A 43611-nucleotide genomic window follows, 5' to 3' on the forward strand; every position below is an offset into this window, starting at 1 on the left:
AACTGTCCCTCTTCCGTGGGTTCAATCTTAAAGCTCAATCTGACCGAAGCCGTCCCAGTCGCCAATAGCAGTGGCAATTTCCTCGCCAGCAATGCCAATACCATTCAGTCTGAAACCGCAGGCGACGCCACTTGGCCTAAATGGGTTGTCACCGACCCAACGAGGCTCAATTGTCGCGCCACTGCCCCTAGTGGCACTGTCGTTACGACCTTCCCCAACGGCAGCACCGTTGATGTCGGTTATCGGGGCCTCAACAGCTTCATCACCGCTGGGGGCGCTTCCTGGCTGCGGGTGCCCAGCAAAAACTGCTTCATCCGCGCCAACAGCCAATACATAAAGCCCAAACTGATGCCCTTCTAACGAGCATCTAGCCGCTTATTTTAATCTCTAATTTTTGCTTGGCTATAGAGGGTGTAGGGGCAAACAAGGGTGATTGATCGCCCTTGTTTGCCCCTATTTTTTCGCTTATTCTACAGTCTGAGAAACTGGCCGACAGCCTGACAATGTTTGATGCAAATTGACGACATTTCCGATTACGGCGATCGCCGGGGCTGCAAATCCAGTCGTCTCAACTTGCTCTACAATTGTACCCAAAGTTCCGATCAATTCTTCTTGTTCGGGTCGCGTTCCCCAGCGCACTAAGGCTATGGGCGTTTCTGCACTCAATTCGGCTGCTGTTAACTGGCCGATAATGTAAGGCAAATTGTGGATTCCCATGTATACTACAATGGTTTCGGAGCCGCGGGCGATCGCCTGCCAATTTACTGCCGGCCGATATTTTCCCGCTGATTCGTGGCCGGTGACAAAGGTGACTGACGAACTGTACGATCGGTGTGTCAGAGGAATTCCCGCATAAGCAGGGGCCGCAATTCCAGAAGTTACACCGGGGACAACTTCTACGGACACTCCAGCTTTTACCAACTCTTCCATTTCTTCGCCGCCACGCCCGAAAATAAATGGATCACCGCCTTTGAGACGAACTACGATCGCATTATCTTGAGCTTTGTCGATCATTAACTGAGTCGTTTCGTCCTGCATTAACGAGTGACGGCCTTTGCGTTTTCCGGCATCAATTCGTTCTGCTTGCGGATTGATTACTGCCAAAATTTGATGGCTGACTAAAGCGTCGTAAATCACTACATCCGCACACTCTAACAGAGCTTTTCCCTTTAACGTCATCAAACCCGGATCTCCGGGCCCTGCACCTACCAAATACACTTTACCTAAAGACATTTTGCTTGCTTCCTTGACCTCTTCTGTGTCTTTGCGATTCATTTTTGAATTAAATCCCGAATTAAGTCTGCTAATTCTACACTTGCGCCTAGAGGATTTGCGAGATGAAGTTCCGCCGCAGGGAATTGCTGCTTTAACTCTGCGACATTTTTGGCGATCGCATCTGTAATTCCTCCATTAAATAAGAAGTATGGCACAATTCCGATTTGCTGCTGTCCACCGCGAACCAAACTATCAATTTTTTCTGCCAAACTCGGCTTCACAGACCAATAAGCTGTCAACGCACCGAGTTTGCTGGCGATTTCTTCAACAGTCGAGTTGCCTCCGGGGCGACGGCTGCCGTGAGATAGTAAAATCCATTTTGGGGATAGCAGATTGGGGAGAAAAGCTATCTCTTGCATTTGAGTTTTCAGCAAGTTTGTTAAGCCTGCTTCCTGAACACCTAAATGCGGGCGCACTTCAATTTTTAGCTTGTCACCAAAAGTTTTCTGGGCAATTTCCACCTCAGCGGGTATGTCTTCGGCGACGTGAACTCCCGGTAATAAAAATACGGGCAGAATTTGCAATTCTGTCAGTCCGAGGGAAAGAGTACGATCGCCAAAACGGCAAATTTGTTCGTGGAGTGGCGCGGGGCCGAGTTCTAGGGTAGCGGTTGCGACTGTCACCGATGAGTCGGGCCATTTTTGGGACAGCAGTTGACCGAGGTTTTCCAGAGCTATTTGGGGTCTGGGGTCACGGCTGCCGTGAGAAACTAATAAGTAAGTCGATCGCAATTTCAATAGGGATTTGATGTTAGTGTTCGAGCGTGATTTCAAATAATTATAACACCAGAGGGTGCGTGAGTTAAAAATTGCTCGACATTTCGCCGGCATCTCTCAACTCACGCACCCTACACAACTAAACAACTCTCAAATTAACCTTTGGGAGCAGGATCGGCGACGTACTTGAAAGTAGGTTCAGAGTTCAAAGCATTGGGTTCGTCCTTGCCATCAGTAGACAAGTTAAAGAACAAATCTACTGTTGAATCTGGCGCGATATTTCCGAACAGCGGATCGGTAAGTTTGCCCATTGATTGCAGAGCATTCATGAACATTTGAGTGTGGGAAATTTCCCGAGTCAGCAAGAAGTGCAGCGTCTTTTTGGTTCCGGCATCCGGCGCTAGTTTAATCAATGCTTCGTAGGTTTGGCGAGCTCCTGCTTCCGCAGCGATATCAGCGCGCAAATCGCGCACCACATCCCCGCCTTCGTTGATATAAGCAGCACTCCAAGCTTGACCTTGGCTGTCCAACAAGTGCGGGCCTACGCCACGTATCGCAAACAAAGTGCTTTTGTAAGCATCTGTTTGATCAACGTTTTTGGTGTGCATTTCGATGAGTTGGCCCACCATTTCTAAGTGGCTGAATTCTTCGAGCGCAATATCTTGGAGCATATCCTTAATCTCTGCATTTTCACAGTGAAAGGACTGCACCCAGTATTGCAGAGCTGCTGTCAGTTCTCCGGTGGCTCCGCCAAACTGTTCTAGCAGCAATTGAGCAAAACGGGGGTTGGCTTCGTCTACTGTCACCGCAGCCATTAATTGTTTTTTGTGAAAAAACATCGATCGATACCTCTCTTTAGTTCGGTTGTTACAGTCGTCAAATTGCCGACTTGTATCTGTGTTTACCTTCAGCATCCATTGTGCGACAAGCGAGAACCTCGAACCTCGCTCGCTGGATACATCTAGCGGGAGCCATTTCTCTGCTTTCAGGTAGATTTAAAATATAAAATTTTACTTAGTTATTTGGTACACAAGATTACGATTTAGCAGGCTCATTATTGTTGCACTCGGTTAATTTTGCTGACAGGGCATCGAGGTGTCGCACCCACTGAATGCCGCCTACCCAACTGCGAGACGGGAGGTGTCCGATTGGTGCTTTTTGAGTAAATTTAATTTGTCCTGAAGCGATAGCAGAGTTGTATGTCGGCCAGTTTACCCGATCGCAAAATCTGATATAATCTCCCTTAACGCTTTCGTAAATCTGCTTTTGGACGCTGAAGCCAAACCGACCTTGACTATAATGTAGCCACAGGCGATCGACTGTTTGCAAGTCTTCGCACGGTAGCTGATTGATTTGGCTGATTTCTAGGAGAGTTCCCGGTGTCAGAGAAAGAGACTGACACATCAGATCCCAGGTTTCGCGATCGGCTTCTTTCCACTTTTTGGTTGACAAAAAATCCCGCAGTCTGGTATAATCAACTCCCCGTGCCGAAATCATGGTCGGATCGAGATTTGAAGTCACAGATAAGGACAAAGTTTCTGCGGAATTGGCGGCGGATTTTGTCGGTAAAATCGGAGCATCAGGAGTTTGTGGCGCGTCGAAATTAGCTGAGTTGGGGCTATCAATGAGAGTAGGGGCGATCCTCTGCGAGGGCTTTGCTAACGGCATTTTGAGCGAAAGAAAAACTTGAGGGCGAATATCTAAAGCTGCATTGATATCTTGCAAAACTTCCTCAGCAAAACCGTACCGCTGATTGAGATGAGTTTGCAGCAATTTATCTAAAATTTCACCTAACTCGTTGCTAATACTTGTGCCTTTGGGGAGAAAGTCGCGCCACCACCAGCGTTCAGTATTACAGTCGTACATATCCAAGGGCGGAACTTCCGTCATTAGGCGAATGCAAGTCACGCCTAAACTGTAAAGGTCGCTAGCAGGAAATACTTTGCCACGCATTTGTTCGGGGGCTATATAATCTTGACTGCCGATGAGCGTTGCTGGACGCAGTATGGCTGAATCAGTCAGTAGTTTGGCAATGCCGAAATCAATTAATACAAGTTTATTGTCCGATTGACGGCGGATAATATTTTCTGGTTTAATGTCGCGGTGAACGACGTGGCTATCGTGGATAAATTGCAGCACTGGTAATAGGTCTTGCAGCAGTTGCAAAATTTTATTTTCATCGTATACACTCTCGTCTAATTCTTGTTTTAGAGTCGGCCCTTCTATAAATTCTTGAACTAAATAAATTTGTTTTTCTTGTTTGAAGCAGGCTAATAATTTGGGAATTTGCGGGTGTTTGAGGTCGTCTAAACGGACTGCTTCTTGGTGGAATAGTTCAACGGCTTTTTTGAGAATTTCGGGGTCTCTGTCATGAAAATAAAATTGCTTGACTGCACAGCGGGGGTGCGAGGGGATGTCTTCATCAATTGCTAGGAAAGTTTTGCCAAATCCGCCTCTACCTAGGAGTTGCATCGGGCGATATCGCTGTCTCAGCAACAGGTTAAAGCCGCAATTTAAGCAAAGTTCTGCGGTGTTGGAGTTTTCGGGTTTTTGACATTCTGGATTTAGGCAGTAACTCATATTGATTTTGGATTTTTTTAAACGAACCGCGTTGGCGCTTTAGGCGAAGCCGCGCGTAAGCGCTAGGGCGCTAAGGAAGAAAGAAGGGAAGGATGAGGGAATTGATGTAGTCTGGGCTATGAGACTATTTTAATCCGCTGGGCTGAATCGGGACGCTGGGAAACCTGCTGATCCCAAGCTGCGTGATTACTCAGGAAGCGGGATTATTGCAGCTTTCTCAAAGGAAAAATTGTGCTAAACTCTTGCTGTGCCTGGAATTGGAGCCGCAATTGATCTGTCGGGTTCAGGGACGCTCAGAAATATTTCAAAATATTTTTGCCTTACCCCTAGACTTGTGCTGATATCTGATGCTATAGTTAAAAACGTTATGGCGAGTGTAGCCAAGTGGTTAAGGCAGTGGTTTGTGGTACCACCATTCGTGGGTTCAATTCCCATCATTCGCCCTTTTGATTTTATTGTGCAGATGCAGACGCGCGTTGTGTGCGTAGATGCCTCAAAGCTTTTGTATCTCTGGTTTGTATCGAAGTCTAGATCCCCCCTAGCCCCCCTTAAGAAGGGGGGGACAAGAGCGATCTCAAAGTCCCCCTTCTTAAGGGGGATTTAGGGGGATCGAGGCTTCGGAAAAAGCGAGTTGACATGAGTAAGCTGTATGGTGTTTGTGCGCGCACCTTAATCTTTGGGATTTAGCGGTTCTGTCGGCGCAAGTTCTGATGTGCTAATCTTAAATCCAATCTAAAATCCAGAATCTAAAATCCAAAATCAAAATATGCCATCTTTAGTAGCAGAAGATTGGGGATATAAATTTAGTGGCGATCGCACAATTAGTAAGTTTATTGGCCAAGTTGAAGGAGACGCGGCTTTAGCGAAATATTGCGATTGGGAATGCAGAGATCGGGCGGAACTTCTGATGTCGGAGATAGCCGGCAAATCCCCCAGTCTTTTTTATGTGCGCCGCCAAAAGGTAAATGAGAGATTTTCGGAAGAGGAAATCTGGGAATTGCTGATTGCTACGGATCGAGATGATTTTAAATTACCGGAATTGCTGCAAAAAGCCGATCGCACTTTACGCCTGCTAGCAACTGTACGCACAGAAGATGGAATCGGCGGGTTGAAACTGCTGGATGCTGGTTTGGTGGCGATTCCTAGAGGGAGAAAAGATGGCTATGCTTTGCCGGTGCAGTTGCGACTTTTGCCCAAAAGTCGATCGCCAATTCCCGCAAAGTCGATCGCCCGCGTCCAACAAATGCCATTTTGGGACGACAGACACATACCGACTACCGAACAATTAAAAGTTTGGCACACTTTCTTAAATGTGGAAAAACGCATCGCCGAAGCGCGTCAATTTTGCGTACCTTTCCGCGCGCACAACTACGGTTCCGGCTTCAAAATCGTTACTTTTGAAATCGATCGCAATTCTGCAACTCTTGACGGCTACGATGAAAATCCCTTACAAATCGGCGACTTTCGCGAAAGGCTGAAAAAAGCCAGAAATGAAGATATTATCTTGTTTGATTCGCCGCCCGGAAGCAGAAGTTCGCGCGATGGCGAGACTTTAGGTAGCATTGCCGAAATTGAGTTTGATCATGGTAAATTACGGATTAAGTTAGATGTTGATTTGGGCGATCGCCTGGCGGGCGGCAGATATCAACTTCCCAAACAAGGATTTTTGTACTTTGAGGCGGCGGGCGATATTAGTCAGATCGATCGCAAAAAGAAAGCTTTAAAAATGCTGACGGATGGGCGCGCTCAAAATCCTTATTTGAGCGAGTTTTTATTCGACTCTTCCCAGGCGAGATCTCCCGATAAACTGGTTAAGTTGGATCGGGAAGACTTATTAAATCGGAATGCTAATGATGATCAACTCGCCGCCGTTGAAATGGTGCTTTCGGCGCGGGATTTAATTCTAATTCAAGGGCCGCCCGGAACCGGAAAAACGACGGTGATTGCGGAAATTTGCTATCAAATTGCGCGTCAGGGCGGGAAAACGCTGATTGCTTCCCAGGCCAATTTAGCGGTTGATAATGCTTTGAGTCGATTAGTGCACAATCCGGCGATTCGGGCTTTGCGGAAGGGAAAAGCTCATAAGGTGCAGGAAGAGGGCCAGCCGTTTTTGGAGGAAAATGCGATCGGCACTTGGCTACAAAATACGGCGACTGATTGCGAACAAAAGCTATCGCAGCGCCAGATTAATGTCACATCTTTGCGGCAGTTGGTGGCAGACTTCGACAGATTTAATGCCTATTCTGCCGCCGAGAGAGATTTTTTTAAGGGATTAAAACATCTCCACGATAGTCAGGCAGATATTGAGGAAAGGTTGAGCGCGCAAACAGCAGCATATCAACTAAGTTTAACTGCCAAAAGCGAGATTGCATCTTTAGTTGATGGGCTGGCCAATCTGCTATCTGCGCCGGAGATTAACTGGGAATCTTCGGAAGTTGCCGAGTTTATGCCGAAACTAAAACCTTATTCGGAAGGCAATGTTTTAGTAGAAAACTTTATGGCAAATGTGCGGATTTGCGTCAATCATGCTATTCAAATAGGATTCGATCGCCCTATTTGCGGCGCGTTTGGGATTGCGGTTTGGTTGCGGGAAACTGTAGCACCGCAATTATCCGAATTTGAGACGGCGTGCGATCGGGCTGAGGATGTTTGTCACGCGATGTCAGGGGTTGCGGAGTCGTTGCGGGTGTCGCGCCAGTTGTCGGATGCGGTGAATCAGCTACAGTTGGGCGACAAGCAAAATCAGACACATCGCCACAATCTCGAACAGAAAATCAGTAATTTGGAACTGCGAAAAACCGAAATTGCGGCGGTTGTCGTCGCCGTTGCGGGATGGATTGAGACAGCAGATACGGGATTGTATGAAGTGGTGAAAGCTTGCTGGGAAACGGGCGCGATGCTTACGGATGATATGGTAGAATTGCCCGCAGGATTGCTGAAAATTGCTCGCCAGCTCAAAATGCCGATCGTCCCGCCGAAGTGTAAAGTCAGTTTGCCCGATTTGGATCGGTTGCGACAGGCGCTATCCCACGAAGCCACCGCAGGTTTTAAGGACATTCAAGGGCAGCAGTTCCGGTTTAGCGAGTTTTTGCACCTAAATTTGAGTCAAACGCCGATCGTGCTCTCTGCGGGCGATCGCGCGCAATGGCAACAACTAGCCAAAGACTTCGCCAGCTATTCCCAAGTCAGCGCCAGCCAGCGCAAATTTATCATCGAAAAAGCCAGCACTTTTTTAGCTAACATCCAACAATTTTACAGTGAATCCTTACAGCCAAATCAAATCCAGGCAACATTCGATCGCCTAGTCAAAGAATTGCTGCACAGCATCCTCGGAAACGCCCGTCAGTGCATAGTTCCCCTAAAAACCGAAACCGAACAACAACTGATCAAACAGCAACAGTTATTAGATAAAATCGGTCAAACCGTCAGTCAGCAGCAAATATCCGCCGCCCAAGTTCAAGTAGAAACAGCGCAGCAAGAAGCTAACTTAAAAATTAGCGAAGTTACGAATCAATTGCAAGCAATTGTCGAACTACCAAACGCACCGGAAAAGTTGCGGATCTTAGCCTCTCAATATCTCGCCCAAAAGTCAAATATTTGGGAACAACCGCAGCAGTTTGTTAAGCAGATTGATGTTTGGAAAACCAGTCTGATTCAGCTTGAAAAATCCATTGCTGACTTAGATCCGTTCGCAATTTTGGAAGTCATCAAAACTACTCTTGACGAGCAATTATCACCGCTGCAAATTGCCTCCACAGCTTTGCATGAGCAACTCGCGCAACTTCAAGCAGAATTGAGCGAGATTACCGCTCAACTCCAACAACAGCAACCAACAGCAGAGTTAATTGTAGAGAGAACTTGGTGGGAATCAGCATGGCAAACTATCCCGGATAAATACCAGCCTGAAGTCCCCAGTACCGGATTATTCAGCGTAGATTTTTTAAGTAAAATCAAGCGTTTATTCAAACATTGGCAGCGGGAATTAGAACGAGAAGAAATAGCCCTCAAACGTTCTCAAAACTTTGTCACAGATTGGATTGAAAAACTCCGCAATCCATCGGAAAAAGACCGCAATGATTTAAAGCAAATTTATATTGACAACGCGAACGTGATCGGCATTACCTGCGTGCAAGCTGCGAGTTTCGATTTTAGCAAAAACTTTCCCAGCTTTGATGCAGTGATCATTGACGAAGTTAGTAAATGCACTCCACCAGAGTTATTAATTCCCGCTTTGAAGGGCAGAAAATTAGTATTAGTGGGCGATCACAGGCAATTACCGCCGATGTTTAATCAAAGTACGATCGACGATATCGCCGAAGATATTGGTTGTACGGGAGATGAACTTAGTTTTATCAAAGAATCGCTGTTCAAAATATTGTTTGAAAGTGCTGGCGACGGTATCAAAAAAATGCTGACAACTCAATACCGAATGCACCCGCAAATTATGGGCGCAATCAATCAGTTTTACCAGCAAAAGCTCAACTGTGGGATTCTGGAAGCAGACACGAGACGCGCGCACAATCTCGCAGGTGACATCATTAAAGAACACAATCATATCCTGTGGGTGAAAACGCCCGTGGGACAAGGGTTTGAAGAGGGGAAACAGGGTACTTCGCGGTTGAATGTGAAGGAGATTGACGCGATCGAGCTTTTGTGCGAACAGATGGAAACCGCTTGGCGGCCTAAAATGGTAGAGGGTGAACCTCCGAAGGAAATCGGGATTATCACTTTTTACGGTGCTCAACTGAACGCAATTAAAGATAGAATAGAAGCAGAAAGATTCCCTTCTTTGAGTATCCGCACTGGTACGGTTGACATATTTCAAGGCATGGAAAGACCTGTGATTATTGTCAGCACAGTGTGCAATAATGTTAGGGGCGATATTGGATTTGCTAAGGAACCGGAACGGGTGAATGTGGCATTTTCCCGTGCTCAGGAATTGCTGATAGTTGTCGGCTGTCACGATTTATTTACGCAACAAACAGGTACTGTCGGAAAAATGTATCAGGAAGTTTCAAAAACGGTGCGTCACTGCGGAGGTTTTGTAGATGTTGCTAGCGTCCTCAACTAAACCAATTGACGCGAATTTAAGTTCGCTAGCGGCACAAATTGAGCAGCAAAACCCTGGTTTGTCAGTGTTGGCGGCCTGTCAATTCCGCTTTGCTATCCGCCAAACTCCGCTGGAGGTGGCGATTAGTGAACCGCGCGAGTTTAATGTATTGGAAGAGTTTATTTTGCGGGCTGGTGTTGAGTTTGATCCTGCGCCAACTTTGCAGGAGTTGGCGGATTTGCTGGGGTTGGATGAGATTTTTGTGAAGACTGCGGCGACGAATTTGGTTAAATTGGAGATTTTGGAGGTGGCGGAAAATGGTAAAATTACGTTAGCGCCTCTAGGTAAAGATTTTTTAGATCAAGGTGCAGTTAGTCGATCGCACATCCAATCAATATACGCCATTTCCGATCCATTAAACCAAACTCTCAGCTTCAAATTCGATGCTTTACCCGCAGAATCGGTCAACTTACCAGATTTAGCAGATTTAATATCGCTTGAACATCAAATTAGCGACCTTGCGGACTTAAGCATAGCAGAAATCCAGCCACTGATCCAAGCTTCCGGCTTAGGGATTCACGCCCCAGAAAACGGCAAAATCGTCTCTAAGTGCGATGTCATCGGCGATGATTTGGACATTTGGCAAATTGTATCAGTTTTTGTGTTGCTGGATGCGATCGCCAATAAAACTACTATTCAACTCCGACAAGGAAAGCAAATATTAGAAACAGCATCAAATCGGCTGAATGAGATCGAATCCCAGCAGAAATTGTTGAATGAATTGTGCAAATCAACCGAAGAAATTGCACAGCCTGAGTCAGAGACAATCCCGGTTAAAAAAACTCGCAAACAGCCATCTACAGCAGCAAGAAAGAAAAAGAAGGAATAAGGAAAAAACCCGCCGCATTCTTAGTTTTTGATTCGAGGGCGGTAGGGGCGGGTTTAGCCGAAAATCTCAACATCAAGCAGACAATTTATGTACAAAACCCGCCTTCTTCTTAGTTATGATTGACAATATACTGTGATTTCGCTATAATTTATAGTTGTATGCGATCGTGCTGAGATTAAATTTGTGTCTGCCAAAGATACCTTCCACGAATCCGTAAAGAGAGCTCTTGAAAAAGAACAGTGGGTGATTACTGCCGATCCACTAAGGTTTAAGTTTGGCAATGTTAACTTTCAGGTCTATTTGGGAGCAGAAAAGTTAGTTGCAGCGGAGCGAGGAGGGGAGAAAATTGCAGTCGAAATCAAAAGCTTCCTTAATCCCTCTGCAATTACAGACTTTTATGCTGCATTGGGACAATTTCTCAGTTATCGGCTAGGGCTGGCATCTGTTGAACCTAATCGGAAATTGTACTTGGCAGTACCAATTGACGTGTATAAAACATTTTTTCAGTCTGAATTTACTCAAGCTGCGGTACAACAGTATCAGGTATTTCTAATCGTATACGATTCAAAAAATGAGGTAATTGTGCAATGGACAAACTAGCTCAATATCGTCAATACGTTCAGACATTAATCACCCGTTATGCCGAAGATGATGTTTCTGATGATGAAGTCGAAGTGCAACTTATCTGCGACACAGAACGAGATCATTATCAGTGGATGAATGTCGGCTGGGAACACTTAACCCGGATTTATCAAACCATCATTCACATTGATATAAAAGATGGAAAAATCTGGCTTCAACAAAATTTGACAGAGGAAAATCCAGCGGAGGAATTAGTTGAAATGGGAGTGCCGAGAGAGGATATTATTTTGGGATTGCAACCGCCATACAAACGACCATATACTGATTATGGTGTAGCTTAAACCGTTGAAAATTGACAAAGGATTTATCCTTTCGTTTCTATTAATACCATACAGCCAACTTACAGAATCGAGCAACCGTTCGATGTCACCACCTACCAGGCTACCCAACTCACCTTAGTTCGGTTTCTAAATTATAGTTAAATGCTAGGACGTTATCACGAAACCGTTTGCCCCTTTGGGCTGTCTTGACTGCGGCTAACAAATTCTCAAATTCGATAATCTCTGACCATAAATTACCATATCGCTTCATGTTATCTATCCCTCAATACGGTTCAATTAAAATAAAACTACTTAGCCCCGGAGATCCCCCTCGCATCCCCCTTAAGAAGGCGGACTTTGAGTAAATTCTTGTTCCTTCCTATTTAAGAGGGACTTTGAGTATTCTCTTGTCCCCCCCTTCTTAAGGGGGGTTAGGGGGGATCTCCGGGGCTGAACATTATTGATCTATATTAATTATCGATTCTTTTGTTGTTTAATCCAGCCACCCAGTTCAACGCCAACTTCATTGATTAATTTACTGGCATATTCATACCGCTCGGCTTTCACCAGCTCAAAATCTAATAAAAGCCTGGTCTGGTGTCGGACAATATCTAAACTACTGTTGAGTGGTTCTAAAATTATCAATTTTTCCTTAGTATATCGAGCCTGAATTAGCTTTTCGAGCAGATCGTACAATCTAGTAATTATTCTATCACCCAAGAAGAATTTATGGTCTCTCGGCAACCGATTCAAGATTGGTACATACCATTTGATTAAATCGTAGGTTCTTTGAATGATTGGCAATTCGTCCATGACACAATGCGATTTAGTTAATATTTTTTTGTCATTGCGAGCGTCTTCGCGAAGCAATCGCAGTGTTTGTTCTTCACATCGTTTTGTCTCTGTAACTGTCTGAACTGAACCTACTTAGTCCATTCCAAGATACTACCACGTTTAGTGTCATTTTTGCAAAAAAAAAATCGAGTCACCAGAGGCGACCTAAAAAGTGAAAAGATTAAGAAGTGTAAAGAGCAAGAGGGTAAAAGTGTAAAGAGCGATTAAGTCCACGCAGCCACACACACAACTCGAAAACCGAAGTTGTTGAGGTCGACGTCCGGCGCATTGAGGTCGCGACAAGCACAACGGCAATAGCGCGGATTGAAGTACCACGAACCGCCGCGCAGCAGCCGGGGTCGGTTATCTTTTTCGTCAACGTTGATTAATAAATCAATATTTTGATAACGATTATCATTACAAGTCTCATCCCAAACCGTACCATCGGTAGGCGCACCGTCATAACCATCGTGCCAAGGGTCTGCACACCACTCCCAGACGTTTCCGTGCATATCATAGAGTCCAAAGGCATTGGCTACCCCAAAACTACCCACAGGCGTTGTTTCTTGGCGGTAAATTCCTTTAGGCCCTTGACCATAGGAACCAGACCACTTGTTCTCTTTGTCATCTGTGCCATCATAATTTGCTAAATCTGTCGTTATCGTTTCCCCAAAGTGAAACGGTGTAGTTGTCCGGGCGCGACAGGCGTATTCCCATTCCGCCTCGCTAGGAAGGCGGTAAGGCTTACCAGTGTGTCGCGAGAGGCGAGCGCAGAATTCCACGGCGTGATACCAAGAAATCCTTTCTACAGGCAGGTTTTCACCTTTAAAATTAGATGGGTCGGGTTTCAAGTCATACTGGATTTTGGGCAATTTAGCCACTGCTAGCCACTGCGCTTGAGTAACCGGGTATTTTCCCATCAGAAACGGTTTGATTGTCACCTGATGTTGAGGTTTTTCATCGTCATAGGTTTCTGCTTCCGTTTCCGCTGCACCCATCCAGAATCTACCCCTAGGGATATAAACCATTTCTAAGCTGGTATCATCGTGTAAATCTTCAGTAAAGTATGAAGCTGTTTTGGTTTCGCGTTGAATAATTTCACCTTCAGGATTAACCATGACAGTTTCAAACGTGAAAGTTTTAGCGGGGATGGGATGGGATGGCAAATCAACTTCCACTCCAGCCACCAGCGCAACTTCTCCTTCTGCTGTTTTGGGCAAATCATCAAACAACTCAGTTGCTTTTGTGTAATCGCCTAGAGCCGTTTGCTTCATTGCGTCTGCTAGAGTCAACAAAGGTTGAAAATTAGCTCGCAGAGGCTCAGCCAAAGTTTCTACTAACGACGACTTCTGCAACCATTGATTAAGATTTGGCTGTTGCAATAATTGACTAAGCTTCAGAGTTAATTCTTTTGCTGCTTTCTCCGGGTTTACATAGGCTAAAGCTGTCCAGCGCTGCGCTTGTTTTAACCCAGGAATTTTTGAATGAAAGTTTCGCTTAACATATTTTAGAAAAAAATTAGTCGATAGTTTGCACAAATACTCTTGAGTCAACTCTTGTAAAAGCACCTTACGAACCGTGATATCCATTTCATAGAGTTCTTCATCAACTTCGCTGCACAAACCAGACAATAGCAAATCAGAAACTGCAATCCAAGGCACTTGCAATTTTTCGTCATGCTGCAACAAATAATCCCGCAAACGATAAAGCAAATCCGGTGTCAAAGCCAAGGGAAAAGCTGCACGACGAGCAAATTCCAGATGAACCCTATCAAAACGTTTTTCAAATGCTGCAATTCGCTTAATAGCCTCTATCTCTTTTAAATCATTACCAGTCGCTATAAATTCAGTCATTGCAGCACCTCAATTGCTCTTTGAAAGCCTTTACTATCTGCGGGAAACATTTGCATAATTTTAGATTTAGCAATTTCCCCAGCAGTTGTATCTTCCCAAGCAGATTTTGTTGGGATAGGATTTAACCAAACAATTGTTTTCACTTCTCGTTTTAAGCGCTCCAAAAACGATTGAGTTTCACGAATCCGCCTGGGAGTATAATCTCGCCTTGCTGCACCAGCATCACTAAAAATCAAAACAACTGTGTGTTGAGACGAAAGCCCAGCGATAACTTGTTCTAAAGGAATTTCAGTATTAAACTGCGAATCGCAATACAATTCATCGTGAGGATAATTATGAAAATAATAACAAGACTCAGAAGTCAAACATCCGGTTTGTTGAGCAGTAGCAACCAACTGCCGAGACAAAACATGAAACGGCTGCATAGAACCTCTCTGATCAATCAACAACAATAGAGAGTTATACTTGAGTCGGCGCGGACTCATCACAGGCAAAACTAATTTACCTTGACGTTTCGTTTGTTCGATAGTAGCATCAACATCTAATTCTAATCGAGTTCCCATGCGAATTGAGCGTTTAAGATTGTACCAACCCTGTACCATTTGTGGTTCAGTGACAGGCAAATAATCATTCGGCTTAACCGTGGGCTTAAAACTCCTCAAATCTTGTTGATATGTTTTGATAGCTTTCACAACTTCACGATTTTCTGGTACAGAAGTATTGACTGGTGATTGAGAAGTAGCTGGAAAAAAGAAAGATTTCCCCTTCGATTTTTCGATAATAATATCTTTTTCTGGAGTATCCCGTGGCGATTCCGTCACCAAATTAGCAGTGTCTGATTTCGTCTTGGAATCATCATCATCAGCATCAACCTTTTGAGTATATCTAGATAATGCGCGGTCAAAAATAGCATCAAACTGTATTTTTTGAGAGCGACTTTTCACCCAAAGAGTCTTTAGCAATTGCTTAACAGATTCTGGTTCTAATGAATAAACATCAGTGTCCAAAGCCTCCATCAGTAAAGTGTAATCACAAATACCCAAATGAAACTCTGCCCGCAGCAATTGGCTAAACAATTCATAGAAAGGCAGATTAACTTCAGTCATCGTCGTCTTCATCTTCATCTCCATCTCCTGAGTCCCCAACGATTAGTTGCAAATCCTCTCGACTTTTGAGTAATGTACTAGCATAGGGTATTTTCTCCTTTCCTAAAAGTTCCTCACGTTTGGACTTGGGTAACAAATCCAAGGCAATAAACCAATCTAGTAATTCACTAATGCTAATCTTTTTACCAAACTCTCCTCTTTCCTCCTCCATTGATTCACGAATCTTTAAAAATCTATCCAGAGCTTTGTCTGTTAATTTTAGAGACCATTCTTTGCCAATTCTGGTTTGAACAATTCTGCGTAAATCTTCCTTTTTAGGAAATTCGACATAATGATAAAGACAGCGCCTCAAAAAAGCATCAGGCAACTTTCTTTGAGCATTACTAGCAATAAAAATAATTGGTTCAAACCCTACTTTCGTGCGAACTTCTTCTCCAGTTTCTCGAACAACAAATCGTTTTTCGTCAAGTTCCAAAAGTAAATCGTTAGGAAAATCAATATCAGCCTTATCAATTTCATCAATTAAGACAATCGTGCGCCGATCATTTTGGGATTCTTTGAAAGCATTGCCAAGCGCTCCCCATTTGATATAATCTGTATGCTTGGAGTCAATAAATCGTTGCTTTGCTGCGTCATCTATCGATGCAAGCTGTGCATCGTACAGCCGCCTTACAGCATCATACATATACAAGCCATCTCGCGCTTGTTCTGTGGATTTAACACACCAATCTGCATAGGGCCATTCAACTTTATCGTTATAGCGTTGACTAAATTCATAAGCAACAGCTTTAGCCAACTGTGTTTTACCGCAGCCCGGTTCCCCTTCCAGCAGCAATGGTCTTTTCAGCTTAATCGCCAAGTTAACAGCCTCAACCAAGTTCTCGCTAACATCTGCTAAATAGGGATAAAGAGTTTCTCCTGTTTTTGGATCTTGATCGCCAGCTTTGGGCTGATATTTGATGTCGCCGGTGAATTGAAGTTGAGACTTATTTGGTTCTACAGTTTGTCTTGCCATACACTTTGATGATACTCCAGTTCTAAGTTAAAAAGACTATAAAAAGATTTCAGCAAACATTCTGGTTTTCCTTCTTCGCTTTCATCCCATATCTTGCTAATTTTAGTTTCAAACGATGGATCATCTGATGAAAGCTTTATGGTTTCATTCATAAATAACTTCACCTTGTCACAAATTGTCCAGTCTATTATATCATTCCTGTTGAATTTAGAACTAGCAAAAATTTCATTGTAAATAGAATCATTGCCATCATCCCCAACAGCATTGGACTCCGATTGAGATGATGCTTGCAAGTCAATCCATACCATCAAGAGTTTTTGAGGTGGTTTCTGTTTGACAAATAATTTTTCTAGAGCTTTATACAAATTATTGACTAATTCATCACAATCTGATACATACTTTCCCTCCTCAGTTAAAAATAATAAGACTGTCGTTTCTTTTTTCTTCAACATTTTTTTATGAATTTCATTAGCAATCGCGTCAGGGTTTTTCTTTTCCTTCAGTTTTCCATGAAGTTTGAGTTTTTCAACAATTTTATTTAGCCCTTTTTTATAATTTGATTCAATCCCACTATTAAGCTCGATTGTGAATTTTTCTAGACTGTCATCAAATGGTTGAACCAAAGTTTGTATTAACCAATATATAGGAATCTTCGTCTCTGGAACCTGGCTAAATTTTAAACAGACTAAATTATGAGAGTCTTTGGCTAACTGTTTAAATCTTGTACTTTGCTGTGTATGGTTTAACTGCCACAGTAAACTTTCTAGTTCTTTATGGTATTCAGGAATTTTTGTTTCGTTCATACCTATTTTCTTGTGATCAAGCTCCAAAACATTACAAATAGTCTTAAAAGCTTCCTCTTTAATTGCTTCTTTTCCACCCATAAATCTATTCAAAGTTGAGGTGGTAATATCATCTTTTGTGTTCAAGTATGTATCAATAAAACATTTCAGATCCATGCCATTATATTTTTTAATGAAGTAATCCCTAATTTCTTCTAAGCTGAATTTCTGTTTCTTTAATTCTTTCATCTCCCCAATCTGGAGATTTTTAGGATCGTCACAAATCAAGATACCATTCTGAGCTAATTCTTGAAAGTCTGCTATATCTAGTCCATCTTCCAGTGCTTTCCCGCTAACAGCCAAAGCTTGTTTGATTTTATATTTGGCAATTGCGAAACGAACCTGCTGCGTCGTACCGCCTTTTTGCTTGACTTTTGTCAGTTTGCCCGATCGCACTTTCCAACCCATTACTACATCCGCTCCTATTTGTCAATGATCAGTTTGAAAGTAATTTTTTATTGGGCATTTTCAATCAATTTAAGACCTGCGAAACTATAAATATCCCAGACATAGAGCCATTCACATGAATAAGAATAAACGTAATTCTAACAATCCAATCCTTGCTATCGTTTTAGCTTCGGCCTTAACCTTCTCCTCTGGAGTTACAGCCGTGTCATTGGCTTTCCAACCAACGCTTTCTCCTGAGCAGAAAGAGTTGTGCAAGAAATCCGCTGAAGTTTTCAAGGTTGGGGGGCTGACCCTCTTGGAATTGCTGAAGAAGAAGAAGGACAAGTAAAACTAGGACTTAATCACCCGATATTGTACCATGACTGATGCAGAAATATCGGGTGGAGGGTGCGACAGCTCTATCATTGTTAGCTGTGCGCCGCCATTCCAGAACCCAAACTACAATGTCAGATCAGGGTTGGAGGCGGGGAGATTATTGATTTGAGTTGGTGAACCCGTCCCTATAGCATTTTGGTTTAGCTGGTTTCTAGGTTCTAGTATTTTATACCATGCGTGAAAAATTGTTGCTACGGTTATTAACCGTATATAAATTATCTGTCATTGGCATAACTCCTCGCCGGACACAGCAGTGCCGTTTCCCTACAGGTTAAAATTTATAATTTTTGATTCTGCACGATTTTTTTAAATTGGTATTACATTCTGTATGTGCGTCAGTATTAAGATTACTAGAAAAAAACTTAGGATTTCCTTTCCTGACGCACCTACAATAATACTACTGAGCTTTAACGCATTTCAGCATCCGCAAAGTAGCCGCCGCTGCGTAATTCCGCTTTGCAGAATCATCAGGAGCAAACCGAGTTCCAACTTCGTTAACAGCGGAAGCAACAGAACAATAACCCGACATTTGATTAATAATAGCAGCAGCCCAATGATTCTGAGTATCCGAAAAAGTTTTAGGAGGCTCTTTACCAATTAAATTTGGCTGCATTCCCCGCGCAGACAAACCAAATTCTGAGGCTCTTCGCAGCACAGCCATCAATTCAGCCCGAGTCACTGGCTGCGTAGGTTTAAAAGTGCCATCTTTATAACCGCTGACTATCTTGTTGTCTCGCGCAAATAGAACTTTCCCCGCACTCCAGCGCGTGCTATCAACGTCGCTGTACGGACGGGTAGAAACATTGCTAGGAAATGTTATATTAGCACCTTGTATTCCTTTCAAAGATTCCAATACTAAAGATACCAATTGCTCTCTGGTAACAGCAAGTTGTGGCCTAAAGGTATTATCTTGAGCAAATCCGGCGACAAATCCAAGGCCCACAGCTTCTTTAATTTCGGAAGCGTAGATATCGGTAGCAATATCTCCGAATGTATTACCTCCAGTGTTTCCTCCGGTGTTTCCTCCGGTATTTCCTCCAGTATTGCCTCCGGTATTTCCGATTTCTCCCGGTGCGGGTTGACTGCTAGTAAAATAAAAGTGACCTAATACTTTGCCTTGGTAAGCTCTTTTACTGAAGCGCCAAGCAGGATCGAGAGTGATTTTCAGAAAGCCATCAGCCTGGCCGTTTGTGCGGCCGATAATTATCGGTTGAACGTTGGGATCGATGGAAGTTCCAATTAGTAAAACATTGCCATCAATGCTTTGCACACTTAGACTATATTTTAAGCCTAAATCGGTGCCTGCCATCCGAATAGAAAAGCCGTTGCTGTCGGTGGCGCGGCCGCAAATGCCGGTGAAATCAAAAGTAGCTAATAACGGATTGACTACGACGGGATTAGAGCCGCTTTCGCTCCAGCATTGCCGCTTGTTTGTCACCTGTTCTACAATTAGTAATTGGTAGCCGGTCAGACCGCCCGGTTGTGCGATCGCAATTACTCGATCTTGGTTAATATCGGTTTCGTCAAATGTATATGCTTTCGCCGGAGCGATCGCCCCCAGTGTTAAAATTGCTGAACCGACGAGTGCGGCTGCTGTTCTTACGAGTGAATGTTTCATAGTTTTTCCCTATTTACCCCTTGTTGAGACCTATCTATAATATGAAAAGGTCGCGCTCTTGAGACAACAAGATAGAATTTTACCATCTCTTGTTCCGGCGATCTCAAGTGCGATCGGGCAAATACCATAAAATTCGTTCGTAGTGAGGAATACAAATTCTCATAAAATTTATAAGACAAGATTGCAAAAGTCTTTTTTATCAAGTTTTTGGACGATGCTCGGAGCAACGTCCCACAATAGAAACAAATTGTGGAATGGGCTTCTAGCCCGTTCTAATTATTTGTGCCATTGGACTAAAGTCCTCACTGCGAACCTCTAAAAAAACGGTGCGTAACACGCTTGTTGACGCACCTTAAAACAAACATTCAAAAAAAGTCTTTCCTGTCTAGCGAAACATACTGCTAACAGAACTGTCTTCGTGAATCCGCCAAATAGTTTCGCCCAGCAAATTCGCCACCGAAAGCACTGTCAACTGGGCAAAACGGTGCTCTTCAGGGACAGGAATTGTATTCGTGACAATTACCTCTTCCAAGACTCCGCTAGACAAACGCTCGATCGCCGGAGGGGAAAACACCGCATGAGTAGCACAAGCATAAACCTGCCTCGCACCCTCGCGACGTAACAATTTCGCGCCTTCACAAATCGTCCCCGCTGTATCGATCATGTCGTCCACCAACACGGCCGTTTTGCCTCTGACATCCCCGATCAGGTTCATCACTTCGGCAACGTTGTGAGCTTGGCGGCGCTTGTCAATAATTGCCAGGGGAGCATCGCCCAGCTTTTTGGCAAACGCTCTCGCCCTAGCAACTCCGCCAACATCCGGTGAAACCACAACAATATCCGTCAACTGCTTGCTCGCTAAATAATCCAAAAGCACAGGCGAACCGTAAACGTGATCGAAGGGAATGTCAAAATAACCTTGAATCTGAGCCGAGTGCAAATCCATGCCCAAAATGCGATTTGCTCCAGCTTCAGTAATCAAATTAGCGACCAACTTCGCAGTAATCGACTCTCTACCGGCTGTTTTGCGGTCTGCTCTAGCATAGCCGTAGTAGGGAATCACGGCAGTAACTTGTCTGGCGGAAGCGCGGCGACAAGCATCGATCATAATTAACAATTCCATCAGGCGATCGTTTACCGGACAGCAAGTTGGCTGAATCAAGTAAACATCGCAACCCCGAATCGATTCTTGAATTTGAACGTAGAGCTCCCCATCAGCGAACCGCTTGCGAACCATCGGCCCCAAATCGATCCCCAGATAGCGAGCCACCTCTTGGGCGAGGGGAACATTAGCAGAACCGGAGAACAGCCGCAGACGGTCGTGGGCGGAAATCGACGGCTCGGGAAGCGGAAGCGGTAAAGTAGCAGAACGGATCACAGCAGGCCTCTTGCAGGACGTTTATTTAACCGCTATCTTACCATCTGAAACTAGAAATATTCAGCCACTATTTTGATAGATTTTATGTTTGGGGTGTTGTCCGATGCCTAAAAATTCTGGCGATCGTCAATTTGAGGCAGATACTCGAAGTACAGCCGCCAAAATTCGGTTAAAAGCCGAAGACAGCCCGGTTAATGCCGATAAAATGCCACCAACAGGCAATAAACTTGAAAAATACACTAAAAAAAGTTAAGAATCGGAGGCATACTCCAGATTTTTGATACAGCAAGCCAAGGTAGAAATCGATGAGCTTAAGAGAACGCATTGACGCAGAAATCAAAGCAGCCATGAAGTCCAAGGACAAAGTTCGCTTGGAAACAGTTCGCGGCATCAAGAAATTTATTCTCGAAAAAGAAGTCAGCCTCCGTCCCTCCGGCCAAGACACGCTGACGGAAGCTCAAGAATTGGAAATTTTGATGCAGATAGCCAAACAGCGCCGGGATTCGATCGACCAATACCGCAAAGGTGGCCGCGAAGATTTAGTGGCACAAGAAGAAGCGGAGTTGGCAATTCTGGAAGAGTATTTGCCGGCGCAGATGTCAGATGAAGAGGTGAGTCAAGTGGTTGACGAAGTGATTGCCTCGGTGGGCGCTACTTCTGCAAAAGAGATGGGCAAGGTGATGGGCAAGGCAATGCAGCAGCTTAAAGGCAAAGCAGACGGTAACAGAATTCAAGACATGGTGAAAGCAAAGCTTAACAGTTGACAGTTGACAGTGGACAGTGGACAGTTGGCAGTGGACAGTGGACAGTTGGCAGTTGACAGTTGGTAGTTGGCGGTTGGCGGTTGGCAGGAAAGCAGGAAGAATGTAGTAGCAAATCCCCTGGGGTTCCCCTTTGCGATCGCCCCAAAAGAACCATAACGTAGGGGCAAACCCCCCGTGGTTGCCCCTGATTGTCGATCGCCCACCAGCACCCAGTTTCTCAAATTTGCTCAAAAAAATGTAAAATGCTAACTTTGGTCGGGACTGGGAACTACAGACAGTGAAGTAAGCTCTTGGGCATTAAAGACCTAGGATTACTAAGTCTGCCAGCGATCGCCTATTATTTAACAGTTTCTACTTAAACTTATGCAGCCACCTATTGCTATTGGAACTCTCCTACAAAACCGCTACCGCTTGGTAAATATTTTAGGTCAAGGGGGATTTGGTCGCACTTATTTAGTAGAAGATTTGGGGCGGTTTCAAGAACGCTGCGCCCTGAAAGAATTGATTCCGATGCAAAGCGGGCCTTACGTTTTGGAAAAATCGAAGGAATTGTTTCAAAGAGAGGCGGCAATACTTTACCAAATTGCACACCCGCAAATTCCCCAGTTTCGGGCAATATTTGAAGAGAATCAACGTTTGTTTTTAGTGCAGGATTACGTGGAAGGGATGACTTACCGCGAACTGTTGCTCGATCGCACGAACAAAGGCAGCACCTTCAGCGAAGCCGAAGTTTTAGTATTTATCCGGCAAATGCTGCCGGTACTGGCTCACATCCACGCCCGCGGCATCATCCACCGCGACATCTCGCCGGAAAATATCATCCGCCGGGAAAACGACAAGTTGCCGGTACTGATTGACTTTGGAGTGGTGAAAGAACTCGCCACCAAAGTCCAGTCTCCCGAAGGAACAGCCCACGCGACAACAGTCGGTAAAATCGGCTACGCGCCGATGGAACAGTTGCAAAGCGGGCGCGCCACAGCCAGCAGCGACTTGTATGCTTTAGCTGTAACGGCGATCGTCCTGCTGACAGGCAAAGAACCGCAGGAATTGCTCGATCAAACAACGCTGCACTGGAATTGGCAGCAGCGAGTGCAGGTGAGCGCGGGTTTAGCTTTGGTGTTGAATCGGATGTTAAATCGCTCTCCGGGCGATCGATATCAATCTGTCAGCGAAGTCGCCCAAGCACTCGACGGCCAAACAAATCCTCAGTCTAACCAGCAAACTGTACCGCCCGCGTCAGTAGTAGTGCCGTCAAATGCTTCGCTAATCGCAACGGTAGCCGTGGGCAGGCCGCCGGAACCCGAGCCGATGGTGCCCCTAAGTGCCGGCCCGCAAAACCAGCCAGACCCGCTAATTGAGCCGGCTGGCGGCTCTTTTTGGGACAATCCCATGGCTGCGATCGGACTGCTAACGGGCTTAGTCATCTTGACAGGCTTCGGTTCCTGGGCATTAGTAGGCTCATTTCTCAACAAACCGACGCCCAAACCCACTCCCACAGCGCCACCAGTCATCAATCCGACGCCGAGACTAACTCCGGTACCAAACCCAGACCCTTTACCAACGCCAACGCCGGAACCTTTACCAACGCCAAGCCCAGCACCTTTACCAACGCCAAGCCCAGAACCTTTGCCGGAACCAAGCCCAGAACCTTTGCCGGAACCAAGCCCAGCGCCTTTGCCGGAACCAAGCCCAGCGCCTTTGCCGGAACCAAGCCCAGCGCCTTTGCCGGAACCGACACCAGAACCGACGCCCGCGCCAACTCCGACACCCAAACCGACGCCCGCACCAAGTCCCGCACCCAAACCGTCTCCGGCGCCGGCTCCCGCGCCCAAACCGACGCCCAAACCGACGCCTGCACCGGCTCCCGCGCCCAAACCGACGCCTGCACCAACTCCCGCGCCGTCACCGGAACCCGCACCGACTCCCGCACCGTCGCCGGAACCTGCGCCAACTCCCGCACCGTCGCCGGAACCTGCGCCAACTCCCGCACCGTCGCCGGAGCCCGCGCCAACTCCCGCACCCTCGCCTTCACCCTAGTTCTGGCAAAATTCCCCTAGACTAAGGTTGAGGCCAACGACCAATTACTTATTAGCTATTTGCCAATGAACTCGCTGCTGATTGCTGGAACTGATACTGACGCGGGCAAAACTGTTTTGACGAGCGCTCTGGCTGCTTATTGGCAAATGTATTTTCCCGATCGCAGTTTGGGAATTATGAAGCTGTTGCAAACCGGCACGGGCGATCGCGAACTCTACACCCGTTTATTTACACTCGACCAATCCCCCGAAGAACTCAATCCGCTGCACTTTAGCGCGCCTCTAGCACCGCCGATTTCTGCCGAACGCGAGGGGAGAAAGATCGAACTCGAAAAGGTCTGGACGACGCTGCAAAGTCTCTGTGAGCGCAAGAATTTTGTGTTGGTGGAAGCTTTGGGAGGGCTGGGTTCGCCTGTAACGCGGGAATTGACGGTGGCTGATATTGCCAGGGATTGGCGGTTGAGGGGAGTTTTGGTAGTGCCTGTGAGGCTGGGGGCGATCGGGCAAGCTGTAGCGAATGTTGCCCTCGCCAGACACACAGGCTTTCAGCTTAGAGGCATTGTCCTCAATTGCGTTCAAGCTTGTTCGGAACAAGAAATTGCCGACTGGACACCGATCGATTTAATCCAGTCGCTGACTCAAATGCCTGTGTTGGGTACTTTGCCGCATTTAGATGATCCAAATGACCTGACTAAGTTAGCGGCATCAGCTTCAGAATTGGATTTAGAGCGATTATTGCCGGGAGTTAATTTAGTTTCTAAAATTGCTAAATAACCCTATTCTCAACACCTCTCTTGCTCATTCTTCTCTTGCTCTGCGTACTCTGCGCCCTCTGCGGTTCATCCAAAAAAAATCTCCGGCACAACTCAAATAGGATTGACATTGCATTTATATTTGATTTTTGAATAAGATTTTTTTAACCACAGAGAACACAGAGAGCGCAGAGAAAGAAAAGAGAGAGTTTTACAAATTGTTCATAATTAAAAAAAGGAGAAAAAAACATGGTTTCTACTGTACCGAATTTAACTGATGTCGATTTATCTCAATTGCGGCTGGAGATTAGAAATTTGCAGCCTCAGCTAGTCGAATGGCGCCGCCGCTTGCACCAAAAGCCGGAGTTGAGTTTTGATGAAAATTTAACGGCGCAGTTTGTCTCGCAAAAGTTGCAGGAATGGGGAGTAGAGCATCAAACTAATATTGCTAAAACGGGTGTTGTCGCAACGATAGACAGCGGCAAACCGGGGCGGGTTTTGGCAATTCGGGCTGATATGGATGCTTTGCCGATTCAAGAGGAAAATGAGGTGGATTATCGATCGCAGCATGATGGTATTATGCACGCTTGCGGCCACGACGGCCATACTGCGATCGCCCTCGGTACTGTCTGCTATCTCGCCAAGCACAAACACAGCTTTTCGGGTAAGGTAAAATTCATCTTTCAGCCCGCTGAAGAAGGCCCGGGCGGCGCAAAACCGATGATTGAAGCCGGAGTTTTGCAGAATCCTGACGTTGATGCGATCGTCGGCTTGCATTTGTGGAACAATCTACCATTAGGCACTGTAGGCGTTCGCAGCGGCGCGCTGATGGCGGCTGTAGAAGTTTTTGACTGCACGATTTTTGGCAAAGGCGGGCACGGCGGAATGCCACATCAGACTGTAGATGCGATCGTAGTTACGGCGCAAATTGTCAGCGCCCTACAGGCAATTGTCGCACGGAACATTGACCCGATCGACTCAGCGGTAGTAACTGTCGGCCAATTCCACGCAGGCCACACCCACAACGTCATCGCCGACACCGCCCAAATCGGCGGCACAGTGCGCTATTTCAATCCCACATATCGAGGTTATTTCTCTGAGCGCATCGAGCAAGTAATTGCCGGAATTTGTCAGAGTCACGGCGCAACTTACCAACTCGATTATTGCGCCCTTTACCCGCCAGTCATCAACGATTCGGGCATGGCTGACTTAGTACGCAGCGTAGCCGAATCAGTTGTAGAAACTCCTGCGGGAATCGTGCCGGAATGTCAAACAATGGGCGGTGAGGATATGTCGTTCTTTTTGCAAAAAGTCCCCGGTTGCTATTTCTTTTTAGGTTCAGCAAATCCCGAGAAAAACTTAGCTTACCCGCACCACCACCCGCGTTTTGATTTTGATGAAACTGCCTTGGGGATGGGTGTAGAAATGTTTGTGCGCTGCGTAGAAACATTTTGCGGTTAGCTTTATTTGTAGGTGCGCAATGCGCACCTTACCCTTCTTAGTCCGCGGAGGCGGACATTGTTTGTGTAGGGGCGGTTTCAACCGCCGACTCTAACAAACCGGGTTATCTCGTTTGAAAAATATTCTGCACCATTTTCTTATCTACACTCGCCGCCGACTTATCCAATTCTGCAACCTCCCCCGAGTCCAACTCCCAGCCCAAAGCACCAATATTATCCCTCGCCTGCGCCGCAGATTTAGCCCCCGGAATCGGAATAGTTTCTTTGCAGATGCACCAGTTGATTGCTACCTGCGAAACAGTCTTGTTTCTGAATGCCGCTATTTCTCGCAAACAATCCAAAAGTAATTGCATTCCCGGCAATAACTGCTTGCACGCCAAACCTCGGATACCTTTAGGAAGAGCGCCATTTTCAGAGTATTTCCCCGTCAGCAACCCCAAGGCTAGAGGACTGTAAGCAATCAATTTTATCCCCAATTCATCGCAAACATCTTTCAATCCGAGTTCTGTTACCGGATAGGTGGAAAGTAGCGAATATTGCACTTGTAATGTAACAATTGGAATTTGGCGCGAGCTAAATCTTTCATGCACCCATTTCAGCCGTTTCGGCCCGTAATTAGACAAGCCCACTCCCTTGACCAATCCTTGCTCGTAAAGGTCAGCCAAACCGTCCAAAAGAGCTCCCTCTTGCCAAGGAGCGTAATTAGCTGTAGACCAGTGCATTTGCACCAAATCTACATTTTTTCCGAGCCTGGAAGCAGAAGCTTTACCCGCAGATATCATGGATTGTCGCGTCAGTCTCCAAGGATAAGCCGCGAGTTTTGTCGCAATACAAATACTGTCTTGATTTGCGCCTTGATATTGTTGAGAAAACTGCCCCAAAAGCTGCTCGCTGCGGCCGTTTAATTTCCCGGTTCCGTAAGAGTCGCCTGTATCGAATAAGGTGACACCATTGTTAACGCAAAGATTGAATGCAGCTTGCAATTCCTCGTCCATACTTTCATCGTAACCCCAGAGTAATCTGTTGCCCCAGGCCCATGTGCCGCAGCCCATTTTTGGTAGTACAATTTTTTGATTGGTTGGCATTTTTATTGAATGATTAACGATCGATCAGTGGTTCTACATTTAAATTTAATTTTTCGGGCGATGCTCAGAGCAACGCCCCACAAAAGATTCAATAAACAAGATTGTTGAAATTAGACAAAGACCAGCTTATCACGGTAAGCTGCACCATAGCAAAGACCTAATTTTTACTTCTTTGATGTGGTTGGTGAGGGCGAAGGGATGGGAGTTTTGGTAGGTTGAGCGGGCTTAGCTTTGGGGTCTGGTTTTGGTGGGGGCGGCGCAGGGAAAGTTGCCGCGCGTCTGGGTATTTGTAGCGCTGTGCGGAATGCAGACAACGGGAAGAAATCGCCAAATTGAGAAAGTCGATCGGCAATTGGTTCCGGCGCATCTTCCCACAAGCTTTCGTAGTAGAAGAAAGCGGCACCTAAGCCGTATTCTTGGACTGCTCGCACCTGAGATTTAATTTGCTGGATAGCTACTGGCCGCTTTCTTAAACCTGTCATAATCCCAACTCCGGTGGGAATTTTTTGCTGTGCTTCTCGCATTTCTGGACGGTTAATCTTGTCCACAAATGATTCTAAATTGGGACGGTATACTTGCACGATCAGTTCGTCGGCAATATCCAAACGCACCCAAGCCAGCCAATCTTGCAGGTGATATTTGTAAGCAAATTCGTAGTAATTGGGAGAAATTGAGAAAATCGCATTGGGTTTTGCTGCTTTGACGGCTTGATTTAGTTGCGACATAAAAGCGGTGATTTTATTGGCTCGCCACTGCACCCATGCTGGATCTTGAGAGTCGGTTGGAGGTGCTTTTTTGGTTTCTTTAGTGTACAAAGCAACTGTGTAGTTGTCATAGCCAAATTCTGACGGTAAACTCATGTGATCGTCGAATTGGATGCCGTCGGCGTTGTATTGAGTAGTGATTTCTAGTACGAGTTCGGTAATGAATTTCTGCACTTCTGGATGAAATGGATTGAGCCAAACTACTTCGCCGCCCGCGCCGTTTGATGTTTGGCTGCCGTCTTTTTTTTGTGTCAGCCAATCGGGATTGTTTAATGCTAATTCTGAGGTGGGAGGAGTCATGAAACCAAACTCGAACCAAGGAATTACTAGCAGGCCTTGGCGGTGAGCTTGATTGATTAAATCTGCAATCATATCTTGTCCGTCTAACCCTCTGTAAACAAAGGGTTGAATGTCTCTTTGCTGGGCGACTGGGCTGGGATACATTGCATAGCCAGAGTTCCAAACTACGGGATAGATTGTGTTGAAATTTAACCGCTTTAATTGGCTGACAGCCTCGGCTACTTTGCGCTTATCTCTGAGGATGTCTTTGTCGTTTGTCGTCATCCAAACTCCGCGAATTTCCTGGCGGGGTTGCTGGGCGATCGCCCCAATCACGTTATTTGCCAGCAATACTATCATGAATGAGAGGGCAAACAGCAGCGGGAAAAGGGTTTTAATCGATCGCTGCCAACTGCGAGGAATGATCCGTAATGTCATAATTGTCAATGGTGAGTTAGCTATCAAACACACCCCGGCATAATTTGGTGAGAAAATTTGCTCGCTCTACAGTCTACAGCTATTTGTGCTGAATGTGCGATCGCCAGTAAGCTGGTAATCTGCGATTCCTTTGGATAAGTGAGAGCATTCTGGCAAAGTGCTGAGCAATTATTAATTACGCACTGCCAGCCCTCGTGACCGGACAGTGCTGCCCAACCCCTGCGAGTGTTGTACAATATCGGGGAAAGAACATTTCGATCGAACATCTGTAATTGTGAAAGATTTAGTCTTAATTGGCGGCGGGCACAGTCATGCTATTGTCTTAAAAATGTTCGGCATGAAACCGCTGCCTGGAGTGCGTTTGACTCTGATTAGCGATGTCCTGCAAGCGCCTTATTCGGGGATGTTGCCGGGGCACGTTGCCGGGTTTTACGATTATGATGAATGTCACATCGATTTGCGATCGCTCGCGGAATTTGCCGGATGTCAAATATTGGTCGATCGGGCGATCGCGATCGACTTTAACAAAAATTTAGTTATTTGTCAAACTCTCCCGCCAGTTAACTTTGACGTGCTTTCTGTGGATATCGGCAGCACTCCCGCGACTTTATCTGTGCCGGGTGCGGCAGAATACGCAATTGCAGCTAAACCAGTACCCGAGTTTTTAGATAGTTGGAATCAGTTAATTTTCGATCGGCAAAATCATCCCGAAAAACCGCTGCGGATTGCCATTGTCGGCGGCGGTGCGGGCGGCGTAGAATTAGCATTAAATATGCAATCTCGTATTGCGAAGGAAGAAGGAAGAAGGAAGAAGGAAGAAGGAAGAGGGAAGTTCGACAGCGGATTTTGTAACGGATGTAACGGATGGATTTTAAAGGATAGAGGAAAGTTTAAGCAGGAAGAGGGATTAGAAATTCACTTGTTTCATAGCGGTGCTGAATTGATGCCGGGACATAACTATAGAGTACGTCATCGCCTCAAAGAAATTCTGATTAGTCGTGGCATTAAAGTACATTTAATGGAAAAAGTCCGTGCCATAGAAAACCAAGAAATGATTGAAATAGCATCCAATGCCCAATGCCCAATGCCCAATGCCCAATGCCCAATGCCCAATGCCCAAATCTGTTGTGAATCTGGTTTGAGCGTTGAGTGCGATCGCATTTTTTGGGTGACACAAGCATCCGCCGCCCATTGGATCGGAGAATCGGGTTTAGCGATCGACTCAAACGGCTTTATGCAAGTCAATGATTGCCTGCAATCAGTCTCTCACCCCAACGTATTTGGGGCTGGAGACATCTGCGCGATGGTTAATTATCCCCGTCCCAAAGCAGGGGTGTTTGCCGTGCGTCAGGGCAAACCGCTGTTTGAAAATTTGCAGCAGTTTTTATTGGCAAAACCGCTGAAACCCTTTGCACCACAGGAACAATATTTGGCCTTAATCGGTACTGGGAATAAAGCTGCGATCGCATCTCGCGGATCTTTCATGTGGGAATCGGCGCTGCTGTGGTACTGGAAAGATTGGATCGATCGCCAATTCATGCAAAAATTTAGCAATCTGCCAAAAAGCAGCGATAGTCAATAGCAATACCTTCAGATCTAATCTTCTCTTTTATTCCTCTGCGGTTCACATAAAAGACTACTTCAAAAAACATTTCTAATTGCTATACTAATATCAGAATTAAACAAAAGTAACTATGCTCAGAAAAATTGGATTTTGGCTGCTTTGGATTGCATTCAGCACCTACGCCTTTGTATTCGCACCACCCGACAGCCCCGAAACAATCGCACTAATTACAAACCTTGCCACAGGCAAAATAGCAGGCATCAACCCTTTAATTGTAGCTTTGTTTAACATCATGGGAGTGTGGCCGCTGATCTACAGTTGCGTGCTGTTTGCTGACGGCAGAGGGCAGAAAATACCAGCATGGTTATTTGGCACTTTATCCTTTGGCGTCGGCGCCTTTGCCTTGCTGCCTTACTTAGCCCTGCGCGAACCTAATCCAGAATTTTCTGGCACAAAAAATGTCTTCTTAAAAATATTAGATTCCCGTTTTACTGCCATTGTCCTCACATTAGGCGCTGCGGCTTTAGTTGCCTTTGGCTTGACAAAAGGCGATTGGTCTGATTTTGTTCAACAGTGGCAAACCAGCCGCTTTATCCACGTCATGAGTTTAGATTTTTGTATGCTTTCTTTGGTATTTCCTGCTTTATTAGCCGACGATATGGCGCGCCGAGGAATGCAGAATGCCGCCGCATTTTGGGCAGTCACATTAGTGCCGCTGTTCGGGCCCTTGGCTTATCTGTGCGCGCGCCCACCGCTGCCGGAAACTAATCCTAAAACTGTTACAAATTAGACAGCAGTGCAGGCAATGCTCCGTTGAATCTAGGAAGTAATCCCAAGTAATCATGCAAGAAACAGGCAAGATGCCTGTTCCACAATCAGTAAATTTTGTTGTGGGGTGGGCACGCGAGCCCGCCCCAGAAACAAACAGGCAAGATGCCTGTTCCACAATCAGAAACCGGGTTTTCTTTGGTCTTAATGCATCCTGAAATCACACTGCTATTCTTGATAGTCAGTATCTATCTCAATCTCAAGAGTATCTTCATCTATTCTGACATACAAAACATTTGGGCGACAGCAAACTTGACAATCTTCGATATAAGATTGCTCCATACCGCCGCTGATATCCACAAAAGTTGTACTCGGTTCGCCGCAAAAAGCACAATAATATTCAGCCGTTGTTTGCATCTTTTTCGCACTCTCTTTTTGTGACTTCATGGCGGTAGCAAAACATATCTGTCAACCGCAGCTTTACCCACCAACCTAACAGCAAATCGACCATCGGGCCGCCCGGTATCGAAAATGCGATCGCATCCGTCAATCTAGCCTGGCCATTTTCTGTGGTAAACTCGTGTCGGTGAATCCAACTCGTCATCGGCCCCTCAGTTTGTTCATCCACAAACAAGCGATACTCTTCGCATTCAGTGTGAGTCGCCACCCATTTGACCGGAATCGGCCCTAATAACAGCCGAAATTCTGATATAGCGCCGACACCAAGTCCCCCTTCGCGCCGAATGATTTTCACAGGTTGCCAAGGTGCACTCAACATTTGCAGAATATCCGGCCTTTCGTAAAAGTTCCAGACTGTTTCAACGGTGGCATTAATCAGAGACGAGTATTGAAAATTCGGCATTGTATAGTTGGGTTAGACTGTTAATTGCCGCGCTTCAGCATTTACAATATTATCCTCTGTATCAGTACAAACAGCAACAGTTAGTTTCAATCCCAAAGCATTCAGCCAAGTTCCCAGATTATAAATCGTATCACTTCCTTGCTGCGACAGCAATTCATCCAGCTTTTTCAAGTGCAATTCATATTCTTCTGGAGTCATTTTTGGTTGGCTTATAGCTTCTGCTATATCGCTGAGTGCCTGCTTCAGCAGTTCAGGTTCCGGATCTATTTCCTCTATAGTCGCCGTTATATAGGCTGCTGACAATGCCGGATTTTTTCTCAGAGATTCAATTAAAAACGGATGATCCGGGATACTTTTAACCATTGTTTTAACTCCTATTGTAATTTGTCCAGTATTCTTTTGCTTGGCGGATATCTCGGTCTTGAGTGCTTTTATCTCCTCCGCACAGAAGAAGTACAATTGTTGTTCCTACTTGCCCAAAATAGATTCGGAAACCAGGGCCATAGTCTATTCTCAGTTCGCAAACTCCCTCTCCAACTGAACGATAGTCTCCGAAATTGCCAGTAATAACTCGATTCAGCCTAGATCTAATCCTGGCTTGAGTATTGGTATCTTTGAAGGAATCAAACCACTCAGCGAAAGGTACTCTGCCCTCTGATGTGACATAACGCTGAATTTCTTTGGGTTGGACTTCGGGCATAATTATATTATGGTGCGTCACACATCCCAGTATGCTTGCAACTAATTATACTCAAGAAATGCCACAGGGGAAAGATGGAAAAACTTAGCTAACTTTTGAATTTGACTCACCGTCAATTCCCGCTTTCCATTCATTACCTCAGATACCCAAGACTCGGATTCAAAAATATCAATCAAATCTTTTTCTTGAATATTGTCTTCAATCATCAACGCTTTCAGTAGTTTAATACCTTTCAAAACTGGCATTGGCTCATGTTTTTGTTCGTAATCATAAACAAGTGTACCCAGCACGTTTAAGTAATCTCGATCGTCTTGCGTGAGATTTCTCCGATTCACAATAGAATCAATCCGATTTTGTGTAGCGATCAACTCAGCTTCACAAGTAATTGGACGCGGTGGAAAAGTCGTGATGATCTCAATGTAGTAGCTACTAGGAGTTTTTAAACCAGTTGTCATTTTTCCAGTTCTCCTTATCATATTCTGCATGAGTTAAAACACAGCGGACAAACACTATCTGGTATTCATAATCGATAAAAGTAATTAATCGATAGTTATTACCACCAATATTAAATACCATAAAGTTACCGACTAAATCAGCCGAAGGAAATACTTTACGCGTATCTACTAAAGTTTGCCATTCAGCATCACAACTACGCTGATACCACAGCAACAGACTTGTTTCAGCATTGGGGTGTGTTTCCCAAAATTCTTTTAGTCGTTTTCGGCTAATGACACGCATGAGACTATTATAATCTAATTTACTAAACCGGACTTAATGAATTCTCACATCCTTTATCTTGCTGTCGCGTTGTATGAGTCATCGCCTCAGCCAAATGCTTCTTCAAAGTCGCCTCCGGTAGCGGCCCTTTCAAATGACTCCAAGGCAAAACCCGATCCAATTCCCACTCTTGAAAAACATAGAAATCCATTTCCGGCAACTGTCCCCGCAACTCCTTAAATGCCCGCCGATAACTGCCCAATGTATCGCCGTAATGCCGCACTAATTCCAACAGCTTAGACAACCTGCGATCGCCCTTCGATAGCAAACCCTGAATTACCGACCAGTTATAGCTTTCAGGTCTAAATTCTAAACCCAACTTACGCATTTCTTTATCTAAAAACTTCAGTCTCTTCTCCGCATCTTTATCCACTCCGAACCACTGAAAAGGAGTGTGAGATTTCGGCACAAAAGTGCTGCATCCCAGAGTCAATCGCAAACCGGGAGCAGCTTTTCTAATCGCCTTCATCATCGCCACCGTTTCCTCCAAATCCTCCATCTCTTCGCCGGGAATTCCCGCCATTCCGTAAAGTTTAATCCCCTTTAAACCGCCAGCCTTAGCGTTGATAGCAGCTTGGATAATTTCATCGTTAGTGAGTTTTTTGTTGACGATTTTCCGGAGGCGTTCGCTCCCGCTTTCCACCGCAATCGTCACAGATTTGCTATCGCGGTTAGTCAATATTTCTGCCAATTTCACTGTCACCGTATTCGTTCGTACCGAAGAAAGACTCAGCCGCACGCCGTCGTATTTCGGATTGTTTAAATGCTCCAGCAGCGCTTCAAATTCCGGGTGCTGAGTCACAGAAGCACCCAACAAACCCAAACGATTAGTCACAGCTAAACCGCGATCGATCGCCGGAATTAGCGAATCCTCCAAACTCGCAGTTCTAAACGGCAAAGTCAGATAACTTGCTAAACAGAAACGGCACATTTCCGGACAACTCCGCACCACTTCCACCATATAAATATTTTCCCAAGCCGCTTTTTCTGTCACCACAGTCGAAGCAGATAAAGTATTGCCGCGGTAAGTCTGTTTTTCCACCATACTGGGAATAGTCGAATCCACAGGCTGAATCGATTTAATCCCCGCAGTCGCATCCAGATAAGTTACTTCGTACAAACTGGGAACGTAAACCCCAGGAACTTGGGCTAAATGCCGCAATTTAGTTTGTCTGTCGGCGGTACGGACTTGTTTATAAGCATCAATAAAATTGTCAATCAGATTTTCGCCATCTCCCAGCAAAATTACATCAAAAAAATCGGCAAAAGGTTCGGGATTCGCAGTGAAAACCGGGCCGCCACCGAATACAATTGGATGGTTGTCAGTTCGTTTGGATGCCCAAATCGGAATTTCTAAAGATTCCAATAAATTGAGAATATTTACATAATCGAGTTCCCAAGAAAGCGAAAATCCCAGTAATTCGGGATGTCGGGGAAGTTGTTCGCTGATATCAGTAAATAAACGGCTGACTTGAATATCCGATCGCACAGCCAAAGTTGCCCACACTATCTGATAGCCGAGACTGGTAATCCCCACCGTGTACTCGTTGGGAAATGCAAAAATAGTTGGGATAGCATCAGCATCGGGGGTTGCTGGGGCAAATAGCAGGCGTTCTTGGGCAAATGGATTAGGAGTCACAGGCAGGTTTAATTTTAATAATAGGTCTGTTCTTATCTCATTTTAAGCCATTATCAAAGTTATTGTAGTTATTGTAGGGTGCGTCAGGGCAGAATATTTTAACCACAAACTAAGAATCTCCCCCCTGACGCACCCTACGGTTAGTTACCTATTACATCCGTTACATCTTGTACACTGCTCCGTTGCCGAACTTCCTGCTTGAAAGTTACTCTGAAATAGAATCGCTATCCTCCCGGTTTCTCGGTGGCGGTGCACCGTGAAAAGTCGCAATCAGCAAACAGATAATCCCAGCATTAATAAACACATCTGCCAGATTAAACACCGGGAAGCGAATGATCCGAAAATCGATAAAATCCACAACGTGGCCCAAAACAAATCGATCGATCCCGTTTCCCAGTGCGCCCCCCAAAATCAAACCGTAGCCAGCTTGTTCCCAGCGATTAATTCGCGGCCCGAACCAAGCCAGCACCATCAATCCCACACTCACGCCCAAAGACAGCCAGCGCAACCAAATCGCCCCGCCATTGCTGAACAAACTAAAAGCCGCACCGGTATTAACAACATAGGTGAAGTGAAATATCCCAGGTAACAGCGGTTGCGTCTGCGGAGGAACCGTCAAGTCAAAATTTTGCACCACCCAAAACTTGCTCAGGTGGTCTAAAACTAAACTGATAATAGCAGCAACCCAGAATAACGGATTTCTTTTAAAACGCATGAATTAGGCAGTAGAATATAGGACATCAGGCAGGAAACAAGTTACGCAAATTTCCGAGTCGCAGTGAGATTGCTCACCAATCCGCAAACACAGTATAACCTAATATCATAACTAATGACTAATGACAACTGACAAATTAATAAAACATCAAGCGACGCAACGTAAATGACAGCAGTGCGATCGCACAAACCACCGCCAATTGTCCCGGCAGGGGATAAACCGAATATTTCAGAATCTCATCGAATAAAGGTACTTTTTTACCCGGAATCAGCAAATAACTAAAAATCAGATAAATTAAGCCGATCGCGTGAACGGTAAACAAACCGCACAAACAGCTAAAAGCCATAGATTCCAGCCGCGAAGCCACCTTAAAAGCCACCCAGCCGCACACCCAAGCACCAGGTACAAAACCCAGCAAATACCCAAAACTCGCTTCTTTGAGATAGCCGATGCCACCGCCTTGAGAAAAAACAGGCCACAAAGTTAATCCTAATACCAAATAAGCTATTTGCGAGAGCGCCGCAGCATTTTTGCCGCCCATGCAGCCTACTAGCAACACGGCTCCAATTTGATAGGTAACACCTAAAGAGTAAGCCTGAAGTCCGCGATTGTCCCACAATCCAATTGGAATTGTCACAGATGCAGGCAAAAAAGTGCCTCCTATTGTCAGGAGCAAACCCATAAAAGCCCAGATTAATTCAATAGCAGCAGGCATGATCGTCAAACGAGATTTGTCAGAAAGTATTCGTCAGGTGCAAGCTTGAATGCCCGCAGCTTTTAAGTTCTCAATACTAGCACCTTGTCAAAACAACTACCATTGTCTGGTTTTCTGGTGCTCGGGCCTGGAGCTTGCGATAATTTAATCGGGAATTTTTCGCGAGGAGGGCGATCGCATCCTTGTTTCTCTACTAATTTATTTGGCACATCTGAAAAAATCACACTTGTCAAGCTCATCAATAAATTATTTTAATCTTGGTTAACATTAGATTAAGAGAAAATGTAAAGATTTTTAACCTAAGCTTTACTTTCGCGCGATATGCTAGTACGCGACACACGTATAACGATCGCAAATTTTCTATACCTATGCTTTTTCGTATCAACTTGATTAATTCAAACCGTCTGACTACTGTAATTTCCGCAATGGCGATCGCCCTCAGCTTAGCAGCTTGCGGCGGCGGCAGCACAACCACAAGCAGCACCCCCGCCTCCGGTGACACCGCAGCATCCCCCGGCGCATCCCCCGTTGCAGCCACCGGCACAGCAGCAAACACCAAACTCGCCCTAGCCTCAGACGTAGCCATAACGGCAGCAGGCGCCTCATTCCCCGCGCCCCTATATCAGCGCTGGTTTCAAGACTTCAACAAAATCAACCCCAAAGTACAAATTAACTATCAATCAGTAGGCAGCGGCGCGGGAGTCGAACAATTTACCAAAGGCACAGTAGACTTTGGGGCCAGCGACACCGCCATGAAAGACGATGAAATCGCCAAAGTTCCAGCAGACAAAGGCGTGCTCTTGTTGCCAATGACAGCCGGCAGCATCGTCATCGCCTACAACATGGCAGACGTACCCGAACTCAAACTGCCCAGAGACGTTTACACAGAAATCTTCCAAGGTAAAATTACCAAATGGAACGACCCCAAAATTGCAGCAGCCAATCCGGGTGCTAAATTGCCAGACCAAGCCATCACCGTAGTCCACCGTTCCGACGGTAGCGGTACAACCGCCGTCTTCACCAAACACCTGAGTGCCATCAGCCCCGACTGGAAAGCAGCAGTAGGCGACGGCAAAACAGTACAGTGGCCCAAAACTGGTACTTTTCTCGGTGCAAAAGGCAACGAAGGCATCACAGCCCAAATCCTGCAAACCGCAGGCAGCATCGGTTACGTAGAATACGGCTACGCCAAAAACAACAACGTCAAATTTGCATCTTTACAAAACAAAGCAGGCACATTTGTAGTACCTAGCGACGAGTCAGCTTCAGCAGCTTTAGCGACAGTGCCCCTGCCGGAAGATTTGCGGGCATTTATCGAAGACCCAGAAGGCGCTACATCCTATCCAATTGTCACCTACACTTGGATGCTCGTACCCAAAAAAGTTGCAGACCCCAACAAAGCTAAAGCAATTGAGGCAATGGTTGAATACGGCTTGAATGAAGGTCAAAAAGTTAGTTCCGAATTGGGCTACGTTCCTCTGCCCCAAAGTGTCAAAGAAAAAGTTGCTTTGGCAGCCGATGGCATCAGCCCCGACTACAAGATTGAGATTGGCAAATAGTAACAGTTGACAGTTGACAGTTGACAGTTGACAGTTGGCAGTTGACAGTTGACAGTTGACAGTGACCTCTACCTGGAAGTCCGAGGATTGGAGTAATGAATCGTCTGATTTTAATTTCTCGCCTTTAAGGGTGGAGGCTTTAAACCAATTCTTTCTGGCAACGGATGCAAGTAGTGGATGTAACGGATTGTGCAACAGATGAATGTTGAAGTCCGAGGGAAGAGAGAAGAAGTAAGAAAAAAGAGATATTTCTGTAAGGGCGGGTTTTGCCAGAAATATTTGTGGAAAAGTCATGGAATTAATCAACCCGCCCTTCTTTTACATAATAATCAGTGCATCACTTATCAACATCCTCTCTTCTCTTCTCTTGTCTTCCTCCTTGTGGAACAGGCGTCCCGCCTGTGTATTTTGATTCCTTCTAGCGCCTGTGCATTTCTCCAGCTGCTTCTAGCTTTTTGGCAAAAATGCAATTTTTCCTTACTGTTTTTTTGGATTTTTGTATATGACTTCAGATAATAACAGCGCTCAATCTGACAGCCGTTCCCGCTCTCCGATAGAAAAGTCCTTAGACCAAAGCTTTATCTGGCTGACTCGGATTTTGGGCATAGGAGTTGGTGTAATTTTGCTGGTAATCGCCCTGACTGTTGCTTTCAGAGCCTTACCTGCTATGCAACAGTACGGTTTGGGCTTTCTGTTTAGCAGTGATTGGAATCCGGTTAAGGAAGAGTACGGCGCGCTGCCGATGATTTACGGGACGATCGTCAGTTCGGCGATCGCGCTCCTAATTGCAGTACCATTAGGAGTAGGGACTGCCATTTTCTTGAGCGAAGACTTTTTGCCGCTGCCAGTGCGTACAGCTTTAGTTTTTTTAGTAGAACTTTTAGCCGCCATACCCAGCGTAGTTTACGGTTTGTGGGGAATTGCTGTATTGATCCCCATTATTACCAGCATCGGAAAGTTTCTCAACGGTAACTTCGGATGGCTGCCGATTTTTAGCACTCCGCCCGTTGGGCCGGGAATGTTACCCGCTGGGGTAATTCTGGGAATCATGACTCTGCCGATTATTACTGCTATCTCCCGCGACTCTTTAGCAAGCCTCCCGCCCGACTTGCGACAAGCATCTCTCGGTTTAGGAGCGACTCGCTGGACAACAATTTTTAGAGTCCTCGTACCAGCGGCTTTTTCCGGCATTGTCGGCGGAATTATGCTAGGGCTCGGCCGCGCGATGGGAGAAACAATGGCTGCAACGCTGTTAATTGGTAATTCCAATCAGTTAAGTGCTTCTGTGCTAGCTCCTGCAAATACGATTGCTTCTTTGATGGCAAATCAATTTGCCGAAGCTTCGGGATTACAAGTGGCTGCTCTCATGTACACCGGACTAATTCTGTTTATTATGACTCTGATTGTCAATGTTTTGGCAGAGTGGATTGTTTCTCAAGTAAGAGCTAAGTACAACTAGAAGTTTGCCACAATTTCCTACATAGTTTTAGTTTATGTCAAATCCCGTCCCCGACGAGAATTATTTAGAACAAAAAATAGGTAGTTTGAAGAAGGTTAAAAATAGTCCGCAATCGCTGTTCAATCTGGCGATGACTGTACTAGCTGGAGCTTGTCTGGCTGTAACTCTGCTGCCTTTATTCGCAGTGCTTTCCTATGTGACAGTACAAGGTTTTAACCGCCTGAATTTAGATTTGTTTACCAAACTACCACCCGCACCCGGATTGTCGGGAGGTGGTATCGCGAATGCAATTGTCGGTACATTAATGACCGTAGGAATTGCTTCGCTAATTGCTGTGCCTTTTGGTATATTGGCAGCAGTTTATTTGTCGGAGTTCAGCAGCGGCAACATTGCTCGCTGGGTGCGCTTTGCTACTAATGTCCTCAGCGGAGTTCCTTCGATTATTGCCGGGGTATTTGCCTACGGTTTGTTCGTGGTAAATATGGGAGGTTTTTCGGCAATTGCCGGGGGCGCGGCGCTGGCTGTGCTGATGTTGCCGACGATTGTGCGGACTACTGACGAAGCTCTACAAATCGTCCCGCAAGATATCAGATGGGCATCCGTTGGTGTGGGTGCTTCTAATTATCAAACGGTGTTGCAGGTGGTTTTGCCTGCGGCAATTCCGGCGATTTTAACTGGTGTGACGCTGGCAATTGCTCGCGCTGCTGGAGAAACTGCTCCTTTGATTTTCACGGCGCTGAATTCGCCTTTTTGGCCTGCGGGATTTGATAAGCCAACTCCGAGTCTTTCGGTTTTGGTTTACAACTTTGCAACGGTTCCTTTTAAGGCACAGAAAGAGTTGGCTTGGGCGGCATCTTTGATTTTGGTGTTGATGGTTTTGCTGACGAGTATTCTTTCTCGCTGGGCAACTCGCCAAAAGGTTTATTAGTCAGTTGACAGTTGTCAGTTGGCAGTTGGCAGTTGGCAGTTGATAGTTGGCAGTTGGCAGTTGGCAGTTGTAATTGGTCATTAGTCATTTGTAAGTAATTTGTAATTGGTCATTTGTAAAAATCGATTGGAGTATTCAGTGTATGATGAATTTGGCAAACAAGACTGAAACTGTTTTACGGACTGAGAATATCAATATTTTTTACGGCGCGTTTCACGCAGTGAAGAATGTTTGTATGGAGATTCCCAAAAATCAGATTACTGCTTTGATCGGGCCTTCTGGCTGCGGTAAAAGTACGATTCTGCGATGTTTTAACCGCCTCAATGATTTGGTTAATGGTTTTCGTTTAGAGGGCCGAATTGATTATCATGGTCAAAATCTTTACGATCCTGATGTTGATGCTGTGGAGGTGCGCCGCAAGATTGGGATGGTGTTTCAAAAGCCGAATCCTTTCCCGAAGTCGATTTATGACAATATTGCTTACGGTGCGAGGGTAAACAATTATAAGGGTGATATGGATGAGCTGGTGGAAAAGTCGCTGAAACAAGCTTATTTATGGGATGAGGTGAAGGATAAGCTGAAGCAAAGCGGTTTTTCTCTTTCGGGCGGCCAGCAGCAGCGTTTGTGTATTGCTAGGGCGATCGCGATTAATCCTGATGTAGTATTAATGGATGAACCTTGCGCTTCTCTTGACCCGATTTCGACGGTTAAGATTGAGGAGTTGATGCGGGAACTGAAGGAGAAGTATACGATTGTGATTGTGACTCACAATATGCAGCAGGCTTCTCGGGTTTCTGACTTGACTGCTTTTTTCAATGCTAAAATTTCTGATGATGGAAAGCGGTTTGGCTATCTTGTGGAGTGTGACAAAACTGAGGTGATTTTCCAAAATCCGAAGGAAGAGTCCACTATGGATTATGTCAGCGGCCGTTTTGGTTGATTTGCCGGAGGTTGAAACAATCGCGCTACACAAACGACGACTTGGTTCGATCGTTCTGACTTTAGTCCGCATAAATCAGAGGACTCAACTCCTCACTACCAATTATCTTTATTGCGAGTAATTGACTGGACTTAATATAACTCAAGAATCCCGATTTCTCAAAGAAACCGGGATTCTGGTTTTTATGTTTAAAAGCTCGATCGTACTTTTTGCAGATACAAGCGGCTGATTTTGTGGAAGAAGTTCTCGAAGATGTTAGGCGTTCTTCATCCAATGCTTTAATAGGTTTTCTTTGACCATGCTTTGGCGCATGACTTCGATTAAGTATTCCTGAGCTTGGTCTTGGGTCAAGCTTTTGACTTGTTCGCGCAGGACTTGCAGTTTAAACTGCTGTTCCATGCTGAGGCTGGTTGTAGACATATCCATAAGTCGCTCCTCCACTTTGCTACATGATATCGATGCGAGATAGATCGAAATGACGTTTCGCAGGATTTGTTGTTTCTCCTATATTGTAAACTATCATAACATTCACTTGACAATATGTCCAAAGTACACATTTTGAGACTAATTTGGGTTGTAAAAGTACATCTAACTGGGGGGAGCTTTATCATAAAACAGGGGTAAAAACCGGGAAGCCTAAGCCAAAGGAGCTAGTTCGTATGGATGCAATGCAGTTTTTTCAGAACAGTGCTGGGGAGTGGCGATCGCAACGCAGCACTCATCACCTCGCTTTCCGCCAAGCGGAGATTGGGGATTCAAATATTCAGGTAACGGCGCTAGGTGCGGATGACGCGCGAGTGGCGGAAATTTGCCAGATGCACGAGGTCGATCCGAGTCGGGCTGCTGGGGGAGCGTTTGTGACTTGGCACGGCACTATGGCGTGGGATAAGGATGATGAGAATCACAAGGGATCTACGGTGTTCGCGATCGTCCCCGATCCTGAAAATCCGCGCCAGGGTTTGATGTTGCGGGAACGGGGCTATGCGGAAACGGCGCCGGTGGCGGGGCATTTTGAGATGGATGATGAGGATGCGCTGCTGCTGATTACCGAATACGAGACGATGAGTTCGATCGAGCGTTTCTGGTTCCCTAATCCGAACGTGCGGATGCGGACGAGTACGGTGAAGCGCTTTGGCGGCCCCAGCACTGCGACTTTTTGCACCGAAATTCGGGTGCAACCAGACTCGGATGCCACGGCTGAAGCGGCCGAGAAGCAGCCGGTTGCGAGCGAGTTTTACTCGGCTCTAGGCTGGTAGCTGTCGGCTCGTTCTTATCGCCTCGTTCCCAGGCAGAGCCTGGGAATGCTCTGACGGAGGCTCTGCCTCCCGTTTGACGAGGCAGAGCCTCGCGGATCGGCTGTTCCCAGGCTCTTCCTAGGAACGAGCGTTATTCCTCGATCAGTGGCTTCTTCGTTCTTCGTTCTTCCCTCTTGCTTCAAAGTCAACAAATGTTACAGATTGTTGCAAAAATTCAGGAAAATCGGATTTAGATTGCGAGAATCCCCTAATCTGTATGTTGGTTAGTTGTATCGTTATGCTGGCAGCTCGCGGTATCAACTATTTCAAAAATTTGAGATAACGGAGATTTTAACGTGGCGCTTCCTTTATTAAGCTACGCCCCCAAAAGCCAAAACCAGCGCGTTGCTGGTTATGAAGTCGGGGGCGACGAGCAGCCCAGAGTTTTCACAACTGAAAATGTGCTCTCGTCCGGGGACATGGAAAATTTGATTTGGGCTGGATATCGTCAGATTTACAGCGAACACCAAATCCTCAAGAGCAACCGCCAAAAGTCTTTGGAGTCGCAACTCAAGTTCGGCCAAATTACTGTGCGGGATTTCATTCGCGGTTTGGCGACTTCGGCTCCTTTCTTGGAACGAAATTATCAAACTAACAGCAACTACCGGTTTGTGGAAATGTGCGTGCAGCGCGTTTTGGGCCGGGATGTGTACAGCGATCGCGAAAAGATTGCTTGGTCGATCGTGGTGGCTAACAAAGGGCCTCAAGGGTTTATTGACGAGTTGCTCAATAGCGATGAGTACCTAGAAAAGTTCGGCTACGATACAGTACCTTACCAACAGCGCCGTATTTTGCCTCAGCGTGTTGGAGGGGAAGTACCTTTCAACTTGAAGACGCCTCGCTACGGTGAGTACCACCGCTCGCAGCTCGGCTTCCCGCAAATCATCTGGCAAACGACTGTTCGCCGTTTTGTTCCTCAAGAGCAACAAGCGAAGGCTGGCGATCCGTCGAACTACTTGAATATGGCTCGCAATATGCCTAAGCCTGCTACTGCGCCGCAGCGCGTGCCTCTGGCTAATATCAATATTGCGACGATGGTTCCTCGCCGCTAATTGATGCTGCTTGGTGCTATTGTTTGTGTCGGGGGATCGACTAAATCTTATCAGTTTTTAGGCTGAGAGAGTTTTGAGTCTTGAGTTTTGAGGTTTGAGTTTTTTACTAAACTTGGAATCCAAAACTCAGGACTCATAATTTTTGGTTATTGGTTATTGGTTATTGGTTATTGGTTATTGGTTATTGGTTATTGGTTATTGGTTATTGGTTATTGGTTA

42 protein-coding genes and 1 tRNA gene (1 of these 43 running past the window's edge) are annotated in these 43611 nt (G+C 45.6%); 20 read left to right on the forward strand and 23 right to left on the reverse strand.

Annotated elements, in window-relative coordinates:
- A protein-coding gene (locus QUB68_RS18285; RefSeq protein ID WP_332995104.1) for a hypothetical protein crosses the window boundary here: on the forward strand, window positions 1-360 show its 3' portion. Its footprint begins 357 nt before the window's first position; 360 of the gene's 717 nt are visible here — the last part of the coding sequence; its start codon lies off the left edge, out of view; its stop codon occupies window positions 358-360.
- 105 nt (window positions 361-465) lie between these two features.
- Here the strand turns inward: QUB68_RS18285 and cobA are convergent, their stop codons facing one another.
- From cobA to QUB68_RS18305, 4 genes are all read right to left on the reverse strand, one after another.
- Window positions 466-1275, reverse strand: coding sequence for a uroporphyrinogen-III C-methyltransferase (gene cobA / locus QUB68_RS18290; protein ID WP_332995107.1), 810 nt, complete (start codon window positions 1273-1275; stop codon window positions 466-468).
- Window positions 1272-2012, reverse strand: coding sequence for a sirohydrochlorin chelatase (locus QUB68_RS18295; protein ID WP_442923102.1), 741 nt, complete (start codon window positions 2010-2012; stop codon window positions 1272-1274). The genes cobA and QUB68_RS18295 overlap by 4 nt, the downstream gene beginning before the upstream one ends.
- Window positions 2013-2146: 134 nt before the next feature.
- Window positions 2147-2830: a manganese catalase family protein gene (locus QUB68_RS18300; protein WP_332995110.1), complete on the reverse strand. Its 684-nt coding sequence runs from the start codon at window positions 2828-2830 to the stop codon at window positions 2147-2149.
- A 196-nt stretch (window positions 2831-3026) separates the two neighbouring features.
- The gene (locus QUB68_RS18305; protein ID WP_332995113.1) at window positions 3027-4571 is read right to left on the reverse strand and encodes a serine/threonine-protein kinase; all 1545 of its coding nucleotides are present in this window, start codon (window positions 4569-4571) and stop codon (window positions 3027-3029) included.
- Between the two features lie 370 nt (window positions 4572-4941).
- On the opposite strand from QUB68_RS18305, the gene QUB68_RS18310 reads away from it, so the two are divergent.
- From QUB68_RS18310 to QUB68_RS18330, 5 genes are all read left to right on the forward strand, one after another.
- A tRNA-His gene (locus QUB68_RS18310) sits at window positions 4942-5014 on the forward strand.
- Between the two features lie 323 nt (window positions 5015-5337).
- On the forward strand, window positions 5338-9642 hold the full coding sequence (locus QUB68_RS18315; RefSeq protein WP_332995117.1) for a DEAD/DEAH box helicase family protein: 4305 nt from the start codon (window positions 5338-5340) through the stop codon (window positions 9640-9642).
- Window positions 9620-10510: a hypothetical protein gene (locus tag QUB68_RS18320; RefSeq protein WP_332995120.1), complete on the forward strand. Its 891-nt coding sequence runs from the start codon at window positions 9620-9622 to the stop codon at window positions 10508-10510. The genes QUB68_RS18315 and QUB68_RS18320 overlap by 23 nt, the downstream gene beginning before the upstream one ends.
- 183 nt (window positions 10511-10693) lie before the next feature.
- A complete protein-coding gene (locus QUB68_RS18325; protein ID WP_332995122.1) occupies window positions 10694-11110 on the forward strand; it encodes a XisH family protein in 417 nt (138 codons plus the stop codon).
- On the forward strand, window positions 11098-11433 hold the full coding sequence (locus QUB68_RS18330; protein WP_332995124.1) for a XisI protein: 336 nt from the start codon (window positions 11098-11100) through the stop codon (window positions 11431-11433). Before QUB68_RS18325 ends, QUB68_RS18330 begins: the two co-directional genes overlap by 13 nt.
- 453 nt (window positions 11434-11886) lie before the next feature.
- Here QUB68_RS18330 and avd read toward each other — a convergent pair whose 3' ends face one another.
- The 5 genes from avd to QUB68_RS18355 all read right to left on the reverse strand — a co-directional run bounded on the left by avd (window position 11887) and on the right by QUB68_RS18355 (window position 17470).
- The gene (gene avd / locus QUB68_RS18335) at window positions 11887-12225 is read right to left on the reverse strand and encodes a diversity-generating retroelement protein Avd (protein WP_332995126.1); all 339 of its coding nucleotides are present in this window, start codon (window positions 12223-12225) and stop codon (window positions 11887-11889) included.
- 245 nt (window positions 12226-12470) lie between these two features.
- Window positions 12471-14099 (reverse strand): formylglycine-generating enzyme family protein, encoded by a 1629-nt coding sequence (locus QUB68_RS18340; protein WP_332995128.1) that lies wholly within the window; start codon window positions 14097-14099, stop codon window positions 12471-12473.
- On the reverse strand, window positions 14096-15217 hold the full coding sequence (locus QUB68_RS18345; protein WP_332995130.1) for a hypothetical protein: 1122 nt from the start codon (window positions 15215-15217) through the stop codon (window positions 14096-14098). Before QUB68_RS18345 ends, QUB68_RS18340 begins: the two co-directional genes overlap by 4 nt.
- Window positions 15198-16220, reverse strand: a complete 1023-nt coding sequence (locus QUB68_RS18350) for an AAA family ATPase (RefSeq protein ID WP_332995133.1) — start codon at window positions 16218-16220, stop codon at window positions 15198-15200. The genes QUB68_RS18345 and QUB68_RS18350 overlap by 20 nt, the downstream gene beginning before the upstream one ends.
- A complete protein-coding gene (locus QUB68_RS18355; protein WP_332995136.1) occupies window positions 16202-17470 on the reverse strand; it encodes a hypothetical protein in 1269 nt (422 codons plus the stop codon). Before QUB68_RS18355 ends, QUB68_RS18350 begins: the two co-directional genes overlap by 19 nt.
- A 115-nt stretch (window positions 17471-17585) precedes the next feature.
- On the opposite strand from QUB68_RS18355, the gene QUB68_RS18360 reads away from it, so the two are divergent.
- Window positions 17586-17798, forward strand: a complete 213-nt coding sequence (locus tag QUB68_RS18360; protein ID WP_332995138.1) for a hypothetical protein — start codon at window positions 17586-17588, stop codon at window positions 17796-17798.
- A 444-nt stretch (window positions 17799-18242) separates the two neighbouring features.
- Here QUB68_RS18360 and QUB68_RS18365 read toward each other — a convergent pair whose 3' ends face one another.
- A complete protein-coding gene (locus QUB68_RS18365; RefSeq protein WP_332995139.1) occupies window positions 18243-19463 on the reverse strand; it encodes a DUF3747 domain-containing protein in 1221 nt (406 codons plus the stop codon).
- A 385-nt stretch (window positions 19464-19848) separates the two neighbouring features.
- Complete coding sequence (locus QUB68_RS18370) at window positions 19849-20841, reverse strand: ribose-phosphate pyrophosphokinase (RefSeq protein WP_332995141.1); 993 nt, start codon at window positions 20839-20841, stop codon at window positions 19849-19851.
- A gap of 103 nt (window positions 20842-20944) precedes the next feature.
- Between QUB68_RS18370 and QUB68_RS18375 the strand changes: the two genes are divergently transcribed.
- From QUB68_RS18375 to QUB68_RS18395, 5 genes are all read left to right on the forward strand, one after another.
- A complete protein-coding gene (locus QUB68_RS18375) occupies window positions 20945-21094 on the forward strand; it encodes a hypothetical protein (protein ID WP_332995143.1) in 150 nt (49 codons plus the stop codon).
- A 52-nt stretch (window positions 21095-21146) separates the two neighbouring features.
- The gene (locus tag QUB68_RS18380; protein ID WP_332995145.1) at window positions 21147-21605 is read left to right on the forward strand and encodes a GatB/YqeY domain-containing protein; all 459 of its coding nucleotides are present in this window, start codon (window positions 21147-21149) and stop codon (window positions 21603-21605) included.
- 363 nt (window positions 21606-21968) lie between these two features.
- Window positions 21969-23642 (forward strand): serine/threonine-protein kinase, encoded by a 1674-nt coding sequence (locus QUB68_RS18385; protein WP_332995147.1) that lies wholly within the window; start codon window positions 21969-21971, stop codon window positions 23640-23642.
- Between the two features lie 65 nt (window positions 23643-23707).
- Complete coding sequence (gene bioD / locus QUB68_RS18390) at window positions 23708-24415, forward strand: dethiobiotin synthase (RefSeq protein WP_332995150.1); 708 nt, start codon at window positions 23708-23710, stop codon at window positions 24413-24415.
- Window positions 24416-24642: 227 nt separating this feature from the next.
- Window positions 24643-25854, forward strand: coding sequence for a M20 family metallopeptidase (locus QUB68_RS18395; RefSeq protein WP_332995152.1), 1212 nt, complete (start codon window positions 24643-24645; stop codon window positions 25852-25854).
- Window positions 25855-25957: 103 nt separating this feature from the next.
- Here the strand turns inward: QUB68_RS18395 and QUB68_RS18400 are convergent, their stop codons facing one another.
- The gene (locus QUB68_RS18400) at window positions 25958-26938 is read right to left on the reverse strand and encodes an aldo/keto reductase (protein ID WP_332995154.1); all 981 of its coding nucleotides are present in this window, start codon (window positions 26936-26938) and stop codon (window positions 25958-25960) included.
- A 164-nt stretch (window positions 26939-27102) separates the two neighbouring features.
- Window positions 27103-28419, reverse strand: a complete 1317-nt coding sequence (locus QUB68_RS18405; RefSeq protein ID WP_332995157.1) for a glycoside hydrolase family 10 protein — start codon at window positions 28417-28419, stop codon at window positions 27103-27105.
- Window positions 28420-28693: 274 nt separating this feature from the next.
- Here QUB68_RS18405 and QUB68_RS18410 point away from each other — a divergent pair, with 274 nt between their 5' ends.
- Together QUB68_RS18410 and QUB68_RS18415 are read left to right on the forward strand one after the other, a co-directional pair.
- Window positions 28694-30001: an FAD-dependent oxidoreductase gene (locus QUB68_RS18410; RefSeq protein ID WP_332995160.1), complete on the forward strand. Its 1308-nt coding sequence runs from the start codon at window positions 28694-28696 to the stop codon at window positions 29999-30001.
- A gap of 112 nt (window positions 30002-30113) precedes the next feature.
- Complete coding sequence (locus QUB68_RS18415; protein ID WP_332995162.1) at window positions 30114-30773, forward strand: DUF2834 domain-containing protein; 660 nt, start codon at window positions 30114-30116, stop codon at window positions 30771-30773.
- Between the two features lie 206 nt (window positions 30774-30979).
- On the opposite strand, the gene QUB68_RS18420 is transcribed toward QUB68_RS18415, so the two are convergent.
- The 9 genes from QUB68_RS18420 to QUB68_RS18460 form a co-directional block, all read right to left on the reverse strand.
- Window positions 30980-31168: a CPXCG motif-containing cysteine-rich protein gene (locus tag QUB68_RS18420; protein WP_332995163.1), complete on the reverse strand. Its 189-nt coding sequence runs from the start codon at window positions 31166-31168 to the stop codon at window positions 30980-30982.
- Complete coding sequence (locus QUB68_RS18425) at window positions 31152-31613, reverse strand: SRPBCC family protein (RefSeq protein ID WP_332995164.1); 462 nt, start codon at window positions 31611-31613, stop codon at window positions 31152-31154. Before QUB68_RS18425 ends, QUB68_RS18420 begins: the two co-directional genes overlap by 17 nt.
- Window positions 31614-31625: 12 nt before the next feature.
- Window positions 31626-31976: a helix-turn-helix domain-containing transcriptional regulator gene (locus tag QUB68_RS18430; RefSeq protein WP_332995165.1), complete on the reverse strand. Its 351-nt coding sequence runs from the start codon at window positions 31974-31976 to the stop codon at window positions 31626-31628.
- 4 nt (window positions 31977-31980) lie between these two features.
- Entirely contained in the window at window positions 31981-32313 is a 333-nt protein-coding gene (locus QUB68_RS18435) for a type II toxin-antitoxin system RelE/ParE family toxin (protein ID WP_332995167.1), read from the reverse strand.
- 41 nt (window positions 32314-32354) lie between these two features.
- Entirely contained in the window at window positions 32355-32768 is a 414-nt protein-coding gene (locus tag QUB68_RS18440; protein WP_332995170.1) for a helix-turn-helix domain-containing protein, read from the reverse strand.
- Window positions 32743-33051 (reverse strand): type II toxin-antitoxin system HigB family toxin, encoded by a 309-nt coding sequence (locus QUB68_RS18445; RefSeq protein ID WP_332995173.1) that lies wholly within the window; start codon window positions 33049-33051, stop codon window positions 32743-32745. The genes QUB68_RS18440 and QUB68_RS18445 overlap by 26 nt, the downstream gene beginning before the upstream one ends.
- Window positions 33052-33073: 22 nt before the next feature.
- Window positions 33074-34729, reverse strand: a complete 1656-nt coding sequence (locus QUB68_RS18450; protein ID WP_332995175.1) for a B12-binding domain-containing radical SAM protein — start codon at window positions 34727-34729, stop codon at window positions 33074-33076.
- A gap of 205 nt (window positions 34730-34934) precedes the next feature.
- Window positions 34935-35444 (reverse strand): signal peptidase II, encoded by a 510-nt coding sequence (gene lspA, locus QUB68_RS18455; RefSeq protein ID WP_332995177.1) that lies wholly within the window; start codon window positions 35442-35444, stop codon window positions 34935-34937.
- A gap of 136 nt (window positions 35445-35580) precedes the next feature.
- Entirely contained in the window at window positions 35581-36159 is a 579-nt protein-coding gene (locus tag QUB68_RS18460; RefSeq protein ID WP_332995179.1) for a biotin transporter BioY, read from the reverse strand.
- Window positions 36160-36527: 368 nt separating this feature from the next.
- On the opposite strand from QUB68_RS18460, the gene pstS reads away from it, so the two are divergent.
- The 4 genes from pstS (at window position 36528) to pstB (ending at window position 41045) form a co-directional block, all read left to right on the forward strand.
- A complete protein-coding gene (gene pstS, locus QUB68_RS18465) occupies window positions 36528-37718 on the forward strand; it encodes a phosphate ABC transporter substrate-binding protein PstS (protein ID WP_332995180.1) in 1191 nt (396 codons plus the stop codon).
- Between the two features lie 502 nt (window positions 37719-38220).
- Window positions 38221-39177, forward strand: a complete 957-nt coding sequence (pstC, locus tag QUB68_RS18470; RefSeq protein WP_332995182.1) for a phosphate ABC transporter permease subunit PstC — start codon at window positions 38221-38223, stop codon at window positions 39175-39177.
- 34 nt (window positions 39178-39211) lie between these two features.
- The gene (gene pstA, locus QUB68_RS18475; protein ID WP_332995184.1) at window positions 39212-40105 is read left to right on the forward strand and encodes a phosphate ABC transporter permease PstA; all 894 of its coding nucleotides are present in this window, start codon (window positions 39212-39214) and stop codon (window positions 40103-40105) included.
- Window positions 40106-40247: 142 nt separating this feature from the next.
- Window positions 40248-41045, forward strand: coding sequence for a phosphate ABC transporter ATP-binding protein PstB (gene pstB / locus QUB68_RS18480; protein WP_442923101.1), 798 nt, complete (start codon window positions 40248-40250; stop codon window positions 41043-41045).
- A gap of 255 nt (window positions 41046-41300) precedes the next feature.
- On the opposite strand, the gene QUB68_RS18485 is transcribed toward pstB, so the two are convergent.
- Window positions 41301-41471, reverse strand: a complete 171-nt coding sequence (locus QUB68_RS18485) for an NblA/ycf18 family protein (RefSeq protein ID WP_332995186.1) — start codon at window positions 41469-41471, stop codon at window positions 41301-41303.
- Window positions 41472-41704: 233 nt separating this feature from the next.
- On the opposite strand from QUB68_RS18485, the gene QUB68_RS18490 reads away from it, so the two are divergent.
- Window positions 41705-42301 (forward strand): phycobiliprotein lyase, encoded by a 597-nt coding sequence (locus tag QUB68_RS18490; RefSeq protein ID WP_332995188.1) that lies wholly within the window; start codon window positions 41705-41707, stop codon window positions 42299-42301.
- A 335-nt stretch (window positions 42302-42636) separates the two neighbouring features.
- Window positions 42637-43392 carry a phycobilisome rod-core linker polypeptide gene (locus tag QUB68_RS18495; RefSeq protein WP_332995189.1) on the forward strand — a complete coding sequence of 252 codons (756 nt, stop codon included), beginning with the start codon at window positions 42637-42639 and terminating at the stop codon, window positions 43390-43392.
- Window positions 43393-43611 lie beyond the last annotated feature (219 nt).

The sequence above is a fragment of the Microcoleus sp. A006_D1 genome (assembly GCF_036702805.1).
Lineage (GTDB): Bacteria > Cyanobacteriota > Cyanobacteriia > Cyanobacteriales > Microcoleaceae > Microcoleus.

Coding starts and splice junctions, on each gene's coding strand:
- cobA (WP_332995107.1), bottom strand. CDS start 1,275: ATGAATCGCAAAGACACAGAAGAGGTCAAGGAAGCAAGCAAAATGTCT.
- QUB68_RS18300 (WP_332995110.1), bottom strand. CDS start 2,830: ATGTTTTTTCACAAAAAACAATTAATGGCTGCGGTGACAGTAGACGAA.
- QUB68_RS18305 (WP_332995113.1), bottom strand. CDS start 4,571: ATGAGTTACTGCCTAAATCCAGAATGTCAAAAACCCGAAAACTCCAAC.
- QUB68_RS18315 (WP_332995117.1), top strand. CDS start 5,338: ATGCCATCTTTAGTAGCAGAAGATTGGGGATATAAATTTAGTGGCGAT.
- QUB68_RS18320 (WP_332995120.1), top strand. CDS start 9,620: ATGTTGCTAGCGTCCTCAACTAAACCAATTGACGCGAATTTAAGTTCG.
- QUB68_RS18330 (WP_332995124.1), top strand. CDS start 11,098: ATGGACAAACTAGCTCAATATCGTCAATACGTTCAGACATTAATCACC.
- avd (WP_332995126.1), bottom strand. CDS start 12,225: ATGGACGAATTGCCAATCATTCAAAGAACCTACGATTTAATCAAATGG.
- QUB68_RS18340 (WP_332995128.1), bottom strand. CDS start 14,099: ATGACTGAATTTATAGCGACTGGTAATGATTTAAAAGAGATAGAGGCT.
- QUB68_RS18345 (WP_332995130.1), bottom strand. CDS start 15,217: ATGAAGACGACGATGACTGAAGTTAATCTGCCTTTCTATGAATTGTTT.
- QUB68_RS18350 (WP_332995133.1), bottom strand. CDS start 16,220: ATGGCAAGACAAACTGTAGAACCAAATAAGTCTCAACTTCAATTCACC.
- QUB68_RS18355 (WP_332995136.1), bottom strand. CDS start 17,470: ATGGGTTGGAAAGTGCGATCGGGCAAACTGACAAAAGTCAAGCAAAAA.
- QUB68_RS18360 (WP_332995138.1), top strand. CDS start 17,586: ATGAATAAGAATAAACGTAATTCTAACAATCCAATCCTTGCTATCGTT.
- QUB68_RS18365 (WP_332995139.1), bottom strand. CDS start 19,463: ATGAAACATTCACTCGTAAGAACAGCAGCCGCACTCGTCGGTTCAGCA.
- QUB68_RS18375 (WP_332995143.1), top strand. CDS start 20,945: ATGCCTAAAAATTCTGGCGATCGTCAATTTGAGGCAGATACTCGAAGT.
- QUB68_RS18380 (WP_332995145.1), top strand. CDS start 21,147: ATGAGCTTAAGAGAACGCATTGACGCAGAAATCAAAGCAGCCATGAAG.
- QUB68_RS18385 (WP_332995147.1), top strand. CDS start 21,969: ATGCAGCCACCTATTGCTATTGGAACTCTCCTACAAAACCGCTACCGC.
- bioD (WP_332995150.1), top strand. CDS start 23,708: ATGAACTCGCTGCTGATTGCTGGAACTGATACTGACGCGGGCAAAACT.
- QUB68_RS18395 (WP_332995152.1), top strand. CDS start 24,643: ATGGTTTCTACTGTACCGAATTTAACTGATGTCGATTTATCTCAATTG.
- QUB68_RS18400 (WP_332995154.1), bottom strand. CDS start 26,938: ATGCCAACCAATCAAAAAATTGTACTACCAAAAATGGGCTGCGGCACA.
- QUB68_RS18405 (WP_332995157.1), bottom strand. CDS start 28,419: ATGACATTACGGATCATTCCTCGCAGTTGGCAGCGATCGATTAAAACC.
- QUB68_RS18415 (WP_332995162.1), top strand. CDS start 30,114: ATGCTCAGAAAAATTGGATTTTGGCTGCTTTGGATTGCATTCAGCACC.
- QUB68_RS18420 (WP_332995163.1), bottom strand. CDS start 31,168: ATGCAAACAACGGCTGAATATTATTGTGCTTTTTGCGGCGAACCGAGT.
- QUB68_RS18425 (WP_332995164.1), bottom strand. CDS start 31,613: ATGCCGAATTTTCAATACTCGTCTCTGATTAATGCCACCGTTGAAACA.
- QUB68_RS18430 (WP_332995165.1), bottom strand. CDS start 31,976: ATGGTTAAAAGTATCCCGGATCATCCGTTTTTAATTGAATCTCTGAGA.
- QUB68_RS18435 (WP_332995167.1), bottom strand. CDS start 32,313: ATGCCCGAAGTCCAACCCAAAGAAATTCAGCGTTATGTCACATCAGAG.
- QUB68_RS18440 (WP_332995170.1), bottom strand. CDS start 32,768: ATGACAACTGGTTTAAAAACTCCTAGTAGCTACTACATTGAGATCATC.
- QUB68_RS18445 (WP_332995173.1), bottom strand. CDS start 33,051: ATGCGTGTCATTAGCCGAAAACGACTAAAAGAATTTTGGGAAACACAC.
- lspA (WP_332995177.1), bottom strand. CDS start 35,444: ATGCGTTTTAAAAGAAATCCGTTATTCTGGGTTGCTGCTATTATCAGT.
- QUB68_RS18460 (WP_332995179.1), bottom strand. CDS start 36,159: ATGCCTGCTGCTATTGAATTAATCTGGGCTTTTATGGGTTTGCTCCTG.
- pstS (WP_332995180.1), top strand. CDS start 36,528: ATGCTTTTTCGTATCAACTTGATTAATTCAAACCGTCTGACTACTGTA.
- pstC (WP_332995182.1), top strand. CDS start 38,221: ATGACTTCAGATAATAACAGCGCTCAATCTGACAGCCGTTCCCGCTCT.
- pstA (WP_332995184.1), top strand. CDS start 39,212: ATGTCAAATCCCGTCCCCGACGAGAATTATTTAGAACAAAAAATAGGT.
- pstB (WP_442923101.1), top strand. CDS start 40,248: ATGATGAATTTGGCAAACAAGACTGAAACTGTTTTACGGACTGAGAAT.
- QUB68_RS18485 (WP_332995186.1), bottom strand. CDS start 41,471: ATGGATATGTCTACAACCAGCCTCAGCATGGAACAGCAGTTTAAACTG.
- QUB68_RS18490 (WP_332995188.1), top strand. CDS start 41,705: ATGGATGCAATGCAGTTTTTTCAGAACAGTGCTGGGGAGTGGCGATCG.